The 57671-nt window shown below is 61.8% G+C and carries 47 protein-coding genes and 4 pseudogenes (3 of these 51 only partly in view); 36 read left to right on the forward strand and 15 right to left on the reverse strand.

Translation table 11 applies throughout. The annotated features are described in order from the left end of the window. Positions 1-7: pseudogene (locus F3J20_RS01030) on the reverse strand (transposase) (its annotated part extends 363 nt beyond the left edge of the window); the annotation flags it as partial. On the opposite strand from F3J20_RS01030, the gene F3J20_RS01035 reads away from it, so the two are divergent. Together F3J20_RS01035 and F3J20_RS01040 are read left to right on the forward strand one after the other, a co-directional pair. Beyond that, positions 1-115, forward strand: the 3' portion of a protein-coding gene (locus tag F3J20_RS01035; RefSeq protein ID WP_167037664.1) for an integrase core domain-containing protein. Its footprint begins 5 nt before the window's first position; the window shows 115 of its 120 coding nt (coding positions 6-120); the start codon falls outside the window, past its left edge; it ends in the stop codon at positions 113-115. The pseudogene F3J20_RS01030 and the gene F3J20_RS01035 sit on opposite strands and share 12 nt — an antisense overlap. 932 nt (positions 116-1047) lie before the next feature. After that, entirely contained in the window at positions 1048-2346 is a 1299-nt protein-coding gene (locus F3J20_RS01040) for a site-specific integrase (protein WP_167281445.1), read from the forward strand. 451 nt (positions 2347-2797) lie between these two features. Here the strand turns inward: F3J20_RS01040 and F3J20_RS01045 are convergent, their stop codons facing one another. Then, entirely contained in the window at positions 2798-8689 is a 5892-nt protein-coding gene (locus tag F3J20_RS01045; protein ID WP_240162663.1) for an ATP-binding sensor histidine kinase, read from the reverse strand. Here F3J20_RS01045 and wrbA point away from each other — a divergent pair. Continuing rightward, positions 8636-9250: an NAD(P)H:quinone oxidoreductase gene (gene wrbA / locus F3J20_RS01050; protein ID WP_167037672.1), complete on the forward strand. Its 615-nt coding sequence runs from the start codon at positions 8636-8638 to the stop codon at positions 9248-9250. The genes F3J20_RS01045 and wrbA overlap by 54 nt on opposite strands. Before the next feature lie 56 nt (positions 9251-9306). Then, a complete protein-coding gene (locus F3J20_RS01055) occupies positions 9307-9702 on the forward strand; it encodes a nuclear transport factor 2 family protein (RefSeq protein WP_167037674.1) in 396 nt (131 codons plus the stop codon). Positions 9703-9732: 30 nt separating this feature from the next. On the opposite strand, the gene F3J20_RS01060 is transcribed toward F3J20_RS01055, so the two are convergent. After that, positions 9733-10710, reverse strand: coding sequence for an oxidoreductase (locus F3J20_RS01060; RefSeq protein ID WP_167037676.1), 978 nt, complete (start codon positions 10708-10710; stop codon positions 9733-9735). Between the two features lie 101 nt (positions 10711-10811). On the opposite strand from F3J20_RS01060, the gene F3J20_RS01065 reads away from it, so the two are divergent. Next, positions 10812-11777 carry an AraC family transcriptional regulator gene (locus F3J20_RS01065; protein WP_167037679.1) on the forward strand — a complete coding sequence of 322 codons (966 nt, stop codon included), beginning with the start codon at positions 10812-10814 and terminating at the stop codon, positions 11775-11777. 98 nt (positions 11778-11875) lie between these two features. Here the strand turns inward: F3J20_RS01065 and F3J20_RS01070 are convergent, their stop codons facing one another. Beyond that, positions 11876-17392 carry an AAA family ATPase gene (locus F3J20_RS01070; protein ID WP_345889824.1) on the reverse strand — a complete coding sequence of 1839 codons (5517 nt, stop codon included), beginning with the start codon at positions 17390-17392 and terminating at the stop codon, positions 11876-11878. A gap of 104 nt (positions 17393-17496) precedes the next feature. After that, positions 17497-18174, reverse strand: a complete 678-nt coding sequence (locus tag F3J20_RS01075) for a response regulator (protein ID WP_345889825.1) — start codon at positions 18172-18174, stop codon at positions 17497-17499. Positions 18175-18583: 409 nt separating this feature from the next. Here F3J20_RS01075 and F3J20_RS01080 point away from each other — a divergent pair, with 409 nt between their 5' ends. The 4 genes and pseudogenes from F3J20_RS01080 to F3J20_RS01090 all read left to right on the forward strand — a co-directional run bounded on the left by F3J20_RS01080 (position 18584) and on the right by F3J20_RS01090 (position 21453). Further along, positions 18584-18961, forward strand: a complete 378-nt coding sequence (locus F3J20_RS01080; protein ID WP_167037686.1) for a response regulator — start codon at positions 18584-18586, stop codon at positions 18959-18961. Positions 18962-19181: 220 nt separating this feature from the next. Next, positions 19182-19358: pseudogene (locus F3J20_RS31950) on the forward strand (LysR family transcriptional regulator); the annotation flags it as partial. Between the two features lie 48 nt (positions 19359-19406). Then, positions 19407-20168 (forward strand): LysR substrate-binding domain-containing protein, encoded by a 762-nt coding sequence (locus F3J20_RS01085; RefSeq protein WP_240158721.1) that lies wholly within the window; start codon positions 19407-19409, stop codon positions 20166-20168. Between the two features lie 172 nt (positions 20169-20340). Next, positions 20341-21453: a nitronate monooxygenase gene (locus tag F3J20_RS01090; protein WP_167037692.1), complete on the forward strand. Its 1113-nt coding sequence runs from the start codon at positions 20341-20343 to the stop codon at positions 21451-21453. A gap of 145 nt (positions 21454-21598) precedes the next feature. On the opposite strand, the gene F3J20_RS01095 is transcribed toward F3J20_RS01090, so the two are convergent. Next, the gene (locus F3J20_RS01095) at positions 21599-22024 is read right to left on the reverse strand and encodes an organic hydroperoxide resistance protein (protein ID WP_167281448.1); all 426 of its coding nucleotides are present in this window, start codon (positions 22022-22024) and stop codon (positions 21599-21601) included. Between the two features lie 490 nt (positions 22025-22514). Here F3J20_RS01095 and F3J20_RS01100 point away from each other — a divergent pair, with 490 nt between their 5' ends. The 9 genes from F3J20_RS01100 to F3J20_RS01140 all read left to right on the forward strand — a co-directional run bounded on the left by F3J20_RS01100 (position 22515) and on the right by F3J20_RS01140 (position 33288). Then, positions 22515-24077 (forward strand): DHA2 family efflux MFS transporter permease subunit, encoded by a 1563-nt coding sequence (locus F3J20_RS01100; RefSeq protein ID WP_167037695.1) that lies wholly within the window; start codon positions 22515-22517, stop codon positions 24075-24077. Positions 24078-24094: 17 nt separating this feature from the next. Further along, the gene (locus tag F3J20_RS01105) at positions 24095-25609 is read left to right on the forward strand and encodes an efflux transporter outer membrane subunit (RefSeq protein WP_167281450.1); all 1515 of its coding nucleotides are present in this window, start codon (positions 24095-24097) and stop codon (positions 25607-25609) included. Positions 25610-25643: 34 nt separating this feature from the next. Continuing rightward, entirely contained in the window at positions 25644-26885 is a 1242-nt protein-coding gene (locus F3J20_RS01110; protein WP_167281452.1) for an HlyD family efflux transporter periplasmic adaptor subunit, read from the forward strand. 329 nt (positions 26886-27214) lie between these two features. Continuing rightward, on the forward strand, positions 27215-28180 hold the full coding sequence (locus tag F3J20_RS01115) for a LysR family transcriptional regulator (protein WP_167037705.1): 966 nt from the start codon (positions 27215-27217) through the stop codon (positions 28178-28180). Between the two features lie 353 nt (positions 28181-28533). Then, positions 28534-29088, forward strand: a complete 555-nt coding sequence (locus F3J20_RS01120; RefSeq protein WP_167037708.1) for a cytochrome b/b6 domain-containing protein — start codon at positions 28534-28536, stop codon at positions 29086-29088. Positions 29089-29092: 4 nt separating this feature from the next. Next, positions 29093-30025 (forward strand): nitronate monooxygenase, encoded by a 933-nt coding sequence (locus F3J20_RS01125; protein ID WP_345889826.1) that lies wholly within the window; start codon positions 29093-29095, stop codon positions 30023-30025. A 155-nt stretch (positions 30026-30180) separates the two neighbouring features. After that, positions 30181-31692: a CoA-acylating methylmalonate-semialdehyde dehydrogenase gene (locus F3J20_RS01130; RefSeq protein WP_167281453.1), complete on the forward strand. Its 1512-nt coding sequence runs from the start codon at positions 30181-30183 to the stop codon at positions 31690-31692. 274 nt (positions 31693-31966) lie between these two features. Next, on the forward strand, positions 31967-32806 hold the full coding sequence (locus F3J20_RS01135; protein WP_167281455.1) for an oxidoreductase: 840 nt from the start codon (positions 31967-31969) through the stop codon (positions 32804-32806). Positions 32807-32841: 35 nt separating this feature from the next. Beyond that, a complete protein-coding gene (locus F3J20_RS01140; RefSeq protein ID WP_167037717.1) occupies positions 32842-33288 on the forward strand; it encodes a VOC family protein in 447 nt (148 codons plus the stop codon). Positions 33289-33397: 109 nt separating this feature from the next. Here the strand turns inward: F3J20_RS01140 and F3J20_RS01145 are convergent, their stop codons facing one another. Next, positions 33398-34360, reverse strand: coding sequence for an enoyl-CoA hydratase/isomerase family protein (locus F3J20_RS01145; RefSeq protein ID WP_167281457.1), 963 nt, complete (start codon positions 34358-34360; stop codon positions 33398-33400). Positions 34361-34996: 636 nt separating this feature from the next. On the opposite strand from F3J20_RS01145, the gene F3J20_RS01150 reads away from it, so the two are divergent. Continuing rightward, positions 34997-35665, forward strand: a complete 669-nt coding sequence (locus tag F3J20_RS01150) for a response regulator (RefSeq protein ID WP_167038019.1) — start codon at positions 34997-34999, stop codon at positions 35663-35665. 101 nt (positions 35666-35766) lie between these two features. Next, positions 35767-38004 (forward strand): PAS domain S-box protein, encoded by a 2238-nt coding sequence (locus F3J20_RS01155; protein ID WP_167037727.1) that lies wholly within the window; start codon positions 35767-35769, stop codon positions 38002-38004. Between the two features lie 52 nt (positions 38005-38056). On the opposite strand, the gene F3J20_RS01160 is transcribed toward F3J20_RS01155, so the two are convergent. From F3J20_RS01160 to F3J20_RS01175, 4 genes are all read right to left on the reverse strand, one after another. Then, positions 38057-38293, reverse strand: coding sequence for a 4-oxalocrotonate tautomerase family protein (locus tag F3J20_RS01160; RefSeq protein ID WP_167281458.1), 237 nt, complete (start codon positions 38291-38293; stop codon positions 38057-38059). A 78-nt stretch (positions 38294-38371) separates the two neighbouring features. Then, on the reverse strand, positions 38372-39082 hold the full coding sequence (locus F3J20_RS01165; RefSeq protein WP_167037733.1) for an SDR family oxidoreductase: 711 nt from the start codon (positions 39080-39082) through the stop codon (positions 38372-38374). 248 nt (positions 39083-39330) lie between these two features. Then, the gene (locus F3J20_RS01170) at positions 39331-39693 is read right to left on the reverse strand and encodes a response regulator (protein ID WP_167037737.1); all 363 of its coding nucleotides are present in this window, start codon (positions 39691-39693) and stop codon (positions 39331-39333) included. A gap of 126 nt (positions 39694-39819) precedes the next feature. Continuing rightward, the gene (locus tag F3J20_RS01175) at positions 39820-40236 is read right to left on the reverse strand and encodes a DUF3331 domain-containing protein (protein WP_167037740.1); all 417 of its coding nucleotides are present in this window, start codon (positions 40234-40236) and stop codon (positions 39820-39822) included. A gap of 539 nt (positions 40237-40775) precedes the next feature. Between F3J20_RS01175 and F3J20_RS01180 the strand changes: the two genes are divergently transcribed. The 4 genes and pseudogenes from F3J20_RS01180 to F3J20_RS31955 form a co-directional block, all read left to right on the forward strand. Beyond that, positions 40776-41453: a type 1 glutamine amidotransferase domain-containing protein gene (locus F3J20_RS01180; RefSeq protein ID WP_167281460.1), complete on the forward strand. Its 678-nt coding sequence runs from the start codon at positions 40776-40778 to the stop codon at positions 41451-41453. A 1060-nt stretch (positions 41454-42513) separates the two neighbouring features. Beyond that, entirely contained in the window at positions 42514-42978 is a 465-nt protein-coding gene (locus F3J20_RS01185; protein ID WP_167037746.1) for a hypothetical protein, read from the forward strand. A 9-nt stretch (positions 42979-42987) separates the two neighbouring features. Further along, a complete protein-coding gene (locus F3J20_RS01190) occupies positions 42988-43680 on the forward strand; it encodes a P-loop NTPase (RefSeq protein ID WP_167037749.1) in 693 nt (230 codons plus the stop codon). Next, positions 43673-44179: pseudogene (locus F3J20_RS31955) on the forward strand (hypothetical protein); the annotation flags it as partial. The gene F3J20_RS01190 and the pseudogene F3J20_RS31955, both read left to right, overlap by 8 nt. Here the strand turns inward: F3J20_RS31955 and F3J20_RS01195 are convergent. Further along, positions 44165-44404 (reverse strand): annotated as a pseudogene (locus tag F3J20_RS01195) (DUF932 domain-containing protein); the annotation flags it as partial. The pseudogenes F3J20_RS31955 and F3J20_RS01195 overlap by 15 nt on opposite strands. Before the next feature lie 525 nt (positions 44405-44929). Here F3J20_RS01195 and F3J20_RS01200 point away from each other — a divergent pair. Beyond that, positions 44930-45097: a DUF3331 domain-containing protein gene (locus F3J20_RS01200; RefSeq protein WP_240158692.1), complete on the forward strand. Its 168-nt coding sequence runs from the start codon at positions 44930-44932 to the stop codon at positions 45095-45097. Between the two features lie 16 nt (positions 45098-45113). Here F3J20_RS01200 and F3J20_RS01205 read toward each other — a convergent pair whose 3' ends face one another. The 3 genes from F3J20_RS01205 to F3J20_RS01215 all read right to left on the reverse strand — a co-directional run bounded on the left by F3J20_RS01205 (position 45114) and on the right by F3J20_RS01215 (position 47248). Next, positions 45114-46355 carry a helix-turn-helix domain-containing protein gene (locus tag F3J20_RS01205; RefSeq protein WP_167037752.1) on the reverse strand — a complete coding sequence of 414 codons (1242 nt, stop codon included), beginning with the start codon at positions 46353-46355 and terminating at the stop codon, positions 45114-45116. A 136-nt stretch (positions 46356-46491) separates the two neighbouring features. Next, positions 46492-46956: a helix-turn-helix domain-containing protein gene (locus tag F3J20_RS01210; RefSeq protein ID WP_167037755.1), complete on the reverse strand. Its 465-nt coding sequence runs from the start codon at positions 46954-46956 to the stop codon at positions 46492-46494. Beyond that, positions 46949-47248, reverse strand: coding sequence for a hypothetical protein (locus F3J20_RS01215; protein ID WP_167281462.1), 300 nt, complete (start codon positions 47246-47248; stop codon positions 46949-46951). The genes F3J20_RS01210 and F3J20_RS01215 overlap by 8 nt, the downstream gene beginning before the upstream one ends. A gap of 431 nt (positions 47249-47679) precedes the next feature. Here F3J20_RS01215 and F3J20_RS01220 point away from each other — a divergent pair, with 431 nt between their 5' ends. The 11 genes from F3J20_RS01220 to F3J20_RS01270 all read left to right on the forward strand — a co-directional run. Then, the gene (locus tag F3J20_RS01220) at positions 47680-48483 is read left to right on the forward strand and encodes an enoyl-CoA hydratase-related protein (RefSeq protein ID WP_240162664.1); all 804 of its coding nucleotides are present in this window, start codon (positions 47680-47682) and stop codon (positions 48481-48483) included. A 96-nt stretch (positions 48484-48579) separates the two neighbouring features. Beyond that, on the forward strand, positions 48580-49809 hold the full coding sequence (locus F3J20_RS01225; protein ID WP_167281463.1) for a CoA transferase: 1230 nt from the start codon (positions 48580-48582) through the stop codon (positions 49807-49809). Positions 49810-49888: 79 nt separating this feature from the next. Continuing rightward, entirely contained in the window at positions 49889-50629 is a 741-nt protein-coding gene (locus F3J20_RS01230; RefSeq protein WP_167281465.1) for an acetoacetate decarboxylase, read from the forward strand. Positions 50630-50671: 42 nt separating this feature from the next. Then, positions 50672-51874, forward strand: coding sequence for an acyl-CoA dehydrogenase family protein (locus tag F3J20_RS01235; RefSeq protein ID WP_167281467.1), 1203 nt, complete (start codon positions 50672-50674; stop codon positions 51872-51874). Positions 51875-51903: 29 nt separating this feature from the next. Continuing rightward, a complete protein-coding gene (locus F3J20_RS01240; RefSeq protein WP_345889828.1) occupies positions 51904-52836 on the forward strand; it encodes a 3-hydroxyacyl-CoA dehydrogenase NAD-binding domain-containing protein in 933 nt (310 codons plus the stop codon). A gap of 144 nt (positions 52837-52980) precedes the next feature. Then, the gene (locus F3J20_RS01245; RefSeq protein ID WP_240162669.1) at positions 52981-53652 is read left to right on the forward strand and encodes a c-type cytochrome; all 672 of its coding nucleotides are present in this window, start codon (positions 52981-52983) and stop codon (positions 53650-53652) included. A 97-nt stretch (positions 53653-53749) separates the two neighbouring features. Then, complete coding sequence (locus F3J20_RS01250) at positions 53750-54985, forward strand: cytochrome c (protein WP_240162670.1); 1236 nt, start codon at positions 53750-53752, stop codon at positions 54983-54985. Between the two features lie 7 nt (positions 54986-54992). Continuing rightward, the gene (locus F3J20_RS01255; RefSeq protein WP_167281471.1) at positions 54993-55175 is read left to right on the forward strand and encodes a hypothetical protein; all 183 of its coding nucleotides are present in this window, start codon (positions 54993-54995) and stop codon (positions 55173-55175) included. Between the two features lie 29 nt (positions 55176-55204). Further along, positions 55205-55774, forward strand: a complete 570-nt coding sequence (locus F3J20_RS01260) for a cytochrome C oxidase subunit II (protein ID WP_167281473.1) — start codon at positions 55205-55207, stop codon at positions 55772-55774. Further along, positions 55764-57386, forward strand: a complete 1623-nt coding sequence (locus F3J20_RS01265; protein WP_167281475.1) for a b(o/a)3-type cytochrome-c oxidase subunit 1 — start codon at positions 55764-55766, stop codon at positions 57384-57386. The genes F3J20_RS01260 and F3J20_RS01265 overlap by 11 nt, the downstream gene beginning before the upstream one ends. Beyond that, positions 57383-57671 carry the start of a c-type cytochrome gene (locus F3J20_RS01270; RefSeq protein ID WP_167281476.1) on the forward strand. It continues 509 nt past the right edge of the window, so 289 of the gene's 798 nt are visible here — the first part of the coding sequence; its start codon is at positions 57383-57385; its stop codon lies beyond the right edge, outside the window. The genes F3J20_RS01265 and F3J20_RS01270 overlap by 4 nt, the downstream gene beginning before the upstream one ends.

The following is a 57671-nucleotide window of genomic DNA, read 5'->3' on the forward strand; positions in this document are numbered from 1 at the left end:
CGAGCAGCCGTCGATGGGCACGGCCGGTGACGCCTACGACAACGCCATGTGCGAATCATTCTTCGGCACGCTCGAAGCGGAGTTGCTGTCGCGAGAACACTTTCCGACCCATTAACAGGCTCGACGTCGTCTCTTCTGGTTCCTCGAGGGCTGGTACAACGTGCGTCGCTTACATAGCAGCATCGGCTACTATTCGCCGCTCGAATTCGAAGAGTCGCACATAAAAAAACTGGGCGCTCCGACATGCAGGTTGCCCATCGTCGGGCGGCGTCATGGTCGTGACAGGCGACCCGCCGCCCGCCCGTGGACAACCTGCGACTCATCGATCAATGGAGGCCAACCACACATCGATCGAAACCGCAAATCCGTCCGTCGAAGCGGGTCAATCTCACTACCACGCCAAACAGAATTGTAGGGAGTGTGCAGCCAACAAGGTCTCGCCGGCGAGTGTCTCATGCCCTAGTGGAAGCGGTCGGTCGGCAATTGCTTGTGGATGGCACAAGTGGGCCGATCAGGCGCGTGTCGCGGAACTTCTATCATCATTCGCGAGAATGACGTTTCAGACGGGTTTTTCACTCACGGACGGCAGTGTATCGTCGACGTGCAAGCTCGACGGCGGACGCGAGACTCGTGAAGCTACGTCTCATATCGACGGCAAAGTCAGTCGCGCTTGACCTTATCCGCACGAACCTCAACTGTGCGTTCCGAGGAGATTATCGAGTTTCCGGCGAATCGTGAATGCGGCGCGCCGTCTCGTTAACGCCGTTGATACTCCGAGCGCAGGCGTCTAATGGACGTTACTGGAATATTTTGGAGTGGGAATGATTTAGACTGCTCCCAGGTCGTTCCGGGAGGTCCGGTTTTTCCTGTTTTTCCGTTAAAAAACAGAGGGTTATTGTCCGCGGCGATCCGATGGGATCCGGACAGTGCCCGGAGGAAATGTCGGTATCGGTGACGGTACCGACATTTCTTCCTCGGACGGCCTTGTCCGATACCGTCAAGTCAGTCTGACGGTATCGGTTGACGGTATACGTTCGAGGAGTCCCTATGCTCACAGACATGCAGTTGCGAGCGCTGAAGCCGGCCCAGAAGATCTACAAGGTTGCCGATCAGCGTGGGCTATATGCGGCAGTGACGCCGTCAGGCGCGGTGAGCTTCCGGTACGACTACCGGGTGAACGGTCGCCGGGAAACCCTGGTTATCGGTCGGTACGATCCATCACTTTCCGCACGGAAGCCACGCAAGCTAGACGAACTCGGATTCGGAATGGCTATTAGCCTCCCGGAAGCCCGGCTTCTACGCGACCAAGCCTACGGAGCCATCCAACGCGGAGAAAGTCCGTCACGTGCGAAAGTCGAGAAACGGGTCGAGGCGACCGAGGCGCTAACGTTCGGTAAGTGGGCGGAGAAATACTTTGTGGAGACTGCTCTTGCCGACTCAACACGAGCGATGCGCAAATCGGTATACGAGCGGAATCTCGCGTCGGAATTCGGCCGGCTGAAGTTGGAAGAGATCACGCCCGCACGACTGATGGCGCGCTGCGAGAAGATCAAGGAGAGGGGCGCCGCGGCCCCTGCCGTGCAGGCGCGCGACATCGTTCTGCAGGTCTATCGTTTCGTGCAGGCGCGAGGACTAAAGGTGGACAATCCTGCGGAGGTCATCCGCCCGTCTGCCATCGCCACCTTCAAGCCGCGTGATCGTGCACTGTCGCCCGCAGAAATCCATGTGTTTTTCAGTGCATTGGAACGGACGCCGACGATGCCTACGCTGCGTCTTGCTATCAGATTCATGCTGCTCACGCTGGTGCGCAAGTCCGAGTTCATTCTGGCGATGTGGAGTGAGATAGATTTCGACGCCGCAGTCTGGACAATTCCGAAGGAACGGATGAAGGCCGGCCGTTCTCACATTATCTATCTTAGCCAACAGGCTCTGGACATTCTGGTCGCATTCAAGACGTGCTTCGGAGCGAGTTCGTACGTGCATCCGGGCCGCTATGAGACGGCTTCCCCGATAAGTGCGGCGACCCTGAACCGTGTCATCGACAGCACGGTCAAGCTGATACGCGACGACGGGGTGGATTTTGATCCGTTCACGGTGCATGATCTGCGTCGGACGGCCAGCACACTGTTGCACGAAACAGGGTTCAACACCGACTGGATCGAGAAATGCCTCGCTCACGAACAGCGTGGCGTGCGCGCGGTCTACAACAAGGCCGAGTATGCAGAGCAGAGGAGGGAGATGCTCCAGGCGTGGGCGGATATGCTGGACGGCTGGATTGCCATCAATCCAAAGATGAGCGTTCTCGCGTCGACACAGCCAGTCAAGACTCGTGAGTACATCTCTTAAGTTCGAACTTCTATGTGCTCAAGAATGTACCTGTTTGCATTCGGATCGCCATGTTTGACGCTGGGCGAATAAACAAAATTTCGGCATGGGTGGAAAATTATCCTGGGTACGTTGGATTCCTATCTATTTGGTAAAATATTTTCTGGTTCAGGAGAGGACTCGAATATAAAGTTTAAGTATTTGAAAATTAAATAAATATTTTTATTTCATATCGAAAATATACGTATTTGTATACGCAAAACAGTGGATTCTTCCGGACGATCCCGGCACTGGACTATCAAGCTCCAGCGCGTTCTGTTGGGGGAGCTGAAACCCTTGCTGGGTCGGCTTCTCAGTCTCGCCTCTATTCCCTGGTTTACTGTCTTGGTCCGTTGACTTCCTCTGTTTCGTGGGGCTGGTTGAGGCATGCCTCTGTCTTCAACAGCCCGGCGCTCAGTGCGCCAGCTATTCATCAACTGGCCTTATTGCTACCAGGAAGCACGAACTCGAAGACCGCGCCGTGGGGAACGTTGGCGCTCGCGTGAAGCTTTCCCCGATGTGCTTCGACGATCGAACGGCAGATCGACAAACCCATGCCGAGACCCCGCGTCTTCGTCGTGTAGAACGCATCGAAAACGCGCTCGGTTTCCTTCGTCGGCAGCCCGGGGCCGGTATCGCGCACGACAACCGATACGCAGTTCGGCGCATGTCCCGTCGTGCTGATCTGCAATTCGCGTGGCTTGCCGCTTGTCGTGCACATCGCCTCGATTGCATTCATGATCAGGTTGAGCATGAGTTGCTGAAGCTGTACGCGGTCGCCCAGCATGAACGGTAAGTCCGCATCGAGTGAAGTCGTGACCGAAACGCCGTTTTTCGATGCTTCGCCTTGCACCAGATCGATCACGGCGCGAACGGCCTCGTTGATATCCACCTGCTCTTGACGGAGCGGGGCCTTCTTGACCAGCTCCCTGATTCCCTCGATGATGCCGCCGGCTCGCCTGCCGGCGCTGACGATGTCATCGAGCGATTCCCTGATTTCCCCCAGGTCGGGTGGGGTGGCCTTCAGCCAATGCAGGGCCGCCGCCGCATGCGTGACGGCCGCTGTGATGGGCTGCTGGACTTCGTGAGCGATCGAGGCGGTGAGCTGGCCCATCGTCGCCACGCGGTTGGCATGTGCCAGTTCCATTTGTGCTTCTAGGTAGCGCCGCTCGTTCTCGCTCGCTTCGGCTTCAGCTCGCTTGCGCTCGGTCAGGTCAAGTACGAAGCCGATGCTTTCGTCGCCGCCTGCTTCGAGCAGCGCCATGCCGATCAGCACCGACACGCGGCTGCCGTCCTTTCTGAAATATTCTTTCTCGAATGGCGCCAGCTTGCCGGCCGTCATCAGCGTCTGAATTTTTTGCCTGTCGATCTCATGCCACTCGGGCGGCGTCAGCTCGGTCCAGCGGATGCGTCCCGCTACGAGATCGTCGCGGCAATATCCGATGATACGTAGAAAGGCGTCGTTGGCCTCGAAAATCCGGCCCGCCGTATGCCAGATCGCGATGCCGACGATATTGGCATCGATCAGGCGGCGGATGTGCGCCTCGCGTTCGGCCAGTTCCTGATACAGGCGCGCATTCTCCAGCGTGGTCGCGGCTTGCGAGGCCAGCAGCTTCAGCACTGCGATCCGGCCCGGCACGAAGACGCGAGCCGCCAGATTGTTCTCGAGGTATAGCGTGCCGACCAGCTTGGTCTGGTTGACGAGCGGCAGGCAGAGAACCGAGCGGACCCGATGCGCGCCGATATAGGCATCGGCGGCAAACGGCGCTGCTCCGGTGCACGCATCGTCGAGCAGGATGCTCTCGCGCGTGCGTACGACGTACTGGAGCACGCTCTCCGGCAGCCTCGCCGTCGTGGCGGGTTCATCGCAGAGCGTCACGACGACGGCGTCGCCGGCTACGCTTGCATGCGCGGCGATGCGCTGCTCGTCGCCGCGCGCGAGCGTCAGCACGCAGCGCTGCGCGCCCGCGTGCCCGAGCGCGATGCGCAGCAGCTTGTCGAGCAATTGCGCCAGTTCGAATTCGCCGGACATGGCTTGAGATATTCCGGTCACGATCGAAAGATCGAGGCGCTCGACCGATGTCTCGATCGCCCTCGTCGCGGCGAGCACGGGCTCGCGCGTACGAAGGTGCGGATACGTCTCTTCGAGCTGCCGCACCTTGCCGTCGGCACCCCAGTTCAGATAAGCGTCGCGTGCGCTGCGCCGGAGCATCTGCGCAAACGTTTCGAGGCCGCGCGTCGCATGAAAGCGCGCGGCCAGCTCGCAAGCGAGCGCCTCGATGTGGATGAAGCCGTTCTCGCGAGCCGACCGGATGGCCCGCTCGAAGCGTTGCCGGGCGCCGGGTTCGTCTCCGTCGATGCGGGCGAGTTCGGCTCCGGCCAGTGCCGAGCGGCAGGCGAAGTTCTCGGGACAATCGGCCGACCAGGCTTCGAGTTGCCGCTGGTGTCCGGCGAGGGCGGCCCGGTGCCGCTGCCGTTCGCCGAGCGGTGCAAAGTCGAACGCGAGTGCGTGGGAGAGGGCCGCGTAAAAGTAATATTCAGCCAGTTCGAAGCTCAACGGCACGCCCCACAGGAAGCGTTGCGCCTGCGCGGCTGCCTCGACGGCTGCCTCGTGATCGCCGGCGAAGAAGCGCGCCTGCATCTTGCGCACCCAGTAGAAGCATCTGGGACTGGGCCAGCCCGGGTGCGTGGCGAATCGCTGTTCGATCCCGCGTTCGTCGAACTGGCTGTCGTCGAAGGTGCCGAATCCCGGCGTCAGGCCGCACAGTGTCCGGACCAGTTGGCGCTGCGCTTCGATGATGTCGACCAGCCCGCCGTACTGCGTCTTGCGCGCGAAGACGAGACTATGCTCCGCCTCGCGAAGCACCTCGGGCAAGGCGTCGCCTGCGGCGAGCAGGTTGGTGATCATCTGGACGCGCGAGTACGCGCCGTAGAGGAGATTGCCGTGCCGCTCCGCGACCTGCGCCGCGCGGCGCAGCGGATCGCGTCCGGCGCGGACATGCTGCGCCCAGTGTGCCAGGCCGGCGGCGAAGGTCGTGTGCGTTCTGGCCTCGAAGCGTGTCAGTGCGCACCGGTCGACGAGTCCGCAGGCGAGCCGGCCCAGCCGGAATGCGGTCCGGTAGTCGTTGAATCTCGCGCCCGCGGCGATGCCGAGTTGGGTATAGGCGGGGCACGACGCATCGGCATGGCCATATTCGAGGCTTAGCGCGATCGCGCGGCAGAACAGCAGCACGAACAGGTTGATGCGTTGGCCCGTCTGAAAGATGGGCGGGCCGAGCCTGATCAGGACGTGCAGCGTCGCGAGCGAGTCGGGATCGGTCATCAGCGGAAGCGCGAAGAGATCTTCATCGCTGCGCTCGCGAAGGCGCGACACGATCTGTTCGTACTCCTCTTGCGCTTCGTCGTCGGTCGGATGCGGCGACACGCCGATACCCGCGCCGCGCAGATAGTCGAGCCCGATCGCAATGGCGCGGTCGTTCTGGTCGCCGAGCGAAAAGTACAGGTCGATGCCGAGCGAGGCGACGGCGGCCCGCTCGACGTGCGTGAGCGCGTGTCCGGCAAGTTCATCGAGCCGCATCCGCGCGTCGGCCGTGGCACCGGTCAGGAAGTCGCATTCGGCGCGCAGGCTGTCGAGCGAAAAGCACAACGCATGACGGCGCGCCCAACTGTCCCCGGTCAACAGCGCTGCGCCGGCGCCGGTATAGGCACGCGCGGCGGCATAGGCCGCCGACGCCCTGGCGCGGCGTCCCGCAAGCAGATTGAGTTCGGCGAGCTGCTCGCGTTCATCCCGCGAATCGATCAGGCCGGCGCCGCGATTGAGTTGGCCGACGATGTCGAAAATGTTCTCTTCCAGTTGCGCGGGAGGCGTATGCGCGAGAAGGCAGCGCCCGATCCGCAGATGCGTGTGCGCGATCGACGGGGTGGCAATCAGCGCATAGGCGGCTTCCTGGACACGGTCGTGAGTGAACCGGTAGACACCGCCGCCGAGTTCGACCAGTTCGTTGCGCAGCGCCGGCCACAACAAATCGTGGACTTCGCACTCGGTCGCATCCAGCACGGCCGACAGCATCGCGATCGTGCAGTCGCCGCCGAGGCCGGCGAGCTGTTGCAGCGCATGCTGCGCGGGCGCCGGCAATCGTGCGAGTTTGCCGGCCATCAGATCTGCTACGTTGTCGGTGTAACCGGTGGCGTGAATCTGTCCGATGTCCCACGACCAGCACGCGGCGCGGTGATCGAAGGTCAGCAGGTTTTCCTCGGCAAGCGCATGGAGAAACTGGTTGACGAAAAACGGATTGCCACCCGTCTTCGCATGCACGAGCTGGGCGAGCGGCGCGGCCGATTCGAGATCGCGGCGAATCGTATCCGCCACCAGTTGCGTCACGTGCTCGCACGTGAGTGGGGCGAGCGCGATTTCGTCGACCCGTGTGCCGGTTTTGCGGATCATGGCGAGCTTGAGCGCGAGCGGATGATCGGCATCGACCTCGTTGTCCCGGTATGCGCCGACCAGCAGCAGGTGTCGCAGGTCGGAGCTGACCAGCAGATATTCGAGCACGTCCAGCGTAGCGGCATCGAGCCACTGCAGATCATCGAGGAACAGCGCGAGCGGATGTTCCGGCCGCGCGAAGACGCCGATGAAACGCTGGAACACGAGATGCAAGCGGCTGCGTGCTTCCTCGAGAGGCAGCTCCGGCGCTGGCGGTTGTGCACCCACGATGAATTCGAGTTCGGGCACCAGTTCGACCATCAACTGGGTGTTCGGTCCCAGCGCCTTCAGCAGCGCGTCCCGCCAGGCGCTCAGCTCGGCCTCGTGCTTGCCCAGCAGCGGCCGCACGAGGCTCTGGAAAGCCTGTACGAGCGTCGAATACGGTATGTCGCTTTTGCCCCGCTCGAACTTGCCCGCGGCGAAGAGCCCGCGAGGCGGCACCCGCGCCTTGTGCAGTTCGTTGACGATCGACGACTTGCCGATGCCCGAATACCCGGTGACGAGAATCAGGGCGGGGGAGCCGTTCCGGATGACGTGATTGAATGTGCCGACGAGGCGCGTGATTTCACGCGACCGCCCGTATAGTTTTTCGGGGATCAGCAGACGGTCCGGCACGTCGCCCGCACCGGGCAGGAAGTCGTCGATACGGCCTTGCGTGTCCCATTGATCGAGGCAGCGGCACAGGTCGTGTTCGACGCCGGCGGCTGTCTGGTAGCGGTCCTCGGGCATCTTGGCCAGCAGCTTCATGATGATGCGCGAGACCGCCTCGGGAATGTGCGGCGCCCGTTCGCTCGGCGCCAGCGGCTGTCGTGCGATATGGCAGTGGAGCCACTCGATCGGATCGGTAGCGGCGAAGGGCAGCATTCCCGTCACCAACAGGTAGAACGTGACGCCGAGCGCATAGAGGTCGCAGCGCGAATCGATCGAGCGATTCATCCGTCCTGTCTGCTCGGGTGCCATGTACGCAGGCGTGCCGGCGATGAATTCCGGCGGCTCCAGCGACTGACGCTGGCGTGGCACCTGGGTGGCAATGCCGAAGCCCGTGAACTTCGCTTCGCCGCCATGGCGATCGACCAGGATATGGGCGGGCTTGATATCCCGATGGATCAAGCCGCGCGCATGAAGTCTGCCGAGCGCGCCGGCGATACCATGGGCCAGCCGAAGGAAACGCGGCAACGACAAGGGTGCCGGTATCAATTCCAGTGGCTCGTTGCCGCAATCCTCGAGTACGAGGCAGGGCGTCCCCCGTTCGCATGTGAGCAGCAATGGGCGGGCCGCTGCGATGGGGTCGAGCACGTCCTTGAGCGCGTATTCGTGTGCGAACCGTTCTGCCAGTCGCTCAGTTGCGAAGTCCGTGGCAGGTCTTACGACGAGCACCGCGCGGCGCTCTCCATTGTCGCCTGCGCGCGATTCCCGATAGAACACGCATTCGCTGTTCTTCCAGGCGAAGCGTGGCGAATTCGATCCGAAGTTCACTTGATACGCGTCCGAAGTGGAGCAGGGTAGTTCGATCTCGCCGGGAACCCGCGGACTGCCTGGCCCGCAGGGATCGGTGCAGTCTACTATATCGGGCGGACGGTCTCCACGCCGCACTCGTCGAGCGAATCCGTTCGACCGCGACTCTTTACATCGTGGATACGCAATCTTTCCAGCGGCGCTGTTTATTCGACGCGCAATGCCGTCTACATTCTGTCCGTCGGCGCCGATGAGTACTATCCGCAATCGGCGGTATCCGAATGCCGGCTCGCGACCGCTTCCGGTCAGGCGAGCATAACCAGGGAGTCCAGAATGAAAGCCAAAGTACTCGTCCTCTACTACTCGACCTACGGCCATACCGAACATCTGGCCAACGCCATTGCCGAAGGTGCGCAGGGCGCCGGCGCGGAAGTCGCCGTCAGGCGCGTGCCGGAACTCATGCCGCTGGAGGTCGCGCAGAGGGCGGGTGCCAAGCTCGAGCAGGCCGCGCCTGTCGCGCGTCCCGAAGAACTCGTGGACTACGATGCGATCATCATCGGCAGCCCGACACGCTTTGGCCGCGTCTCGTCGCAACTGGCCAACTTCCTCGATCAGACGGGCGGCCTGTGGGCGCAAGGCAAACTGATCGGCAAGGTCGGCGGCGCGTTCGTGTCGACGGCGAGCCAGCACGGCGGGGCCGAAACCACGCTGTTCTCGATCCTGACGTCGATGATGCACCACGGCATGATCACGGTCGGCTTGCCGTACTCGTACAGCGGCCTGACGAACATGAACGAGATCACGGGTGGCGCGCCCTACGGCGCGACGACACTGGCCGGCGCGGATGGCAAGCGTCAACCGAGCGATAACGAACTGGACGGGGCACGCTTTCAGGGCCGTCATATCGCCGGGATTACGACCGCGCTGCTGCGCGGCCGCAATCAGTAACCGCGTGCGCCGGCGCGGTCACCGGCAGCAAGCGTGACGTTTTCAGGAGCAGCGAAATGCAAGCCCACCCGAATGCACGAGCCGTCGATAATTCGCACTTCGATATCCTGAGGAAACTTCAGGTGTATCTGGACGCGATTTACAGCGGCGACGTAGCGGCTTTGCAGTCCACCTTTCATCCGGCCTCGTTGCTCTTTGCCGAAGTTCGCGGGGAGATCGTGCAGAAGACGCTCGATGTATACCTGCAAGGCGTGAGATCGCGACAGAGTCCGGCTTCGCTGAACGAACCCTACGGGATGTCCGTGCTCGGCGTCGAGGTCGTCGGCAATATGGCGTCGGCCAAGGTGCGCGTGAAGATGTCGGGAAACAACTACTACGATTTCCTGTCGCTGCTGAAGGTGGACGGGCGCTGGCTGATCGTCAACAAGCTGTATACGCACATCGACGAGTAGGGGCGCGCGACCTGCCGTTTGCCAGTCCGCTCAGTCGATATGCACGCCGGTCAAGTGCTCGCTGAGTTGCCAGAGCCGCCCGGCCGCGACCGGGTCCATCGCGCGCGGCCGTACGCCACGCAGTTCAGCCGAATCGTCGGCGGGCAGGGCGGGCGCGATCTCGCAGTCGGCGCAGTAAACGCCCCCCATGCCGGCGAGCCGCGCGCTCGTCGCGCACCATAGCGTGGTGGCGGCACCTTGTTCCGGCGTTTTCTTGTTGTTCTGCGGATCGATGATCGGCTTGCCTGCCTTGTCGATGATTTCGCTCGCATCGATCAGCGCCTGCGGCATGTGGCGGATGAGCGGCGTCGCGATACCGCCGGGATGCACGGAGAACGCTCGCACGTTCTCGCGTTGTCCGATCGAGTCGAGTGCGACGGCGAACAGCGCATTGGCGGTCTTGGATTGCCCGTAGGCAACCCACGGGTCGTAGGTGCGCGCGATGAAGTTAGGATCGCGAAAGTCGATGCCCGCGCGCCGGTGGCCGTAGGAACTCAGCGCAATTACGCGGGCGCCTTGCGCGCGGCGCAAGGCCGGCCACAGCCGGCAGGTCAGCTGAAAATGACCAAGATGGTTGGCCGCGAATTGAGATTCGTAGCCGCGTGCATCGCGCAGGAGCGGCGGTGCCATGATTCCGGCGTTGTTGACGAGGAGGTGCAGCGTGTCAGTTGTCGCGAGCACGCGTTCGGCAAACCTGTCGATCGACGCCGGGTCCAGCAGGTCCATCTGTTCCAGAATCACGCCCGGCATGTCGCGCAGTGCCGCGCGGGCTTTGCTCATGTCGCGAGCCGGCACATGGATCGTTGCGCCGGCCGGGCGCAGCGCGCGGACCGTTTCGATGCCGATGCCGGAATAGCCGCCCGTGACGACCACGTGCCTGCCGCTCAGATCGACGCCCACCATCACGTCGGCGGCGGTGGAAGCGGGGCCGAACCCGGAGCCGATGGGCGCCTGCAAGGTAGTGGACATGGCGTGACTCCGTTTGTTTGACGGGCCCACTTTAGCCTGCGCCGTTCGTACGCGGAATGCTTGAAAGCGCGTGTTTTATGTGAGGGAGTTCGAATATGGCAATGGATCTTCTTTCGGACCTGCTCGATCTCGTGCGGGCGCGCTGCACGCTTGCCGGGCGGTTCGTCGCGGGCGGAAGCTGGGTGCGCCGTTTTGACCAGCTCGACGCCGTGAAGCTGTGCGCCGCCGCCGGCGGCGCCTGCTGGTTCTTCATGGAGGGAATGGCCGCCCCTGCGCGGTTCGAGCGCGGCGACGTGCTGGTGACGAACGGTTCCGCTTCGCTGATTCTGGCGAGCGAACCTCGCCTCGTAGAGCATGCGCGCGCGACGCCGCTCGCGCGGGACGACAACGGCGACTACCGGATCGGGCACGGTGCGGATTTCATGATGCTGGGCGGCATGGTGCGGATCGACGCGCGGCACCAGCGACTGCTGCGCGGCGGCCTGCCGCCCGTCATTCATGTGAGCGGCGCCCGGCGCGAGGCGGCAAGCCTCGCGTGGCTGCTCGAACAGATGGTGCTCGAAATGACGCCGCCAGCGCGTCCCGGCTGGTCTGGCGTGCTGACGGAGCTGGCACAGCTTCTTTTCGTGCAGACGCTCAGGGCGTATGTCATGCAGTCGCCGGACAGCGACGGCGGCTGGCTGCGAGCGCTGGGCGACCGGCGCCTCGCTCCCGCCATCGCCTGCATGCACGCCGATCCCGGGCGGGCATGGCGTCTCGACGAGCTTGCGCAGCAGGCCGGCATGTCGCGCACCTCGTTCGCTGTGCACTTTCGCGAGGCAATGGGCGTGCCGCCTCTCGCCTATCTGACCCATTGGCGCATGCATCTGGCCGAGCGGGCGCTGCGTGCCGGCGCATCGGTCGCGCAGGCCGCCGAGGCGATCGGCTATACGTCGGAAAGCGCGTTCAGCCATGCGTTCAAGCGCACGACCGGTATTGCGCCGGGACGCTGCCGCAGGGCAATCGACGAAGAGAGCCTGCTGTCCTGGCCGGACATGGCGGAAAGCGAGGCGGCGACCGAGTTGTAAAACCGGCTTCGGAAGAGGCCGGGCCCCGGCCATGGCCGGCCAGTCATGCGCGGCTTCGGCGCGAGGCGTTGAAGCCTTGTGTTACGCGGTGGCGCGCTTTACGGCTCGACGCTCGGCAGCACGAATCTGAACACGGCGCCATGGGGCGTACCCGTGCTGACCGAAAGCACGCCCTCGTGCGCCTCGACGATCGATCGGCAGATCGACAGCCCCATGCCGAGACCCTGCGCCTTCGTCGTGTAGAACGCATCGAAGACGTGTTCGATCTCCACGGCGGCGATGCCCGGCCCCGAATCCCGTACCGTCACCAGCACGCGATTCGACCAGAGCCGGGCCGTGCTGATGCCCAGCTCGCGCGGCGTCCAGTTCGCCGCACTCATTGCTTCGATGGCGTTAACGATCAGATTGAGCATGACCTGCTGCAACTGCACGCGGTCGCCGTGGACGGGCGGCAGGCCGTCGGCCAGCGTCGCCGAAACCGCCACGCCGCTTTTGGCCGCCTCGCCGCGTGTCAGGTCGATCATCTCGCGAATCGTCTCGTTGATATTCACGCAGCCCTTGCGCAGCGGCGCTTTTCTGATGAGCGCGCGAATCCGCTCGACGATGGCGCCGGCTCGCATTCCCGCGCTGACGATGCCATCGAGCGATTCCCTGATCTCGTCCAGGTTGGGCGGCCGCGCGTCGAGCCAGTTCAGCGCCGCGGCCGCCTCGGTCAGCGCTGCGGTAATCGGCTGCTGGACGTCGTGGGCGATCGAGGCCGTGAGTTGCCCCATCGTCGCGGCGCGGTTCGCGTGCGCGAGTTCCACATGGGCTTCCAGATAGCGCCGCTCGTGCTCGCGTGCCTGGGCTTCCGCGCGTTTGTGCTCGGTCAGGTCGAGCACGAAACCGACGCGTTCGTTGCAGTTCGATTCGAACGCCGCGACACCGATCAGCACCGACGCGCGGCTGCCGCCCCGGCACGACAGCTCTTTCTCGAAGGGCTGCAACGCGCCGGTCAGGGTGAGTTCCTGGGTTCTCTGCTGCTCGATCTCGAACCATTCGGACGAGGTCAGTTCCGGCCACCGCACGCGTCCGGAGACGAGGTCGTCGCGGTCGTATCCGACGATGCGCAGGAACGCGTCGTTGGTTTCGAGAATATGCCCTTCGGTGTCCCAGATCAGGATGCCGACGATATTGGCGTCGACGAGACGCCGGATGCGCGCTTCGCGTTCCGCCAGCACCTGGTACAGACGCGCGTTTTCCAGCGTGATCGCGGCCTGCGAGGCCAGCAGCTTCAAGATCGCGATGCGTCCCGGCACGAACACGCGTGCGGCCAGATTGTTCTCCAGGTACAGCGCGCCCGTCAGCTTGGTCTGGTTGATGAGCGGCAGACACAGCACGGAGCGGACCCGTTGTCCGGCCACATAGGGATCGGCCGCAAACGGCGGCTCGCCGAGGGCGTCGTCGAGGATCACGCTCTCGCGCGTGCGCAGCACGTACTGGAGCACGCTTTCCGGCAGCATGGCCGCGCTGGCCGGCTCGTCGCACAGCCGTACGTCGACGGTATCGCCGGCGGTGATCGCGAGTGCCGCGACGCGTTGTTCGCCGTCGCGCGCGAGCGTGAGCAGGCAGCGCTCGGCGCCGGCGTGTTCGAGCGCCATGCGCATCAGTTTGTCGAGCAGCTTCGCCAGTTCGAACTCGCCCGACACGGCCTGGGATATGCCGGTCACGGTGGCGAGATCGAGCTGCTCGACGGCCGTCTCGATCGTTCTCGGTGCGGCGGGCGCCGCTTCATTGCTTCTCAACTGCGGATATATCTGTTCGAGCTGGCGCACCTTGCCGTCGGCGCCCCAGCGCAGATAGCCATCGCGTGCGTGGCGTATGAACACCAGTGCAAACGCTTCGAGACCGCACGTCGCATAAAAGCTCGCGGCCAGTTCGCAGGCGAGCGCTTCGAGATGCACGAAGCCGTTCTCGCGCGCCGTGCGGATCGCCTGATCGTAGAGCCGTTCGGCATCGTGTTCGTGCCCATCCAGGCGGGCGATTTCCGCGCCGACGAGCGCCATGCGGCTCGCGAAATTCTGCGGACAGTGCTCCGACCATTTCGCGAGTTGACTGTGGTGTCCGGAAAGAGCCAATACGTGTTGCCGCCGCTCGTCGGCCGTGGCGCAATCGCAGGCGGCGGCCCGGGACAGTGCCGCGTAAAGATGATATTCGGCGAGCTCGAAGCTGAGCGGCAAACCCCAGAGCAGCCGTTGCGCCTGCCGGGATGCTTCGAGGGCGCCTTGATGATCGCGGCCGAAGAAACGTGCCTGCATCTTGCGAATCCAGTAGAAGCATTCGGGCGTTGCCCACCCCGAATGCTTCGACCATTGGCGTTCGAGATCGCGTTCGTCGAATTGCCCGTCGTCGAGCACACCGAACTTCGGCGTTACGCCGAGTAGCGTGCGCACCAGCTGAAGCTGGGTGGCGATGATGTCGACCACGAGGCCATACTGCGTTTTTTGCACCCGCGCGAGACCACGCTCCGCTTCGTGTCGCACGTCGGTGAGTGGATCGCCCGCGGCGAGCAGGTTGGTAATCAGCAGATGGTGCGAGTGAGCGCCGTAAAGAGCGTCGTAGTTCCGGTTCGCCGCCTCGGCCCCGAGGCGCGCCAGCTCGCGGCCCGTTGTGACGTGCTGCGTCCACGGCATGAGGTTGTTTGCGCAGAGCACGCGGGTGCCTACCTCGAAGCGTTGCAGGCCGCGCTGTTCGACAAGGTCGCAGCCGATCGTGCCGAAGCGCAAGGCGGTCCGGTAATCGCCGAAGCGCGCGCCCGCGGCGATGCCGAGCAGCACGTACGCGTAGCACGAGGCGTCGCCGTGGCCGGACTCGAGACTCAGTGCGATCGCACGGCAGGCAATCAGCACGAACAGGTTCAGCGAGCGGGGCGACTGGAAGGCCGGCGGACCGAGTCCGATCAGAACGTCGAGCGTCGCGAGCGCGTCGGGATCACGCATCAGTGGCAGCGCGACGAGTGCCTCGTTCGTGCGTGCGCCGATACACGACCGGACCCGTTCATATTCGCGTTGCGCGGCCTCGTCCGACGGGTAGCGCGGCCAGTCGATGCCGAGTCCGCGCAGATAGTCGAGCCCGACGGCGATGGCGCGTTCATCCTGGTCTCCCAGCGCATGATGCAGGTCGATGCTCAGGCGCGTTACGGCTGCGCGTTCGACGTTCGTGGCCGCGTGTGTGGCGAGCGCGTCGAGGCGCGCTTGCGCATGCGCCGTGGCGCCGGTGAGGAACTCGCACTCGGCGCGCTGGAGTTCGAGCGGGAAGCGCAGCGGGCACCGTGGCTCCCAGCCTGTGTCGGTGAGCAGCGACGCGCCGGCGCTCAGATAGGCGAGGGCGGATGCATAAGCTGTCGACGCTCGCGCGCGCTGGCCCGCGGCCAGATTGAGCGCGGCAAGCTGCGTGCGCTCTTCTTGCGAGTCGATTAGCGCGGCGCCGCGGTTGAACTGGCCAACGATGTCGAAAATCACCTCGGCCTGCTGTCCAGCGGTCGTATGCGCCGCGAGGCGCCGTCCTATCCGCAGATGCGTTCGGGCGCGCAATGCGGCGGGAATCAGCGAATAAGCGGCTTCCTGGATGCGGTCGTGCGTGAACCGGTAGACGCCCGCGCGCAGCTCGATCAGTTCACGGCATACCGCCGGCCATAGCAGGCTGTGAAGCTTGTTTTCGGCACGGCCGAGCACGACGGTCAGCATCGAAACGTGGCAGCGATTGCCGACACAGGCCAACTGCCGCAGCGCGTGCCGGGTCCGCGCCGGCAGGCGGGCGAGCTTGCCGGTCATCAGGTCCGCCACGTTGTCGGTGTAGCCCGTGGCGCAGATGCGCTCGATGTCCCATGACCAGCGCGCGGCGCGATGATCGAAGCTGAGCAGTTTCTCCTCTGACAGCGCGTATAAAAACTGGCTGACGAAAAACGGATTGCCGCCCGTTTTCGTGTGCACGAGCTGCGCCAGAGGCGCGGCGTGAGCGGGCTCGCAACGCATGGTATCGGCCAGCAGCCGGGCAAGATGGCCGCGGGTGAGCGGCGCGAGCCTGATCTCGTCGAGCGCGGCGCCGGCGTTTTTCATTGCTTCGAGCTTGTGCGCGAGCGGATGGCCGGCATCGACTTCATTGTCCCGGTAGGCGCCGACCAGCAGAAGATGCCGAAGGTTCGAGCGGAGCAGCAGATGTTCGAGCACATCGAGTGTCGCCGCGTCGAGCCATTGCAGATCGTCGAGAAAGAGCACGAGAGGATGCTCGGGCCGCGCGAATACGCCGATAAAGCGCTCGAACACGCTCTGGAAGCGGCCCTGCGCCTGCCGCGGCGGCAGTTCGGGCACGGCTGGCGGTTCGCCGATGACGAGCGCGAGTTCCGGTACCAGGTCGACCATCAGGCGCGCGTCCGGTCCGAGTGCTTGCAGCATCGCGTTGCGCCAGTCGCCCAGTTCGGCTTCGCGCTGGCTCAGCAGCGGCCGTACGAGCTTCTGGAACGCCTGCGCGAGCGTCGCATACGGTATGTCGCGCTTGTATTGATCGAATTTTCCCGTGGCGAAAAGCGCGCGCTGCGGAACCAGCGTCTTGCTCAACTCGTTGACGACCGACGATTTGCCGACGCCCGCGTGGCCTATCACGAGCACCAGCGCCGGCTTACCGGCTCTGGCACCCTGCTCGAATGCGCCGACGAGCGCCTCGATCTCGCGTGCTCTTCCATACAGCTTGTCGGGGATCGCCAGGCGGTCGGGCACGTCCTGTTGGCCGGGCGGGAAATCGTCGATGCAGCCTTGCGTTTCCCATTGATGCAGACAGCGGCGCAGGTCGCGTTCAACGCCGTTCGCCGTCTGGTAGCGCTCTTCGGGCGTCTTGGCGAGCAGCTTCATGACGATGCGCGAGACCGGCTCGGGAACGTGCGGCGCCCGTTCGCTGGGCGCTACGGGTTGGCGTGCGATATGGCGGTGAATCCATTCCATCGCATCGGATGCCACGAACGGCAGTGCGCCCGTGGCGAGCAGATAAAGCGTGACGCCGACGGCGTAAAGATCGCTGCGTGCATCGACGGGACGGTTCATTCGCCCGGTCTGCTCGGGCGCCAGGTAGGCGAGTGTGCCGGTGACGAACTCGGGTGGCTCCAGCGGCAGCTTCTGTCGCGGCAGCCACGCGGCAATGCCGAGCCCGGTGAACTTCGTTGCGCCGCTCGTGGGATCGACCAGGATATGAGCCGGCTTGATGTCTTTGTGAATCAGCCCGCTCGCGTGCAGTTTCGCCAGCGCGGCGGCAATGCCGATCGCCGTGCGCAGGAAATCCGCCAGGGGCAACGGCAGACTCGCGCATTCCAGCGGCTCGTGGCCACCATCCTCGAGGATCAGGCAAGGCTGGCCGCGTTCCTGTACGAGCCGCAACGGGCGCGCTGCGGCAGCCGGATCGAGCACATCCCGGAGTGCGTATTCATGCGCGAAGCGATCCTGCAAGCCGGGTGCCGGCGACCCGGCAGCGGGCCGCACGACGAGCACGGGTCGGCACGCACCGTCGTCGTCCATGTGCCATTCGCGGCTGAATACCCGCCCGCCATCTTCCCAGGCGATGCGCGACCCATCCGATGCGGAACTCACTTGGCTGTCATCCACCGTAGACCTGCCGGCTCAGCCTGGCGGGCGGGCTCGGGCTGATTCGTGCAACGCGACAAGATAAGGCGGGGCGCTCGACGGCCGGCATGCTACGGCCCGATCGCCGATCCCCGCGGCTCGATGCCCAGCAAGCGGACCTTGCAGACCAGGTCCACCGCCGAACGCGCGGACAACTTCTGCATCGCCTGGCGCCGATGCTTTTTGACGGTGACTTCGCTGACGCGGATTATCGACGCGATCTGCTTGTTCAGCAAACCCGTGAGAACGAGCTCCACCACTTCACGTTCGCGCGGCGTAAGACTGTCATAAGCTGCGCGCAGCGGACCGAGTGCCTGCTCGGCCGAGATCCTGTCCCGATCCTTCGCGAGCGCGTGCGACACGGCATCGAGCAGGTCCTGATCGCGGTACGGCTTGGAGAGGAAGTCCGTTGCGCCAGCCTTCATCGCCCTCACGGTCATTTCGATATCGCCGTGAGCGGTGATGACCACGACGGGCATGTGCATCCCTCTGTCGTTCATCGCGGCCTGGAACTCCAGGCCGTTTTCTCCGCGCAGCCTGACATCGAGAATCATGCAGCTCGGCACACTCGGGGGCGAGCACGCGAGAAAGTCCCGACACGTAGCGAATGTCCTGGCGGAAAGCCCGACCGATCGGAACAGATTGCTGAGCGCACGGCGGATGGATTCGTCGTCGTCGATCACGTAGACGATCGGGTCCGGCGCGCTTGATATGGCAGTGGCGGATTCGTGCGAATACATGTTGAACATGCCTCTTCGAAGACGTCAGGCTCTGAGCGACATCGACCGCGGCTGACACGTCGGCATGACCCGGCGAACGGGTCGGCACGAAGCGCCGCGGCTGTCCTTATGAAAATAGGGCGGAGCGACATGATCGGTGACGGTCGCCGAGCAAGCTGCGAATGCATTGTGAACGCATTGTAATACGCTCCCCATTCGCGCGTGCCGGAACGATGCGTGCAAATAGGGAGCTTGGGCGGCAGGGCTTGCCGGTTCGAGTTCATCGGCGCGCCACATGCCGAACCTGGACGCATACCTGACGCACACCGGGGGATACTTTCGTAGCCTTTCCATTCGTCGCGGTGCGAGTTAGGTTTTGAATTGCGCCGGCGAGTCTAAGAAGTCAGACCGGGCCACCTACTTTGCAGGCAGCGATCGCATGGGCACGCAAACGAATCCGACTATTGCCATCGTGGACGACGACAGGGACGTCAGAAAAGCGCTGCGGAGCTTTCTGCGCGCAAGAGGGCGCAGCGTGCACGAGTTCGCTTCGGCAATCGAACTGCTCCAGTCGAACCGGCTCGGCGAGATCGCCTGCCTGATTACGGACGTCAGGATGCCGGGCCTGAGCGGAACGGAGTTGCACGAGCGGCTCATTGCCCTCGGTTATGTCATCCCCACCATTTTCATTACGGCGTTCCCGACCTGCAGCGTCGAGGCGATGCTCAATAGCGCAGGGGTCGTCGCTGTCTACAGCAAGCCCGTTGATCCAGGCGCCTTGTCCAATCTGCTGGCGACCATTCTCGATGTGCCTTGAGGCGGCCTTACGGTATCCGAAAGTATCCCCCCGCATCAGGCTAAGGTGTCATACCGCGTGGACGGCAAGCCGCCTACCATGCTGACAACGAACGGCAACCAGTTGGCGAAGGCCGGAGGGATGCTCAGGCATCGAGCCGAAACGCGGCGGACGGCATGCGGGCACGCTGAACGCCTGAGCGTAGTGCGAGCGAAGCAAGCCTCGAGATAGGAGGACGGTGATGGATCAGTTCAACAAATTCAGAGCGTTCGTTCTGGTCGCGGAAAAACAAAGCTTCAGCAAGGCGGCTCAGTCGCTCGGTGTGACGACCGGGGCCGTGTCGAGGATCATCCTGAGGCTTGAAAGGGACGTACATCTACGACTTTTCCATCGTACGACGCGCTCGGTGATCCTCACGGAGGAGGCGCGGCCTTACTACGAAACGTGCTGCCGCATGCTGGAGGAAATGGATGAGGCCAATCGGCGTATCACGAACGCGCGGGAAGCGGATTCTGGCAGGCTGAACCTCGTCGTGCATCCGGGGCTCGCGAGTTCGACGCTGTCGCGGCTCGTAACGAGCTACCGCGATATGTCGCCTAACGTGAGTCTGACCGTTGCCGTGCAAAATAGCGCGGTCAATCTCTCCGCCGGTCGTATCGACATGGCTATCTTCCCGTCGCACCTTATCGAGCAGCCGACCGTTATCCGGAGAACCCTGTCGATTTCTCCGGGGATGCTCGTGGCCTCGCCCGGGTATCTCGACAAATACGGCGCACCCGAGCGCGCGTGCGGCCTCGAGAAACGCTTTCTGCTGCTCAACGTGGCGTCGTCCCGACTCGGCGGCCACGCGATCCGGTTGCTCGAAGACGGCAAGCGCATCAAGATTCCGGCGAGCTCTTCGATGACCGGCGACGAGCAGTATCTGCGCGCAGCCGCGCTTGCCGGCGCGGGAATCGCCGTGCTGCCCGAGATGATGGTTCAGGACGACCTCAAGTCGGGATGCCTCGTGCCGGTCCTGCCGCACTGTTCGGTGCTGGATAGCGAAGTGGACATCTGCCTGTTTTACGCGCATCGCGACATGCTTTCCGCGCGCCTGCGGACCTTCGTGAACTTCTGCATCGAGTTTTTCCGTGTGGAAAGCGCCGTGAGCAGCGAAGGGCTGGTTGCGCCGATTGCGCCGATCGCACGACCCAATCCGCGCGAGCAGCCGATACTGGCCGCGGCATGACGGCGTGCTGCGCTGCATTCGCTCATTCGACGTTGCAACGATATAGTTTCCATGATGTAAAGAGTATTGTTCTCGCGATCGGGTTGACGGCTGCCTGCGCGAAAATGAACATGGTGATCAGGCTCCGGCGCGATGCTTCATCCGTACGCAATCGTTTTGAACAGGAAGACAAATGAGCAGCGATACTGACAATCGGGTATTAAATCGGGCATTACTGCCTTTGCTGGGAATCAGCAAGCCGATCGTGCAGGCGCCGATGGCCGGCGTAAGCACGCCCGCGCTCGCCGCGGCCGTGTCGAACGCGGGCGGGCTCGGCTCGCTGGGCGTCGGTGCGATGAATGCCGAGGGCGCGCGCAAGGCGATCAGGCAGACGCGTGAGCTGACCGACAAACCGTTCAACGTCAACGTATTCTGCCATCAGCCGGCACAGGCCGACCCCGAGCGCGAGCGCGTATGGCTGAACTGGCTTGCGCCGCAGTTCGAGAAGTACGGCGCGACGGCACCCGCATCGCTCGCGGAGATTTACACGAGCTTTGTCGAAGACGCCGCAATGCTTGAGGTCTTTCTCGAAGAGAAACCGGCCGTGGTCAGTTTCCACTTTGGCTTGCCGTCTTCGGACGTCATCGGCGAATTGAAGGGGGCGGGCATCAGGCTGCTTGGCGCGGCAACGAATCTGAACGAAGGCGCACAGGTCGCCGCATCGGGTGTCGATGCGATCGTCGCGCAAGGTATCGAGGCGGGCGGGCATCGGGGCGTCTTCGATCCCGACGCCTTGGACGATCAACTGGGCACGGTCGCGCTGACCCGGCTTCTGGTCAGGAACGTTCCGCTGCCGGTCATCGCTTCGGGCGGCATTATCGATGGAGCGGGGATTGCCGCCGTGCTTGCGCTGGGCGCGCAGGCGGCCCTGCTCGGTACGGCCTTCGTGGCCTGCCCCGAAACCTCGATCGACGACGGCTATCGGCGTACGCTGCTCAGCGATGCCGCACGCCGCACGACCTTGACCAGGGCGATTTCCGGACGTGTTGCGAGAAGCATGGTGAATCGCTTCACGGAACTGGGCAGTGACCCGGGCGCGCCGCGTGCTCCCGATTACCCGATCGCCTATGATGCCGGTAAGGCGTTGCACGCCGCCGCAAAGGCGCAGGGCGAATTCGGCTTTGGCGCGCAATGGGCCGGGCAGGCGGCCGCGCTGGCGCGCTCGCTGCCGGCCGCCGAACTGTTCGCGCAACTGGAGCGCGAGATGAAGGAAACCATCGCGCAACTGCAACGGTTTGGCGGCTAGTGAGCGAGGCGGGTATCGCGACGGCGCGCGGTGGCTTATGTGGCGACTCATGTGGCAACTTCTGCCGCGATTCATGCTTCGGCCCATGAAAAATGCTGGCTCCCGCATTTGCGGGTAGCCAGCCTGTTCCCGCAAGACTGGCGCGTCAGACGAGCGTGAGTGTCACATCGATGTTGTTGCGGGTGGCGTTCGAATACGGGCAAACGGCGTGCGCTTTCTCGATCAGCCGACGCGCCTGTTCTCGCGCCATGCCAGGCAACGACACCTTCAGCTCGACCTCGATGCCGAAGCCGTTCGGAATCAGACCCACGCCGACGCTGGCGCTGATCGAGACGTCGGCGGGAATGGCAATCCTGTCGCGTTGACCCACGAATCGTATCGCGCCGATAAAGCACGCGCTGTAGCCCGCGGCGAACAGCTGTTCCGGATTCGTTCCTTCTCCCCCCTTGCCGCCGAGTTCCTTCGGCATGCTCAGTTTGAGGTTCAAGCCGCCTTCGGGAACCACCGCGCGTCCGTCGCGGCCTCCCGTGGCAGTGGCATGGGCGGTATAGAGCACGGTATCGAGCGGCATCGCAAGCTCCTGGTGTCAAGGTTGTCCAACGGTTGTGCGGCCCGGGTCGCGAACGGTGCCGACTTCGAAGCGACTGCGTGGACCGGCTCGCGCATTGCAGGTGCGAGCGAGTCCTCACGTATTTCGGGCAGCAAGATCAGGCTGGCTTTGCGAGCACAGGTTACACACGATCGGCACGCACTGGAATCAGCCTGAGATGAACAAGTATTGATACTTGCCGTCAATAATTCGACCGGTGTATTTCAAGTAATCTACGTTCTGTCCGGAGCGGATCGATAAGCGCTGATGCAGTGATCCGTTTCAGGAAAGGGGTCAATGTCCATTCCCTTTGCAAGACAGTCAGCGAGCGGATGATCTCAATGCAGGAACCGTGAATGCGATGCGGCTCTCCGCCATTCACTGAGGAATGCGTAGTGATTGTCGTGTTAATCGGGAAACGGCGATTCGCGTCGACGGACAGGTGCTTCGAATCACGACTGGAGAACACAGCATGAATTCCCCGACCGCCCCGGGCGCGCCGGTGCGCCTGACCGGCGCAAGGTTCGCACTCGGTACATTCGCCGTGGCGCTCGCCACGTTCATGAACGTACTCGATTCGTCGATCGCGAATGTCGCGATTCCTACGCTGTCAGGCAACCTCGGCGTGTCGGTCGACGAGGGAACATGGGTCATCACACTGTTTGCGGCGGCCAATGCCGTGTCGATTCCGCTGACCGGCTGGCTCACGCAACGCATCGGTCAGGTCAAGCTGTTCGTCGGGGCCATCCTGCTGTTCGTACTGGCGTCGGCGGCGTGTGGGCTGGCGCCGAACCTGTTGACGCTGCTGGTTGCACGGGTGGTGCAGGGCGCGGTGGCGGGGCCCCTGGTGCCGTTGTCGCAGGCGTTGCTGCTGGCGTCGTTTCCGAAGGAAAAGAGTTCGAGTGCCTTATCGTTGTGGGCTATGACCGCCACGGTCGGACCGATCGCGGGACCGGCTCTTGGTGGCTGGATCACCGACAGCTATAGCTGGTCGTGGATTTTCTATATCAACGTCCCGGTGGGTCTTTTCGCCGCCGCAGTGATCTGGTCGATCTATAAGGATCGCGAGACACCGACGCGCAAGCTGCCGATCGACAAAGTCGGGCTCATCTCGCTGATCGCGTGGGTCGCGTCGCTGCAGATCATGCTCGACAAGGGTAAGGATCTCGACTGGTTCAACTCGCCGGTGATCTGGATTCTCTCGATCGTCGCGTTGGTCAGCTTTCTGTTCTTCATCATCTGGGAGCTTACCGAGGAGAAGCCGATCGTCGATTTGCGGCTCTTTGCCGAACGCAATTTCCTCGGTGGGACCATCGCCATTTCGGTGGCCTATGCGATCTTCTTCTCGAATCTGGTAATCCTGCCGCAATGGATTCAGGGGTCGCTCGGCTATCGCGCCGTGGACGCGGGACTCGTAACGGCTCCGCTGGGCATCTTCGCCGTGATCATGGCGCCCGTACTGGGCAAGATCATGCCGCGCTCCGACATGCGGGTGCTTGCAACGATGGCCTTCATCGGATTCGCGGGCGTGTTCTTCATGCGTTCGCGCTATACGACCGGCGTCGACCCCTACACGCTGGTGCTGCCGACGCTGCTGCAGGGCATCCCGACCGCGCTGTTCTTCACGCCGCTCACGGCCATCATCCTGTCGGGGCTGCCGGCCGAGAAGATTCCGGCGGCGGCGGGCCTGTCCAATTTCGTGCGCATTTTCGCCGGCGCGGTGGGCACCTCGCTGCTGAGCAACGGCTGGAACGACCGGACGATTCTCCATCATGCGCGGCTCACGGAGCAAACGAGCGTGGACAACCCGATCTTCGGCGAAGCCATCGCTCATCTGGAGACGACGCTTAATGCCAGCACGCCCAAAGCGCTGGCCTTTTACGAAGCTTCGCTCAACGCGCAAGCCACGATGCTTGGCCTGAACGACATCTTCTGGATCTCGGCCGTGATCTTTATCCTCATCATCCCGTTGATCTGGGTAACGAAACCGGCGAGAGGCGCGGGGGCGGGTGCCGCCGCTGCCGGTGGTCACTGAACCCCGAGGAGCGTGACATGAGCCATTTCTCAATCCGGCACGTCGCTATCGGCGCAAGGGTGTCGAAGCTGGGCGTATCGGTACTTTTAGCGGCGATGCTGTCGGCGTGTGTCAACTATGCGGGCATCCATAGCGACAAGCAGATTGCCCGGCCGGAACAGTTCGAGACGGCGAGCAGTCTGCCGGCCGAACAGGGTCGCTGGCCGGCTGCCGATTGGGCAGACCAGTTCGGCGATGCCCAGTTGAAAGCGCTGATTGCCGAAGCACTGCAAGGCAACCCGTCGATCGACGAGGCCCGCGCGCGGGTCGTCGAGGCGCAGGCTTATAGCCAGAGCGCGAAGGCGGGCACGTTGCCGCGGGTCGACGCGGACTACTCGCTGACCCGTCAGGAATTCAGCGGCAGCACGGTGATTCCGCCGCCGTATCGAGGCGGATGGCAAACCGAAAACAAGGGTTTGCTGAGCGCTTCGTACGACCTCGATCTATGGGGTAAGAACCGCGAGGCATTCAAAGCCGCCGTGTCGCAACAGCGAGCAAGCGAGGCCGACGACGAAATGGTCAAGCTCACGCTGAGCACCGCGATCGCACGTACCTACAACGATCTCGCTCGCCTCTATGCATTGCGCGATATCGCGCAAAGGGAAGTCGAGCATCGTGAGCAGATCGACCGCATCACGGCAGCCCGTATTGCGACGGGCCTCGATACGGAAGTGGAGCGCAAGACCGCGCAGGCGAATCTGACTTCGAGCCGCGGCAGTCTCGCCGCGCTCGACGGCAACATTCTGACGACACGTTATCAACTGGCCGCGCTGATGGGCCGAGGGCCGGACCGCGGGCAGGCAATTGCGCGGCCGGCTCTCGGCGCCGGCGACGCAGTGCGCCTGCCGGACAACCTGCCCGCCGATCTGTTGAGCCGGCGCCCGGACATCGTCGCGGCACGCTGGCGCGTCGATGCGATCACGCACGAGGTGAAAGAGACGAAGGCCGAGTTCTATCCGGACATCAATCTGAGCGCGGCGATCGGCTTCGACGCGTTCGGCTTCGGCGAATTTCTCAATGCCCAGAGCCGGACGATTTCGGTGGGGCCGGCGATCCATCTGCCGATCTTCGACGCGGGAGCACTGCGCGCGAAGTTGCGAGGCCGTTACGCCGAGTTCGACTACGCGGTGGCAGCCTATAACCAGACGCTGATTCATGCGCTTTCGGACGTCGCCACGCAGCTTGCGCAAATCCGTTCGAGCGACGCGCAACTGGTCGAGGCCGAGGCCACGCGGCAATCTGCCGAGGACGCCGACAAGCTCGCGATTACCCAGTACAAGGTCGGTCTTACCAACCAGTTGACCGTGCTCAATGCCGACGTTACGGCACTGAATGCCGAACAGTCCGTCGCCGATCTGAAGATGAGCCGCCGCGACCGGCAGATCGAACTGGCCGCGGCATTGGGGGGCGGCTATATCGACACATCCGCCGACGCCGTGCGCAGCGAGGATATGACCGCCGGGCCGACCGAGGCCGCCATCGCCAGGCATTGAACGACACGTACGGAAATCCGTAGGGAGAAAAGAAATGAGCGAAACCGTCACGCCCAGGAGCGAGTCCGCCGATCACGGCGGCGATGACACCGGCGGCGCGCAAGCGCCCGCCGCCCGCAACAGCGGGAACGCCACGCCGCCGAGCCGCCGCAAACTGCTTGTCCTGCTCGCGGCGGCAGTCGTGATAGCGGGAGCCGCCTATGCTGCGTACTACTACACGGATGGCCGCTATCACGAATCCACCGACGACGCCTATGTCAGCGGCAATCTCGTGCAATTGACGCCGCAGGTCTCGGGCACGGTCATCGCCGTCAATGCCGACGACACGCAGATCGTGAAGGCGGGCGATCCGGTGGTCACGCTGGACCCAGCCGATGCCAGGATCGCGCTCGGGAATGCGGAAGCGGCGCTTGGTCAGACCGTGCGCCGCGTGAGCGGCCTGTACGTGAACAACGACTTCTATGCGGCGAACGTGGCGCAACGCGAATCCGACCTTGCGCGTGCCAACGACGATCTGCGTCGGCGCATGGCCGTCGCGAACACGGGCGCTGTTTCCGCCGAGGACATCGCCCATGCCCGGGATACCGTGAATGTCGCGCAGGCCGCGCTCGACGCGGCGCGTCAGCAGGCCGAAGCGAATCGCGCGCTGACCGATCGCACGACGCTCGAACAGCATCCCGACGTGCAGGCCGCCGCATCGAAAGTGCGGGACGCGTGGCTCGCCTACGCGCGCGATACGCTGCCGGCGCCGGTGACGGGCTATGTGGCGCAGCGTCACGTTCAGGTCGGCCAGCGTGTGTCGCCGGGCACGCCGTTGATGGCGGTAGTGCCGCTCGACGGCGTGTGGGTGGACGCGAACTTCAAGGAGGTCCAGCTCAGGCGCATGCGTATCGGCCAGCCTGTCACGCTGAGTGCCGACGTTTACGGTTCGAGCGTCAAGTATCACGGGCGGATCGAAGGCTTTTCTGCGGGCACGGGCAGTGCCTTCGCCACGCTGCCGGCGCAGAACGCAACGGGCAACTGGATCAAGATCGTGCAGCGTCTGCCGGTTCGCATCGAGCTCGACCCGCGCGAACTCGACGCGCATCCGCTGCGTATCGGCCTGTCGATGGACGTCGATGCCGATACGCACGACGATTCCGGCAAGGAACTGGCCGCCGCGCATAACACGACCTATAGCACGGATGTTTTCGAGCAGTACGGCTCGCAGGCCAATGACGAGATTGCGAAAATCATCAGTCAGAACGCGATCGCTTCCCGCTCCCCGCATCGGTGAAATACTGGGTGGTGTCGATGTGACGGGCGGTGCGTTTGAGCGCCGCGTCGCGAGTGCGGATCTCGGCCCGCCATCATGAACTACGTGAGTCACGTGAACCACGTGGCCCGCCCAATTGGCCGTCTTCGAGAAGATCGTGCCCTGCTTGAGCCTTTCTTCTTCGAGAAGAAACGGCTTTCTCCTGTCAGCCCGCCTCTGCCTTTTCCTCGCCGCTAATGAAGCTAGCGATCTCTTCTTCGGGAGTCGCTACGGCAAAACGGCTATATTTCTGCAACGCTGCCCAAACAATGGGGGTGACCAAATTTGTCTAGTCACATAAGGGAACGACTATGCAGCGGCAATTCGACGACGTTCTGCTCGGCAGCATCGAGCTGTTTTGCCTCGCGGCCGAAGCAGGTAGCTTTACCGCCGCCGCCAACGCGGCGGGGGTGACGCCCGCGGCCGTGAGCCGTTCGATCTCGCGTCTGGAAAAGCGCCTCGGCGTACGCCTGTTCGTGCGCTCCACGCGCAGCATCCGCCTGACCGAGGGCGGCAGGGAATACTTCGAGCAGAGCCGTGCCGCTCTCAATCAACTGGTCGAGGCCGAACGCAAGATCATGGGCGAGCAGGCGCAGCCGTCCGGCACCATCCGCATCAGCGCCCCCACGACCTATGGGCACTACCGGCTATTGCCGCTGCTGCCCAGGCTGCAGGAGAAGTTTCCGCTCCTTAAATTCGAAATCCACATAGGCAATCGCAACATCGACTTCCATGAGGAGAACTTCGATGTTGCGATCCGGTTTCGTGGGCAGCCCGACTCGACGCTGGTTTCGCGCCATCTCGAAGACGCGGGGCTGGTGGTCGTCGCGAGTCCCGCCTACTTGCAGCGGGCGGGGCTGCCACGGACGCTGGAGGATCTGGAGCAGCACGAGTGCATCCAGTTCGATCTGCCCAGCAGCGGCCGGCGGATTTCCTGGCTATTCATGGAGAGGGGAGAGGAGCGGGAGGTGCTTTCCGCGAAAGGCCACTACCTGTGCTCCGAAGACGTACTGGCTGGCGTCACGCTGGCGAGAGCCGGTGCGGGATTGTTCCAGACCTATCGCTTCGTCGCCGAGAAGGACCTGGCCGACGGCACGCTGGTTGAAGTTCTTCAGGCATTTGCGGGAAGGTCGCGCCCCATCAGTCTGATGTATCCGCATGGTCGCTTGTTGCCGTCGCGCGTACGGGTATTTGTGGAGTTTCTGATGGAGCAGGCCACGGTGCTGACGAATCGGCGCGCGGTGGGCAAGCCAGGCCGAGGCAGGGCGAAACGATAAAGGCGAAACGATAGCCGGGAACTGGTCGGGGTTTGGGTTTGGTGCGGGACCGTCGCGGCTGGAGAAGAGGCCAGCCAGTCAAATCTTATTTGTCGACCGGGTCAACAATGATGATGATTCATGTCGGCGATCCGAGGTGTCCCTGGTGCCACGAATAGGGAAAGGCGCTACGCTGCTGACCGAATACTCTGATTTGCAACTCGACATGACAGCGGGCGAGCTGTCTCGTGGGGCTCTCTGATTCATCAAAACAGATCGTGTCTGTTTGCAGCCGCGCGTCCGCTCATGGGGAGTCGATCTGATCGGTCGTAAGTCGTGCCCCCTATTGGCCGAAACAAACCGGGAGACAGAGCATGCAATTGCGGGACAATGGTCTTCGCTTTTCTTCTGTCACGATCGCACTGCACTGGATCGTCGCGATCCTGCTATTTTCGATCATCGGAATGGCGATCGTTATTTCCCGGACAGGAGATCACGCGCAACGAATGCACCTGGAGCCGTGGCAGAACCTTCTCGCCACCGTGCTGTTTCTGATCTCGATCTATCGACTGTGGGCGCGTCTGTCGTCCTTTCATCCGCTGCCGGTCGGCACGCCGAATCCGGTCGAAGTGATGGTCAGCCGTTCTGTGGCGGTTGCCCTGGCGTTGGCGATGGTGCTGCTACCTATCGCCGGCTGGCTCGAGAAGTCGGCCGCCGGAGAGGTTGTTGCGTTGCCGGGAGGGTATGTCATGCCTGCTCTTATCGAGCCTGGCCCGCAGGTGCAGCATGTCGTGGTCTTCCTGTTCAGATTGGGCGCAACCGCGTTTCTTCTCGGATTGGCGCTGCATATGTTTGGCGCGCTCAAAAATCATTTCGTTTTGAAGAATGACGCACTAAAGCGGATGCTTGGCAAACACGTGGAGCTTTGACGCCGTGAACCCGATCGAACCGCAGTTTGGCGAGCACACGGTCGAGCGCCTGTGCGGCGTGCGGTATCCTGTCTTTCTGGCCGGCATGGCCGCGCTTTCGGGGCCAGGTCTCGTCGGCGCGGTGTGTAATGCCGGCGGCATGGGAATTCTCGGTGGGTTGAGGCTGCCGCCGCTGGCGCTGCGCAAATGGATTGAGCAAACCCGGGAACTGACGGACCGGCCCTTCGGCGTGAATCTCGTTCCGCAATTCGGTGGGCCAGCCGTATTCGAGGCCCAGTTTCAGATTCTTCTCGAACAGAGGCCGAAGCTCCTGTCGCTGTTCTACGCCGAAGCCTGTGCCGCCAATATCATTCCTCGCGCCAAAGAGGCCGGCATGGTCGTCATGGTCCAGGTGGGCACGGTCGAACTCGCGCGTAAGGCAATAGCATGCGGCGCGGACATCATCACGGCGCAAGGCAGTGAAAGTGGCGGACACATGAACCGCGGCACGATCGGCTTGACGGCATTGTTGCCCGCTATCCGCGAGATCGCGCAGGGGCGGCACGTGCTGGCGGCGGGCGGCATTACGACGCGAGACGACGTACGGGTGGCGATGGCACTCGGCGCATCGGGCGTGCTCGTCGGCACGGCGTTCGTTGCGACAGAGGAATCGATTGCGCATCCGCTCTATAAGCAGAGGATCGTCGAAGCCACGGTGGACGACACGGAATACCGGACCGGATATTCGTACGGCTGGACCTACGGCACGCCGCACCGTGTGATTCCGAACCGGGACAAGTGGAACCTGCTGCGCTTCATGGGCGGTGGCGCGCGTGCAATCGATCAGCCGCGCCTTGCGCGCAAACTGTCGCTCTACGCAGGGCAGGGTGTGGGAAAGATCACGCGTATCGTGCCCGCGGCCGAGCGGGTAGCGGAGCTTGTCGCCGGATTCGCATGATTGTCGAGCGAGACGCCGTTGAATTGCACGTCCGATGCCTGAATCAGGATTCTTTCCACAAGTGAACAATTGTGTTTAGCGTTCCGTGACTTTCGCGTGGCATTTCTGTCTCTTAGACTCGATTCATCGCCAATCGTCGTAAAGGAAAACTGAAGATGAAAGCATTCGAGGACAGCACCGATGTCGGCCATTTCATTCAGGGAGAACGTGTGCGTGGCAGCGCTTCGCGCACGCAGCCTGTCTTCAATCCGGCGACGGGCACCAAAGCGCGTACGTTGCTGCTTGGCGAATCCGCCGATGTCGAAGCCGCGGTCGCGAGTGCGAAGGCCGCATTCCCCAACTGGAGCAACACGCCGCCGATCCGCCGTGCGCGTGTGCTGTTGCGCTTTCTCGAACTGATGAACCGGCACCTTGACGATCTCGCAGCGATCATCACCGCCGAGCATGGCAAAGTGTTCTCGGACGCGCAAGGCGAGGTCGCCCGCGGTATCGACGTGATCGAATTTGCCTGCGGCATTCCGCAGTTGCTCAAGGGCAACTACACCGAGCAGGTCTCCACCGGCATGGACAATTGGACCGTACGCCAGCCGCTCGGCGTCGTGGCGGGCATCACGCCGTTCAACTTCCCCTGCATGGTGCCGTGCTGGATGTTTCCGATCGCGATCGCAGCCGGCAACTGCTTCATCCTGAAGCCGAGCGAACGTGATCCGTCCGCGTCGTTGTTCATGGCCGGGCTGCTGAAGGAAGCGGGTCTGCCGGACGGCGTGTTCAACGTGGTGCAGGGTGACAAGACGGTCGTCGACGCGCTGCTCGCGCATCCGGCGGTCAAGGCCGTGAGCTTTGTCGGGTCCACGCCGATCGCGAACTACATCTACGAGACCGGTGCGAAGCGCGGCAAGCGTGTGCAGGCGCTCGGCGGCGCGAAGAACCACATGGTCGTGATGCCGGATGCCGATCTCGACAAGGCGGTCGATGCTCTGATCGGCGCTGCGTACGGGTCGGCCGGTGAGCGCTGCATGGCCGTTTCTGTCGCGGTGCTGGTTGGCGACGTGGCCGACAGGATCATTGCGCGAGTCGTCCAGCGTGCGCGCAGCCTGATCGTCAAGAACGGCATGGAGCACGATGCGCAAATGGGACCGGTGGTGACGCGCCAGGCGCTGGAGCGCATCGAGGGATACATCGAGCTTGGCGTGAAGGAGGGCGCTCAGCTCGTGGTCGATGGCCGCGGCCTGAAAGTGCCGGGCCATGAAAACGGCTTCTTCACGGGTGGCACGCTGTTCGATCACGTGACCCCCGAGATGCGTATCTACAAGGAAGAAATCTTCGGCCCGGTTCTCTCATGTGTACGTGTCAAGGATTTCGCGGAAGCCGTCGATCTGATCAACGCACATGAACTCGGTAACGGCGTGTCATGCTTTACGCGCGACGGCCATATTGCCCGCGAATTCGGGCGCCGCATCGAGATCGGCATGGTCGGCATCAACGTGCCGATTCCGGTTCCGATGGCGTGGCATGGTTTCGGTGGCTGGAAGCGCAGTCTGTTCGGCGATGCACATGCGTATGGCGAGGAAGGTGTGCGCTTCTATACGAAGCAGAAGTCGATCATGCAGCGCTGGCCGGAAAGCATCGAGAAGGGCGCGGAATTCGCGATGCCGACGGCGAAGTGACCTTCGCGGCGGCGCCAGGGGCGCAGCATGGCTGGCACGTCAGAGTGTTGCCGGTTTGTTCGGCTTGCGGATGTTCTGAACCATGAGGCATTCGGCCGGCCCTACGCACGGGAGCTACGCACGAATCGCAGGCGGCCGGAATACTTACATCATGTATAAGCACTCGTACCAGACGTACTGTTTATCGGATTGCACGGTAGCCATAGAGTAAGCGCAAACAGGTTATGCCTGGCTGCCATGCATGCGCATGGACGGAGCGACGTGGAGTCCGATCATGAAGAACACCGGCACATTGTTTCTGATTACAGGCGCCAGCAGTGGTTTCGGCCGTGCTTTTTCCGAGGCGGCCGTGCGGGCAGGGCACCGTGTGGTGGGTACCGTGCGGCGCGAGGAAGATCGCGCCGCGTTCGAAGCGCTGCATCCGGCGGCTACCAGGGCCGTGATTCTGGACGTCCGGAATTTCGATGCGGTGAAACCCACTGTGCGAATGGTGGAAAAAGAGTGGGGGCCGATAGACGTACTGATCAACAATGCCGGCTACGGTCACGAGGGTGTGCTCGAAGAATCTCCGCTCAGCGAGCTGATTCGCCAGTTCGAAGTCAACGTATTCGGTGCGGTGGCGATGATCAAGGCCGTGTTGCCGGGCATGCGCAGCCGGCGCAGTGGCCACATTATCAACATCACGTCGATGGCGGGTCATGCGGGAATGGCCGGTATCAGCTATTACAGCGGCAGTAAATTTGCGCTTGAAGGCATTAGCGATTCCCTGGCGAAGGAAGTCAGGGATCTCGGAATCCGCGTGACCGCGGTCGCTCCGGGCTCTTTCCGTACCGACTGGGCAGGGCGCTCGATGATTCGCACCGGGCGCACTATCGCGGACTACGATGCGATATTCGATCCGGTGCGCCAGCGACGGCAGGAATATAGCGGTAGTCAGGCGGGTGATCCGGCCAAGGCAGCGCAGGCCATCCTGCATATCGTGGATGCGCCTGAACCGCCGACGCATCTGCTGCTGGGTAACGATGCCCGGCGCGTGATGGACATTCACCTGAAAACGCTGGAGCGCGAACTCGACAAATGGCGTGCGCTGACACAATCGACCGATTTCGATTGAGCGGGCGCGGCAGGATATTGGCAGGAGATATCTGAATGAGCGAGCAGGAGCGGGTTCAGCCATTGACCGTCGGCATCGACCATATTGGCCTGACGGTTCGCAACCTCAGCATCACAGTCGGTTTTTTCGTTGATTGCCTCGGATGGACGCAAGTCGGTGCACGGCCCGACTATCCGGCCGTATTCGTCTCTGACGGGCACGTGCTGCTCACGCTATGGGAAGTCCCGCGGCAGGCGGAGCGTGTCGAGTTTGACCGCAAGACGAATGTCGGCCTGCATCACCTCGCGCTGCGCGTACACAGTGCGGTGGCACTCGATGAAATTTTCGCGCGGGTTGCCGGGTGGCCGGGCGTCGTGGTCGAATTCGCGCCGCAAAATCTTGGGCGTGGTCCGAAGCGTCACACGATGGTGTACGAGCCCAGCGGGATTCGGCTCGAGTTCGATTTCGATCCGGGTATTGCGGCGAATATTGCGGCAGGCTGAGCGACGCGAATGCCTGGCGAGATAGTGACACATGCAGTGAGTCCGACGGCCCAGCAGCAACCGGTTTCCGATCGCTGCTGGGGCTGCCGCCGTGCGATTGCCGTGGCGGCTAGGGTTTGTCGGTCTGCTGACTGACGATGCCCGTGTATCTGGCAAGGTGTCTTTCGACCTCGGGGTTCTTCTGCAATCCAGAATTCATCAAGGCCTTGATATCGTGCTGCGCAGCCGGGCGTTGAACCGAGGTAATGAACGAGTTCCACTCCGCGCTCAGTTCCTTGTCGGCAGGCAGAGAGGTTGCATTGACGGTTTGCTTGATATCGGCAATGGTCTGTTTGTCGAACGATGCGATCCGGCGCGCGAGTGCATCGACAAACTTGTCGATCTCGGCATCAGGCAGCGTACGATTGACGTAGCCATAACGCTCCGCGAGGTCCGCGGGGATGTCATTGCCGCTCAGCAGGATTTCCAGCGCACGGCCCCGGCCTACCAGGCGGGGCAGCCGCGCCATCGGGCCACCCCCGGGCGTGAAGCCGGCGCCGATTTCGAATTGCGACAGTACCGCCTTCTCGCGGCTGGCAAAGCGCATGTCGGACGCAAGCGCAAGCTCGCTGCCCACACCCGTCGCCCGGCCGCGGATCTCGGCAATCGTCACCACATTGGCCTTGCTCAGGCGCACTAGCGCGTCAGGCAGCGGGGGCAGGCCAGTAGGGCCGGCGGGCATGCTGGTAGTGGCTTCGAGCGGCGGAACGAAATCGTAGTGCGTCAGGAAGAATCCGGGTACCGCACTGTCGAATACGACGACTTTGACCTTCGGATCGTTCTCGATCTGGGTGACGACGCTAGTGAGCATCGGAATGGATTCCGGCCCGAAGATGTTGAACGGCGGATGATCGATCGTCACGCGCCAGTATTCGGGAGTGACACGTGTGATCCTGAACTCTTGAGGGGCACTGGGTTTGGTCTGGGTTGCCTCGCCAGCGGCAGCGTTGGGTTGCTGCGCGGTGGCGTCGGGTGTGCCGGCGAAAGTCAGAAGGCAGGCGAAAAGCACCGTTAGCGGATGCGTTGATCTCATGATGTCTTCTCCAATAGGAATTGAGCTTGCCGTGAATATTCGCTGCGAATCATGGTATGAACGAGAGTCGAATGATTTACGGAAAAAATGGCACGTCGAAAACTGTCCGATGGACGTTCGAACCACTTTCCGGGTTCCAATGAATTGTTATTTGGAGAAGAGTGCCGCATGTTATGCGGGCCGTCGATAATACCTTGGTGTCGAATTCAGATCGCTTCGATGCGATTCCTCGCGGTGCATTTCTCGCAGCAATGCCTTGGCATTCGTTACCGATCCGGATTTGAACAGGTCAACTATCTGTCTGTATTGTCGACAAGCGAGTCAAATATCGCGTGCTCGTTTCTTCGCGGCCGACGGCATGGGACGTTGCATCGCGCACTATTTCGAATTTGAAATTCACATTCCAGTCCGCTTCGTGGGGCGGGATGAGGAGAATCGAATGACCGGCGATAAGGATTCAGTTTTTTTACCTTGAGTCATCAGGGCGGATATCGCCGTGTCGAATGCTTGCCCAGTCCAATAGAAACCCCTTGCGATTTGAATTACGATGAATGCCGTTCCTTGGCTTGATGTTGGTGCATCGCATATGACGATGCATTGATGCCTCGGCGTACATGGAGAGGTGACGTGACCGGAATGAGAGGAGGTCTGGATACCGTGTCGTCGAATGGTTCGCAGGCCGCACCGATTGTTTTCGTCGTGGACGACGATATCTCCGTTCGGGATTCTCTGGAATTGCTGCTGCGCAGTGCGGGCTTGCGAGCGCAGATTTTCGCTTCCGCGGAGCAATTTCTGGCGTACCCGTATGTCGTTGCGCCCACCTGCCTGATACTCGACGTGTCTCTTCCCGGCGTAAACGGGTTGGATCTGCAGAAGCAGATGGCATTGGACCGGGCGGACATGCCGATCATTTTCATCACGGGCCAGGCAGACGTGCCGATGACAGTGCAGGCCATGAAGGCGGGAGCCGTCGAGTTCCTGACCAAACCATTCGACGACGGCTTGCTGTTGCAAGCCATTGAAGACGCCGTTGAGCGCAGCCGGGCCGCAATCGACAGCCAGATCGAACTGCGTGCGCTCCAGGCCGCCTACTCGACGCTCACACGCCGCGAGCGGGAAGTGATGATGCTGGTGGTTTCCGGTCTTCTGAACAAACAGATAGGCGGAGAACTCGGCATTAGCGAGATCACCGTGAAGATCCACCGCGGCAAAGTGATGCAAAAGATGGACGCGGACTCACTGCCGGAGCTGGTCAATATGGCGACGAAGCTATGCCTGAAGACTCGGCGAGCGCGTAGGCACTAGTCCTGTCCGAACCGTTGCCTCACATTGTGCCGGGCGTGACGATATCGCGAAGACAGTCTTTTGCAAAGGCATGCCACATGCTCCCGAATACCAGAAGAACGATGGGATTGGCGATCGACCTCGGCGTGGTGCTGGACGCGCTATCCGCGATGGTCTGGACTGCGCTGCCCGACGGCCGTATCGACTTCGTGAATCGAAGCTGGCTGGAATATACCGGCCATGACTGGAATCAGCCACAGGGTTGGCACTGGAAGGACGCGGTAAGTGCCGACGATCTGTCGGCATGGCTCGAACGTTGGGCCGCGATTCTGGTCACCGGAAAGCCCGGCGACATGATGGTGCGTGTACGCCGCTTCGATGGCCGGTGCCGCCTGTTTGTCATTCGAGCCAATCCGATACGCGATCCTGACGGAGAGATTGTCCGTTGGTGCGCCGTCGCCAACGATATCGAAGAACTCCAGTGTGCCAGGCAAGCGCTGAAGCGTCGCGCGCTCGACTTCCAGTTGATTGTCGACAGCATTTCCGTTCCTGTCGCGGTGACGACACCGACTGGCGAAGTCGAAGGGCTCAACCAGCTTACGCTCGATTATTTCGGAAAGTCATTGGAAGTACTCAAAGACTGGAAGAGCGATGAAGTCGTTCATCCGGAGGACTTGGCGGCAACGATTGCCGCGCAGACCGACGCGCACGTAAAAGGCGTGGCGTATAACGTCGAGAGCCGGCACCGGCGAGCGGACGGTGTTTACCGCTGGTACAACGTCCGGGGTTTTCCGTTGCGTGACCGGCAAGGCGGTATTCTTCGCTGGTTTCATCTGTTGATCGATATTGACGAGAAGAAACGGGCCGAGGAGGTCCTTCGGGTCAGCGAACGCAATCTGAACGAGATCATCAACGCGATTCCGGCGCAAGTCTGGTCGGCTCGGCTCGACGGTTCCGCCGAGTACTTCAATCAGTATTACCTTGATTATGTGGGCTGCGAGGTCTCCGAAACACGGGATTGGGGCTGGACGGCGGCGGTTCACCCGGACGATCTCCATGATCTCTCCGGGACATGGCAGTCGGTACTGGCCCGTGGTTCGCAGGGCGAGGCGCAGGCGCGGCTGAGGCGTCACGACGGGCAGTACAGATGGTTTCTGTTTCGGGTCAGCCCAATGCGGGACGGCAACGGAAACATCGTCAAATGGTACGGCATCAACACCGATATCGACGACCGTAAGCGAGCGGAGGAGGAGCTGCAGCGCAGCGAAGCATTTCTCGCCGAGGGCCAGCGTTTGACGAAGATGGGCAACTTCTCATGGCGCGTCGCGACCGGGAACATCGTCTGGTCAGAGCAGATTTACCGGATGTTCGAACTCGAATCGGGGCGGCGCGTGAGGTCCGGGTTCGTGGCTTCGCGCATCCATCCGGACGATCGAGGCGCGGTGCTGGACATCATCGAACGGGCGAGGCGGGGCGAGCGCGACCTCGAGTGCCAGCATCGACTCATGATGCCCGACCAGTCAGTGAAGTACGTGCATATGATTGCACATCGGTCTACTGATCATCCGGACAATCTGGAGTACATCGGCGCGGCGCTCGATATCACCCAGCGCCGGCTCGCCGGGGAGGCGTTCGACAAGGCGCGCTCGGAGCTTGTGCGCGTCGCGCGGATCATGAGCCTGGGGGCGCTGACTGCGTCGATAGCACACGAGGTCAATCAGCCGTTGTCGGGTATCGTCACCAACGCCAGCACCTGCCTGCGCATGCTCGGCACCGAGCCGCCGAACATGGAGGGTGCGCGCGAAACAGCTCGGCGGACCATTCGTGACGGTAATCGCGCGGCCGATGTTATCGGCCGGTTGCGTACGCTTTTCAGCAAGCGCAGCGCGACGATCGAGGCCGTCGACCTGAACGATGCCGCCCGCGAAGTGATTGCTCTGTTGCAGAGTGATCTCGACCGCGCGCGCGTGATTTTGCGCACCGAGTTTGCGGGCTCGCTTCCTTGCATCGGCGGCGACCGCGTGCAGGTACAGCAAGTGATCATGAACCTGTTGCGCAATGCCGCGGATGCGATGAGCAGCGTGGATGACCGGCCGCGATGCGTGCTGATCAGGACCGAATCCGAATCGGATGCAGCGGTCCGTCTGACCGTACGGGACTCAGGTGTCGGATTCGACCCTCGGGACGCGGAACGGCTCTTCGACACTTTTTATACAACCCGGAACGATGGCATGGGGATTGGTCTTGCGATCAGCCGCTCCATCATCGAGAGCCACCGTGGTCGCCTTTGGGCAACCCTGCCGAAGGATGGGCCAGGAGCCAGCTTCGCATTTTCCATTCCCGCCTACGGTGAGTTCTGAATGCCGGCTATTCCCGGCATCGCACAGGACCAACGCGGGATCGGAAGGCGGATCAACCCGGTTTTTTCGCCCGCTGACGGCGATATTCGAGAGCAGGCAGACCACCCCAGCCCCAGTTATCGGTATCCACTTCTTCGATAACCACAAACGTTGCCTCAAAGGGCTTGTTCAGCACGTCGAGCAGCAACTGACTCGCACCCTTGATCAACTGGGCTTTCTCTTCCGCCGTGACCGACGTGGCGCCAGGCTTCGTGCCTTCGCGGGTGACTTGAATCGTGACGATGGGCATGCTGCTCTCCTTGGCTGTGAGTGAAGTAGAGGTGCCGGGCAGCCGGCGCCTCATATGTTCAATAATGCATGGTGATGTTTAGTGCCCCGCGCTCTGGCCACCGTCGACGTGCAGGATCTCACCGGTCACGAACGGCGCGGAATCGAGGTACAGCACCGCATTGACGATGTCGCTCATTTCACCCATGTGGCCGATGGGATGCAGCGCGTCAAGTGCAGCGTGCGTTTCCGGCGCGTGCATCGGCGACTTGATAATGCCCGGCGAGACGGCGTTTGCGCGGATGCCGCGTTTCGCGTATTCGATCGCGAGCGATTTGGTGGCGGCGGAAATGCCGCCCTTGGTGAGCGACGCCAACACCGATGGTACGCCGCTGACTGCATGCTCGACGAGCGTCGTGGTGATGCTGACCACATGGCCGCTCAAGTGCTTTTCCATTTCGGCGACGGCAAGCTGCGTGATGTTGAAGAAGCCGGCAAGGTTGACGCCGGTTTTAACCGCGTAGTCTTCGGCGGTATAGCTCGTGAACGGCTTGGCGATGAAGACGCCCGCGTTGTTCACGAGCGTGTCGACACGGCCAAAACGCGCAACGGCTTCGGAAATCACGCGGCGCGCGGTGGCCGGATCGGCAATGTCGCCGGCGACCGTAACGACGTCGGGATCATCGGACGGCTTGATGGTGCGCGCGGTCGCGACCACTCGGTGACCGCGCTGACGGAAGGCCTTGACCAGTTCGGCACCGATGCCTTGCGATGCACCGGTAATGACGACGACTTTCTGCGATTCGCTCATGATGAACTCTCCTGATGATGTATTTCGGGTCGTCCGCCTGCTGGATTGGCGCTCCCGATGAGTAGGCAATTTACTGCTCTCTCCATCAAGCTCGAATACCCTGCGTGACCAAACACTTTTGCGTGGCAGTAACAGATCGGGTTCGCGGCGAACGGGTACGCCGGCAGCGTGGCGACGCGGAGATGCTGCAGAGGCCATGAGAAATGGAGCGACTGGAACGCGCGGTTGCGCTCACTCTTCGTCGTGGGTCACGCCTCGCCCAGTGCGATTTTGATTGCCGAGAGAAGTGCGTTGTCGCTGAATGGCTTGAAGAGACAATCGCATGCGCCCTGCCTGAGCAGATGGGCACGAAGCGCCTCGTCCCTGCACGCGGTAATGAAGATCACGGGTATCGCTTCGTCGCGGCGCTTCAATTTTTGCCAAAGCTCGAGGCCGGCCATGCCGGGCATCGTGACATCGAGAATCAGGCAAGCGGTTCGATCGACTGCATCCGAAAGGAGAAATGTCTCCGCCGAAGCGAATGCGACAACAGGGTAGCCGAACTCCTTCACCAGATCCGGAAGCGATTCGAGTACAGCTTCGTCATCATCGATCAACGTGACTAACGTCATGGCCCAACCTCGGGTTCGTCGAGACGGTTAACCCGTATTCAAGCTGCTCGGTCTCGCATTCGGCCGGATGAGCCACATCATCCATATCGACGAAAATAGGCACGGCTGGAAGAACAGGCGAAGAGTTCACGTTTCTCGCAAAAGCGCATTCAGCCAGCAGTTCGGCTCCTCGATATACGTGGCGAGAATCATTGCCGACGCATTCCCGGGATACCGCCCTCGATCGACGGGGCGAAATATGACGTCACCCTTGTTTATCGGAATGCCGGAGATTGCGCATAGCCCTTCTTCGTGGGCGAGGCGCATTTTCCATATCTGATATCCATAGCTGCTTCCCGTTGGATCGCGCCACGATATGACAGCGGACGTGGGAGAGGGGCGATCGAGAATCCGGATGGTGGCGTGGCTTATCTCGTTGCGCGCCGCGGGAAATCGCCGGCTTGTGGTCACGGACAACGCATTTCCTCGCGAATTCCAGTCGACATTCAGCATGAGGATGACATGTCGCCACCGGGAACTTTGGGCTTCCTGTGACGTAGCCATATCGCTATCGTCTGGGTACTCGAGCCCGTTCATATCTGTTGGCTGTGCCAGGCTACTTCCGCCGGCAGATCTATCGTTGACCATCTCAGTCTCCTCAGGTCGATTAGGTGCAGGGTGGAAACTTGCAGGAAGCCGTGTTGAAGTGTCAGTCGATTCGACAAGGTCGATCCTAGTGATCGCGTGTGGGTGAAGCAACATACCTTCGTATTGGTATAGGGGAAACCCGGTACGGCGATATCGGCGCGTGGGTAGACGTTGCCGCGGGACATGCCGCGGATCGATAGGGCTGGCCGACACCTTCGGTATCCGATCTCATACCTTGGTAGTACTTTCCTTTGCTACCTCGAACGGCTACGCTAAAGTCATGGCAGTTCGTGCTGCGGCGAATGGTCACGAAACGTCCCGCCGTTGAGATTCGCCCGGTATCGAGGCCGGCTCGTATGAGGCAATCGATAGGCTTCGAACGATTGGCGGATGTCGAACGCGTTTTTGGGCCGGCAGCGTGCAAGAGACGTTTACCTCACTCGTGGAGATAGCCAATGAAGATCCTGATGGTTTTGACTTCGCATGACCAGCTTGGCAATACCGGAAAGAAAACCGGCTTCTGGCTGGAGGAATTCGCGGCCCCGTATTACGTGTTCAAGGATGCAGGAGTCGACATCACGTTGGCGTCGCCCAAGGGCGGTCAGCCGCCGATCGACCCGAAAAGCGATGAACCGGGCAACCAGACCGTGTCAATGGAACGTTTCAAGAAAGACCCTGCCGCGCAAAAGGTGCTTGCCAGTACGGTAAAGCTCGCCGACATCAATGCGGACGACTACGATACGGTTTTCTATCCGGGGGGACATGGTCCGATGTGGGACCTGGTCAACGACGCCAATTCGATCCGGTTGATCGAACGCATTTACAACGCCGGCAAGCCGGTGGCGGCCGTCTGTCATGCCCCCGCCGTGCTGAAAAAGACGACTTTCCAGGGGCAGCCGCTCGTCAAGGGAAAGCGCGTGACGGGTTTCACCAATTCGGAGGAAGAGGCTGTGCAATTAACTCAAGTTGTGCCGTTCCTTGTGGAGGACGAACTGAAGCGGCTCGGCGGTCTCTACGAGAAGAGCGGCGACTGGAATGATTTCGTCGTGACCGACGGCCGGTTGATTACGGGTCAGAACCCTGCGTCGTCGGGTTCCGCGGCAAAGGCTCTGCTGAAACTCTTGCAGTTGTAGCGGTGAGGCGGTGCATGAGATTGGTGAATGGATGATGGTCCGATGACAAGCAGAGTTGCTGCTGGAATGGCAATCTGCAGCATTCCTGCAGGACCCGGGATGCAGTGGAGACGGACCGTCTGGTAGAAAAGATAAGCGAGCGAAGAATGGTGCCGGATATCCGACCCATTTGCGAATCCGCTACATCATATAAATTTGGCTGCATTTGACAGTGTAGTGACTATCTGTACGAGATTTGATCCTTCCCGTACGAGGAAACGAGGAAGTAAAGCCCAAATCGATCGCTCGTCATATGTCGATGGAGGAGAGGAAACTGCGCCACGTACCAGGTTCATGGCTTGTGTTAAGTATCGATTGTGGATATGCCGAGCTTTGCACTGGAGTATCGTGATGGTGCCTGAAACCGGCGCAAGCCTATCCTGCGATCCCTTGTTTTTATATTGTTTTTGATGTCCTTGCGTAAACGCTTTCGGTGAGGTCAGCCGGATATGTCTGCGCCGTAGAGTCCAGGTGTTCGTGAGCAACGCCACATAGTCTGTGAGATAAATGGATCGGGTCTGCACGCGGTACGGAACGATTCTGTGCGATAGCTCAGTCGTGGCGGACGGCTGACTGTCGCGAGTCTGCGAGGCTGGCCGATGCTGTTCGTCAATTTCATGTCCTGAGTCCGTGAGATGGGAGCTATTCCATCGGACCTTTATTTTTCTGGAGTCGGTGCCGTCGCTCTGGCGAGGTGCGGGCGACCACTTGCTAGTCTGCTGGATGCGAAAGATATTCCGTGAGGGCATCACGTACATCCGGTTGGCCCGGATGGCGATTTCTGATACGACCCGTGTCGGTGTGGCCGCGGTGACCGTCTGCGTCTGTTCGTTGGCTGTCTGAGGGGCGTCCATCCGGGGGCGTTGCTCATGCACGACAGCTTAAAAATATTCCTCTTGTTCTGGTTCGATCCGCTGGATTCCGTAGCGTTCCAGTGAAGCGGCTTCGCTCAGGCAAGGGGTATTGACGGGTCTTTCCCATGTGAGCAGGATGAAATGACGGGAGTGATCTGGAGCGAGTCATGCCGGTTGCGAAGAGCTATACGCGGGCACAGTGGGATGAACTGATCCATTCTCTCGAGTCACTTCCAGTCAAGCCGGAGGCCGAGCAGCGCGTTGCTATTACCGATGCAATGAAAGAGATGCGGGCGTTGATCGGCGCCGTCAGAAAGAAGGGTTATACGCTGGAAGACATCGTTGAACATGCAAAGGGAAAGGGCGTTGAGTTCAGCGTAGGTTCTGTCAGGTACGCGTTATATCCTCCAAAAAAGAACAGGCCATCCCGGCAGTCAGCCAGCAAAGTCGCACGGAGCAATGCCGGGCCAATACATCGCTCGATAAAGATCAGTCAGGACGACGCGCCACGCGCAGACAACACCCGCGCGAATCCGAAGCAGGATGGGGAAAAAGTCGGCAACAGGCCGGGAACCATGGTGATGCGGGATGCGTTCTCATTCGAGATCGAGCCCGATACCGAGAACCTATAGAGGATTCAGATGGACACGACGACTTACCCTATCTATCTGGTCGGTGGCAGCAAGGGCGGTGTAGGAAAGAGTTTTGTCGCACTTGCCCTGGCCGACTATCTGCAACGGCATGAAATCCATGCAGCGCTCGTCGAAACCGATACCTCCAATCCGGATGTGATGAAAGCTGTTCAGGACAGGATGCGTTGTATTGCCTATAGCCTGGACGATGCAAACGGCTGGATTGGCCTGGTCAATTTCTGCGACGAGAATCGCGACGCGGTCATCGTGGTCAATACGGCCGCGCGCAGTCAGACGGGCGTCGCACAGTTCGGCGCGACGCTGGCCGGAACGTTGCGTGAGTTGCAGCGCGAACTGGTTGTGCTGTGGGTGATCAACCGGCAGCGCGACAGTCTCGAACTGCTGAATGCCTTCAGGCGGACATTTCCTGACGCGATCACGCACGTTGTGCGCAATGGGTATTTTGGTGCGCCGGAGCAGTTCTCGCTCTATCAGGTATCCCAGCTCCGTAAAATCATCGAAGCGCGGGGCCATTCGCTGGATTTTCCCGATCTGGCGGATCGGGTCGCCGATGAGCTTCGCAGTCAACGCCTGTCGATCAGTGAGGCGGCGGAAACGATGCATATTGGCGAGCGGGCGGAACTGCTGCGCTGGCGGGCACTATGCGATGCGATGTTCGAGAAGGTGACGGTGAATGCGTAACAGGCGGGCGAAGCCGCCGGATGCGCTCGCCCGTCTGTTTCTCGATGTCACGGGTGAATTGCCTGACGATGCCAGTCTCCTGCGTCTGCGGCGGATTTCTGGTGCGCTGAAGCTGCGGGACAACGATGCGTTATGGTCAGTACTCGCGGCACTCGAATACTACACGCGACTTTACGAAGCGATGCCGGACTGTATCCGCAAAGCCGGGGGCGACAGTTTCGGTGCCGTACGCCGGGAGGCCGGGGAGGCGACCGATGCGCTGATGCACCGGCATCGTGACGCGCTGGCGCGTTGCAAGGCGACGATCCAGCTGGCTGAGGACATGACCCGGGAACACGAAGCGAGGTATCAGGCCGCGCTGGCGACATTCAACGAAGCGTCGCTCGTCGCGCTCGCGGACCGGATGGCGAATCGGGTCGCAGGAATTGCCGGGAACCGGCTTGTCGGTGCGGCGGCGGTGGCGGCGCGGGAGCAGCGCAAGCGCATATTCGCGTCTGTCCTGATCGCGCACGCAGGTCTGACAGATCATGAACGGCTGGAAGCCTTCGTTGCGCAGACCGCGCAGCACGTCGATGGTGGGAATGTAGGTGTAGCGTTCCGAGCGGCTTGCATGCTTGCCGTCTGCGAAGATGGACGGGGCGGCGCGCAGAATCTGGTCGTCCGACAGGGGCGAGTCGGCACGAAGCATCGGGGAACCATAACGGAAAGAGGAAGTGAGTTGCATGACTATCTCCACAGCAAAAAGAGTTGACGTACGGGCTGTGGGATGGCCTTGGCGCTTACGCGGGAAACCTTCCCGGTGGAACTCGGGGTTGGCTTCTGCTTTTGCCTGCCACCCTGTTTCCTGCCCGTGCGACCCAGGGAGCCGGGGGCGGGGCGGTGTCAAGGAAAGAGGCGAGGGATGGTGCGGGCAACGCGGTCCCTCGCCCCTTGATGCCGGCCCGCCCCCGACTACGGTCGCGGGACAGGGCAGGAAACCGGGTGGCAGGCAAGAGGTCAGGGCACGGGTTCGACGGGAAGAACTGCGAAGCTTTGATTATCCCTGGCGTCAGGATCCACCATTCACAACAAGAAATTTCGGATGACGAAGCGTCTCCATCGCGGCGCGTTGATGCCGGTGGCACCGGATTCGCGCCCCACGCGCGGCGCCGTCCTCGAATCCTAATCCTCGAAGTCATTAACCGTTTGCTGGAGTAAGGTGTGTTCTGTCCACTATGGGGACCAGATTTGAGGAATCGGCCTCGCGCGGATGGACGCGTACTGCGTATTGACGGGGTTGCCAATCCGTCGAGGCGATCCGGTAACTCGCCCACGTGTGTTCGGGGCGAATGTACCGGCTAATGGAAATCGAATGATACTGGCTTTCGTCATACCGGCGTATCGCGCCAGCATCGAACGTGACCCAATCGACGATTGACTGCTGTGGCCGGATGTTACCTGGCCGCCCCGCGCAGCTTGAGGGCAATGTCGAGCTTCGCAATCCAGCCGACGTCGTTGAGGCTCGCCCCAAGCAACGTCTGGATGCGTTCGATCCTGTAGTCCAGTGTGTTCGGATGAATACCCAGTGCGGTGGCCGATTGTCCGCGCCGCTGTCCTTGTTCGAAGTAGGTTTGCAGCGTCGTGACGAGTTCAGGTTCGTGGGATAGCTGTTCGAGCAGCGAGACGAGGTAGCGCCGGGCATTCGACGAGAGGCGTGCGCATTCCTCAATGAGGATGCTTGAATATGTCGCCACATGCGGCTGGCTTTGCTCTTTCGATGCGAAGTCCAATGCTCTGATCGCTTCGTCGACAGAGGCAGACCAACCCGACGCGCCTTCGTTCATCAGGCCTATGCCGATGCCACGAATCTCCCGTATCGCACCGATTATCGCGTTGGCCCGTTCAGTCGTCTGACGATCGGTTCGATTGATCGAATCGCCGCGCACGCAAGGCACCCATAGAATCATCCTGCCACGATGCCAGGCGCGCACCAGATCGTCCGGTGCGGCACTGAGATGACGGGCTGACGCAAGCGCGATGCGGTCGAGTTCCCGCTCGCGCTCGTACGAAGTGTGAGTTGAGAGGTCGATGTCGACGGCAAGCGCCACGCGTGGCGCAGTGGAGTCGATGCCAAGCGCTTCCGCGGTTTCCCGAAATCCAGCGTAATCGTCAGGCGAATGAAAGACGATGCTGTAAAGCTGATGAGACAATGCGGCCCGCCAGCGTGCCTGTTGGTACTGCTCTTCGAGATAGCTTTGAGTGATGTCCTGGGCCATGACGTCGAAGTAGTCGAAGAGGTAGGGCGAGATGCTGAACAGCAATTCGTCGACCAGCGTTCGATCGTTCTCCCCCAGCTCGATGTAGGCGCGCCAGATTTCCCGCGACCCCAGGCGGAACGCCCGCAGCACGGCCTGCAGCGGTACGCGCTGGTGAACGCGCCGGCGGCCGAACTCCTGGAAGTGTTCCATGTCGTCCGCTGATGGCAGATTGCCGGATAGAAGCGACTGAAACCACAACCTGGCCGAAAAATCGATCGATGCGGAAATATCCTTCTTGACCGATGCCGCGAGGGTCTTGTAGCCCTCCATGCCCATCAGCATTTCATAGACGCGATCAATTACGGCCGCCGGGTTCGCGGCAAGCAGCGCGGTGCGCTCACGCAAGCGTTCGCTGATCGTTGGGATGCTGACTGTCATTGTGGTATTCGTCCCTGGAGATGGGTTTGAGCCAGCGCGCGTTGGACATCGGTCAGCGATGCCCGACGGCAAGACACTATACGATAGTCACACGACGCCGGGGATGGACCGGCTATCTTCCGGCCATTGCCGACTGTCAGCAGTCAGCCAGCATGGAACGGCGCAGCTTGAACGCGATATCGAGCTTCGAAATCCAGCCGACATCATCGAGACTGGCTCCCAGCAGAGATTCGATACGTTCGATCCGGCAGTTCAGCGTGTTGGGGGGAATGCCCGGCACAAGCGCTGTTCGTCTTCGGCGCTGATTTTGCTCCAGATAGACTTCAAGCGTCGATACGAGTTTGGGCTCGCCGGATATCTGCTGCGGGAGCGAAGTCAGGTAGCGCGACGCGGTGTCGGTTTGACGGGCGCATTCGGCCATAACGATAGACGAATACAGCGAGACCTTCTTCCTGTCGTGACCTCGCGAAGTGAAATCGGGGACTTTCAGCGCTTCCTCGGCGGAGAGTGCCCAACCGCGGGCGTCTTCGTTCATCTGGCCGACTCCGATTCGCTGAACGTGCGGCAATGCGAGCCCAAGATGGAAGGCGCGGTCAGCCATGAGGCGGTCGCTCCGGGTGATGGACTTTCCCCTGCGCGCAGGGCGCCCAGATGATAAAACGCTCGCGGTGCCTGGCACGCACGAGATCGTCGGGCGCTACTTTCAGGTGCCGGGATGCGGCCAGTGCAATGCGGCCGAGCGTGTCGTCCCTTGTGCGTGAATCGATAGCTGTCATGTCGACGTCGAGTGCCAGCGGGATGCGTGGTGCGACTGAGTCGAGGCCGAGCGCTTCCGCTGTCTTGCGAAAAGACTTCGCATCATGCGGCGAATGGAAGAGGACGTTGCAGAGCAACTGCCGCAGCGAGTTTCGCCAGCGCAGTGGTCTTTTCGCGTAAGCGATTGCTGATGGTCGGCATTCTCATCAAAACGATCCACCTCAGTCGTCGCCAGAGCAGGCGGACGATGCTCTTAGGGAACCGGCACTATACCCGCGCGAGCCGCGCGAAATATTCGTGGAAATCGCTTGGACATCTTGTGGATTTTCACAAAGCGCATGACCCATGCGCCGTTTGACGTCCTGTTGGGCGGGGCACGCAAGTCCCCGCGGCGGGCCGACTGTGAAAACTTCCAACGAATTTCGTTTATTTCGCCAATGCGTCGACCGAAACGCCGGTGATAAATTGGAAATCAACCGGCTGGCGAGCAGTCAGTGAGCTCGAATCATCTCGATCATCGTGGGCCTATCGCGCACGATTCATGTCGTTCTGCGGAGTGTTCAGCCTCATGGTACAGATGCCTGACCTGGAAGCTTTCGAAACGATTATCTATGAAAAGAACGACGGGGTCGCGCTGGTCACGCTGAATCGCCCCAACGTCCTCAACGCGCTGAACCACGAGACCATCGGCGAACTGACCATGGCATTCGAAAGCGCCCGCGCCGACATGGAGGTGCGCGGCGTCATCATCACCGGGTCAGGGGAGCGCGCGTTCATTGCAGGCGCGGATATCAGCGAACTGGCCGTCGCAACGCCGGTCGAGGCGGAGCGGCAGGCGAGCGCCGGGCAGGCCTTGCTCGATCTCGTCGAGCATCTCGGCAAGCCGGTGATTGCCGCGGTGAACGGTTTGGCGCTGGGCGGCGGGTGCGAGACCGCGCTGGCCTGCACGATCCGGCTGGCAACACCGGAGGCCAGATTCGGCCAACCTGAGATCAAGCTCGGCCTCATCCCGGGCTTTGGTGGCACGCAGCGCCTTGCACGTCTCGTCGGCAAGGGCGTGGCCCTGCAACTCATCCTCACCGGTGAAATGATTTCCGCCGAAGAAGCGCTGCGCGTCGGCCTCGTCAACGAGATCGTGGAGCCCGCGACGCTGATCGACCGCGCCCGGGCCATCCTCGCGCAGATCAATGCCAATGCGCCACTCGCCGTGGGCTATGCGATCGAGGCGGTGAATCGTGGCCTCGATGGCTCGCTCGCCGAAGGGCTGGCTCTTGAGCGGGCATTGTTTGCCCTGTGCGCAGCAACAGAAGACAAGGCAGAAGGCACAAAAGCCTTCCTCGATAAGCGGCCACCGTTATTCAAAGGCCAATAGCGATCCGCCGTTCAGACACGCGCAACGTCTCTGCCGGGCACGGCCCGCATATGAAACGGGAAGCCGACGGCGAAACCATTCTCAGGAGAGGGCTTGATGACAGCCGGCAATCACATCTTTTCCGGTCTGAAGGTGCTCGATCTTGCGAGCTATATTGCCGGCCCCGCTGCAACGACGATCCTCGCCGACTTCGGCGCCGACGTGATCAAGGTGGAGCCGCCGGGCACCGGTGACGTTTACCGCTACTTCTCGGCGATGCCGCCGAACCCGACCAGCGATGTCAACTACGCGTGGCAGCTGACGAACCGCAACAAGCGCAGCATTGCTGTCGACCTGAAGTCCGCCGATGCAAAAGAAGTGCTGCAACGCCTCGTGCGCTGGGCTGACGTCGTGGTCGTCAATTTTCCGCCACGCGTCAAGGCGGCGCTCAACTGCACCTACGAAGCGCTCGCACCGTTGAATGAGAAGCTTATCTATGCCGATATCACCGGATACGGCTCCGAAGGCCCGGAAGCCGACACGCCTGGCTTTGACGTCACGGCCTATTGGGCGCGCTCGGGCTTGATGGAAGTCACGCACGACGCTGGCAGCCCGCCAACGCTGCCAATTCCGGGCATTGGCGATCACGCGACGGCGACCACACTCTACGCGGCGATCGTGACGGCGCTCTACGTGCGTGCCACCACCGGCAAGGGCAGCCACGTGTCGACATCGCTGATCGCCAACGGCATCTGGGCGGCGGCCGCGTGGGTCGAAGGTGGTCTGAACGGCGGCCACTTCTTCCCGCAGCACGATCGCAAATCGCCGCCTAATGCGCTGCTCAACCCGTATCAAACTTCCGACGGGCGATGGATTCTGCTGGTCGCCGCGCAACGCAAGGATTGGCCAGGCTTCTGTAACGCGATCGGCAAGCCCGAACTGCTCGCAGATCCGCGCTTCACCGATGACACGCGCATTGCCAATGCCGCGCAGCTCGTCGAGATTCTCGACCCGATGTTCGCGAGCCAGCCGCTCGCGCACTGGAAACAGGTGCTTGACGCGGGCCGGGTGATCTTCGGTGTCGTTCAGGTGGCGAAGGAGATCATCGAGGATCCTCAGTTGAAGGCCAACGGGATCGTCGTGCCGCTCGAACTGCCGGGCGGGATTGAAACCCGCACCGTGAGCAATCCGATTCAGGTGTTGGGTGCGCCGAAGGTGAAGCCCACAGCGGCGCCGCGACTCGGCGAACACGGCACGCAAATCCTGAAGGATCTTGGCTTCAACGAAACCGAGATCGCACGCCTGAACGATGCGGGCGCGGTCGCGCGTTTCACGGAGGAGGCGTAGGTAAGGGCATTTCGTACTGTTGATCGAATCCACCACCGTTCGGCGCGTCGCGCATCGCACGGCAACTTGAGAGCGTTCCATGACTGAAAACGAAGTGCGTGCATCCGCCTACGCGATGCCGTTGACGAGTCCCGCTTATCCCAAGGTCCCGTTCCGGTTCGTGGACCGGGAATTCGTGATCATCACGTATCGCACTGATCCGGAAGCGCTGGCGCGCGTAGTCCCGGCGCCACTCATGCCGGCCGAGCCGATCGTCAAGTACGAATTCATCAACATGCCCGACTCGAGCGGGCTCGGCTCGTACACGGAGTCCGGTCAGGTGATCCCGGTCACGTTCAACGGCCTTGCAGGCGGCTTCACGCATGCGATGTATCTCGACAGCGAGGCGGGCATCGCATCCGGCCGCGAATTGCTGGGTTTCCCCAAGGTGCTGGCGCAACCGAAGCTCGAGGTGCGCAAGGACGCGCTGGTCGGCACGCTCGATTACAACGGCGTGCGCGTCGCGACCGCGACGATGGCCTACAAATACAAGCCGCTCGATCTCGCCGAGGTTCGCAAGACGCTCGAAGCGCCTGGTTTTCTGCTGAAGATCCTGCCGGACGTCGACTGCACGCCGCGCGTCTGCGAGCTCGTCAAGTACTACGTCGAGGACCTGACGGTGAAGGGGGCGTGGACGGGTCCGGCCTCCCTCGAACTGCATCCGCACTGTTTCGCGCCCGTCGCGAAGCTCCCGGTGCTCGAGGTGCTGTCGGCCGTGCATCTGCTGACGGATCTGTCGCTCGATAAAGCCGACGTCGTCTACAACTACCTGGACCGGTAGTTGGACCCGCAGTCGTCCCCATTCATCAGAGCGAGACACGCCATGTCAGACAAACAGCCAGCCCACGCGCTGCCGGCACCCGACAGCGACTTTTACATGATCCATCAGATCCTGAGCGAAGCGGAACGTACGCTCCTCGGGAAGGTGCGCAGCTTCATGGAAGAGACGGTGGCGCCCGTCATCAACGAGTATTGGGCAGAAGACCGATTTCCGTTCGAGCTGATTCCCGGCATTCGCGAACTGAACATCGCGGGCGTCGGGTTCGAAGGATATGGCTGCCCGGGAGGCAGTACGTTGTTCGACGGCTTCATTGCGATGGAGCTTGCGCGGGGCGACGCTTCGATTGCGACGTTTTACGGAGTGCATAGCGGTCTCGCGATGGGATCGATCTACCTCGGCGGCTCGGAAGAGCAAAAACAGAAGTGGTTGCCGCCGATGGCGCGCCTCGAAAAGATCGGCTGCTTTGGGCTGACCGAACCGCTGGTCGGCTCAGGCGCCGGCGGCGGTTTGCTGACAACCGCAAAGCGGGAAGGCGATACGTGGGTACTCAACGGACAGAAGCGCTGGATCGGCAATTCGACCTGGTGCGATCTCTCCATCATCTGGGCCCGCGACGTCGACGACAATCAGGTCAAGGGCTTCGTCGTTGAGAACAACAGTACGCCGGGATTTTCGGTCGCGAAGATCGAGCGCAAGGTCGCGCTGCGCGTCGTGCAAAACGGTGTCATCACGCTCGAGAACTGCCGCGTGCCCGAAGAGAACCGGTTGCAGGGCGACGCGAGCTTTCGCGACACCGCCCGCGTGCTGCGTCTGACACGCCAGTATGTCGCGTGGGAATCTGTCGGTTGCAGCATGGGCGCCTACGAAAACGCGCTCAAATACGCGCAGACGCGCGAGCAGTTCGGCAAACCGATCGCCTCGTTCCAGATGGTCCAGGATCTGCTGTCGAAGATGCTCGGCAATATCACTGCCTCGCAGTGCATGGTTGTGCGTCTCGCGCAACTGCAGGACCAGGGCAAGCTGAAGGACGAGCACGCCTCGCTCGCCAAGGCATTCTGTACGGTCCGCATGCGCGAGACGGTGGGCTGGGCGCGCGAGGTACTGGGCGGCAACGGCATCGTGCTCGACTATAACGTTGCCCGCTTCATGGCCGACTCGGAAGCGCTCTATTCGTACGAAGGTACCCGTGAAATGAATTCGCTGATCGTCGGCAAGGCGATCAGTGGCTTCAGCGCGTTCGTTTGATCTTTTGGAAGCCGACTGCCATGACGAAAATAACCAAGCCAATCCAACGCGTCACCATCATCGGAACCGGTGTTATCGGCGCGAGCTGGGCCGCGCTGTTTCTCGCCAAAGGTCTGGACGTGGTCGCGACTGACATCGCCCCCGACGCACAGAAAAAGCTCGACGATTTTGTCGCGGCCGTGTGGCCCGCGCTCGAGCAACTGGGTGTGGTACCCGGCGCGTCGCCTGCGAAGCTTCGATTTACGGACAACTTCGACGAGGCCGTCGCCGGCAGCGATCTGATTCAGGAAAATGGTCCCGAACGGATCGACTTCAAGAAAGATCTCTACCGCCGTCTCGATGAGGCGCTGGCGCCGGAGACGATCATCGCGTCGAGTTCGTCAGGCCTGACGATGAGCGAGATTCAATCCGCTTGCCTGAAGCATCCCGAACGATGCGTGATCGGCCATCCGTTCAATCCGCCGCATCTGATTCCACTGGTAGAGATTGTGGGCGGCGCGCAAACCTCGGAAGAGACTATTGAACGCGTCACCGAGTTTTATCGCGGCCTTGGCAAGCGAACCATCCGCTTGCACAAGGAGGTTCCGGGCCACGTCGCCAATCGCCTGCAGGCAGCGCTCTTTCGTGAAGTCGTGCACCTCATCGCAGAAGGCGTCGTCAGCGTTGGCGATGCCGACGCCGCTGTTTCGTGGGGGCCAGGACTGCGTTGGGGAATCATGGGGCCGAGCCTTCTGTATCACCTCGGCGGCGGTCAAGGCGGCATCGAGCATTTCTTCGACCAGTTCACCCGGCCGCTCACGGAGTGGTGGCATGTACTCGGAACCCCGGAACTCACTCCCGAGGTGCGTGTGACCGTAATCAAGGGCGTGCACGAGGAAGTTCAGTCGCGTTCCCAGCAGGATCTCGTCGCCTATCGCGATGAAGTCCTGATGGGGTTGCTGCGCCTGCGGGACAGGGAGTGATGCCTGGCGCAGGCACCCCCGTATTGCGTTCTTTCCATTAAACGGTGGTCGGCCGAGGCAGAGCCTCCGCCGGGACAACCGCGTACGAGGAAGCCGTTGATGCAGCGTTTCATATTGTTCATCGCCGTGCTGGTGGTGCTCGCCATGTGCACGGGCGTGTCCGCGTTTGCGGCCGCACCGGCAGCAGAGCCAGCACCCGACACGATGCAGGCCCGCGTGCTGGGCTGTGCAGCGTGTCACGGTGCGCACGGCGAAGGTACCGGCAACGACTATTTTCCGCGCCTCGCCGGCAAGCCCGCGGGCTATATCTATAACCAGTTGATCGCGTTTCGCGACGGCCAGCGCAAATATCCACCGATGAACTACCTGCTGGCGTATTTGCCCGATCCCTACCTCAAACAGATCGCCGAGTATTTCGCGAGCCAGCGTCCACCGTTCCCGCAACCGGGCGCGCCAACGGTCGATGTCGCGACGCTCGCGCACGGCAAGTCGCTCGCGACCGGCGGCGAAGCGGCGCGTGGCGTGCCTGCATGCGCGAGTTGCCACGGTGCGGCACTCACGGGCATGGAGCCCGCGATCCCCGGCTTGCTGGGTCTGCACGCCGATTACCTGAGCGCACAGCTCGGTGCGTTCCGCTACGGCACGCGCCATGCGGCGAGCCCCGATTGCATGCATGAGATCGCGACGCGTCTCTCAGACAGCGACATCACCGCGATTGCCGCGTGGCTCGCGTCGCTGCCCGCGCCCGCGAATCCGACGCCTGCCGGGGCGGGCTCGCTAAAGCTGCCGCTCGCGTGCGGCAGCATTCCCAACTAGGCGAGGCTCATCCGTGTACCACGTGCTTAGTCATCGCTACTTCAAGAGCAGGACGTCTGCGGGATTGATCGCGCTTGCCATGCTGACGTGCGGCGTCATGCCCGGGCTCGGTGTGCCGCTTGCGCGAGCGCAAACGCGAATTCCAGCGCCCGCGAACACTGACGCCGAGGTAATCGCGCGTGGCGAATACCTCGCGCGCGCTGGCGACTGTATCGCCTGCCACACGATTCCCGGCGACAAGCTTTTCGGTGGAGGGCGCCCTATGGCCACACCGTTCGGCACGCTCTATTCGCCCAACATCTCCTCGGATAAGGAAACGGGAATCGGCAACTGGAGCTCCGACGAGTTCTACCGGATGTTGCATGAAGGTAAGTCCAGGGACGGCGAGTTGCTGTATCCGGCGATGCCTTACGCGTCATACACCAAGGTCACGCGCAAGGACTCCGACGCGATCTACGCCTACCTGCAATCGACGCCGCCTGTCCACCAGCCGGATCGCCCTCACGCGTTGCGCTTCCCGTTCAACCAGCGGCAATTGCTGGTGGGCTGGCGAACACTTTTCTTCAGAGTGGGAGCATACAGGCCTGACCCGTCGAAATCAGTCGAATGGAACCGCGGCGCGTATCTCGTGCAAGGCCTTGGCCACTGCACGATGTGCCACACGCAGATCAACGCGCTCGGGGGCAATACGAAGTCCAGGGAATTCCAGGGCGGATTGATTCCGATTCAGGACTGGTACGCACCCTCGCTGACCTCGAACAACGAAGCGGGTCTTGGCGAATGGAGCATCGACGATATCGTCGGTCTGCTGCATGCGGGCGTGTCGAATCGTGGCGCGGTGTATGGACCCATGTCCGAAGTCGTCTACGACAGCTTCCAGTACCTGAGCGAAGACGATGTGCGTGCGGTCGCCGTCTACCTCAAGGCGCTGCCGGAACATTCAGCGAAAGCGGGCAGCACACCATTCACGAGCGCGCAGACCGAAGAAAAGAACCGACTCTATCCGCTCGGCAAGAAGATCTACGCCGCGCAGTGTGCGCTGTGTCATGCAGACGAGGGGCAGGGCAGGCTGCCGAACTTCCCGCCGCTCGCGAACAACCCGTCTATCCAGATGACGTCTTCCGTGAATCCGATCCGTATGGTGCTCAACGGCGGCTACGCGCCGGGCACGATGAAGAACCCCATGCCGTATGGCATGCCGCCATTCGCGCAGTCGCTCTCCGATGCGGAGATCGCGGCGGTCGTCACGTATATCCGCACCGCGTGGAGCAATCACGGTACACCGGTTACGGAGAAAGATGTCAACACCTTGCGCTCGGTAACCCTCTTCTGAGGATGCGATGATCAATTCCCCTGTCCCCAGCAGCGGTAACGAACCGCCTGAAGCCGAGCGCGTCGACGAGATCGTGAGGCGTGGTCCGCGCGGCGCGATCGTGGTGGCCGGCATTGCAACGGTCATTGTGATCGGCATGTGGTACGCGTTCTACTTCCTCGTATTCCTGCCGTGCGGCGTCGTTCAATGAACGGCTCATTCATCTAACCAGACGGCGACATGTCGAACCCTACCGTTCCCGATCCGCACACCTCTGCCAAAGTCGCAGCAACCGTCGAGCGGCGCTGGGCGTTTCTCGCGGTGCTGCTTATCGCGAGCACCATCGCAGTCGTGATCTTCACCGGCCTGCATTGGTCGGCCATGCCGCCCTCGCGCGTCGAGACTATCGACCCCACCACGCTCAACGTGTCCGGCGAATTTATCGAGAGCAATCTGGGCAGCGCAGTGGAGCCCGACGGCTCGGTGACGCTGCGCATCGTCGCACAGCAGTACTCGTTCACGCCGCAATGCCTGCTCGTGCCGGCCGGCGTACCGATCACGTTCCGCGCGACGAGCGCGGATGTCGTACACGGCTTGCTCGTCACCCACACCAATATCAACTCGATGGTCGAACCCGGCTATATCTCTACGTTTCGCACCACCTTCGCGCAAACCGGCGATCACCTGATGCCCTGTCACGAGTATTGTGGAACAGGACACCAGGGGATGTGGGCACACGTGAAGGTCATCGACAAAAATGCGTTCATGCAAATGGCAGCCACTTCGCGGAGAATCAGTTGTGTTAAATAACCGGCGGCTCGTACTCTCGCATTTCTGGCTCGCGTTTGGCGTGTTCGGCGCCGCACTTCTGCTCGGCGCATGGCAGATGTACGTGCGCAGTCCGTTGCATCCGTGGCTGCGCGACCCCGAGATCTACTATCGCTCGGTAACCGAACACGGCACCGTGATGGGCTACGTGTTTCCGACGCTCGTCGCGATGGGCTTCGGCTACGCGGTCACCGAACTGTCGCTCAAACGTGCGCTCGTCGGGGTGCGTTGGGCGTGGATCGGATTCTGGCTGGTGGCTGCGGGGGCGGTGATGGCGTCGATTACGGTGGCGCTCGGACTTGCCTCGGTACTCTACACATTCTATCCGCCGATGATTGGTAACGTGTTCTATTACCTCGGCGTGGTGCTGGTGGTGGTGGGCTCGTGGATCTGGGTGGCGCTGATGTCGGTGAATCTCGCGGCGTGGAAACGCGGCCATCCCGGCCAGCCCGTGCCGCTGCCGATGTTCGCGACCGTAGCCGGTTCGTACCTGTGGGGCTGGACGGCAGTGGGCGCGGCCATCGAAATCATCTTCCAGATTCTGCCGGCCGCCTTCGGCTGGACGACGACGATCGACGCGGGCCTCGCGCGCGTGTTCTTCTCGTGGACGCTGCACGCCATCGTCTACTTCTGGCTGATGCCCGCGTATATCGCGTTCTACACGATCGTACCGCGCGCGATTGGCGGGCGGCTCTACAGCGATACGATGGCGCGCATCGCGTTCGTTCTGTTTCTCGTGCTGGCCATGCCGATCGGTATGCACCATCTTTTCGCCGATCCGCAGGTGGGCGCGGGCTTCAAGTTCGTGCAATCGGTCTTCACAGCGATGGTGGCAGTGCCGACGCTGCTGACGGTATTTACTATTTGCGCGTCGGTGGAGATCGCCGCGCGTTTGCGCGGTGGCAAGGGCGCCTTTGGCTGGCTGCGTGCGCTGCCGTGGGACAATCCGCAGATGCTGGCGCTCTCGCTCTCATTCGTGATGCTCGGCTTCGGCGGAGCGGGCGGGCTCATCAACATGAGCTACCAGCTCGACTCGACAATCCATAACACGCAATGGATCACCGGGCACTTCCACCTGATCTACGCAGGCGCGATCGTCATCATGTACTTCGCCATCGCCTACGATCTGTGGCCGCAGATCACGGGCCGCGCAATGACGAACTGGAAGCTCATGCGCCTGCAATTGTGGCTGTGGTTCATCGGCATGGTCATGCTGACTTTTCCGTGGCATTGGGTCGGCATTCTCGGCATGCCGCGGCGCATGGCGTACTACGACTATACGGATCCAGAGATCGCGGCGCAGGCGATCTGGGTGGTGATGTCGGCGATAGGCGGCTTCATTCTCGTGCTCTCGGCGATCGTGTTCTTCGCGGTGCTGATCCAGGGACATCGCAGTCAGGCGGCGCCGCCGGAGGAATACCGCTTCAGCACTGCGGTGCACGAGCCGCGCACCGTGCCGGTGGCGCTCAACAGTTTTGCGTTATGGCTCACGCTGATGATCGCGCTCACGGTGCTCAACTACGGCTATCCAATTGCACAGTTGATGGCACGGGGCGACACCGTGCCCGTGATTCCGATTGGAGCCCAGCGATGAGCGACGAGCGCCTGTTCTCATTGCGCAACCCGTGGTTCGCGGCAAGCGTTGGCGTCACCGCCGTGGTGTTCGTGTTCAGCGTGGTGGTCGGTTTCGTGTGGCTGCCATCGGTGCAGCGCGACGCGCAGTTCCAGGGGCTCTGGAATGCGATCTGCAGCGCGGCGGGCGTGCCGCAACAGTGGCTTGCCAATGATGCGCCGAATGCGCCGCAGGTGCAGTTCAGCAAGGTCGAGGTGACGCCGCAATTGCTTGCGGGCGCGACGGCCTCGTCGATCGGACGGGGTG

The organism is Paraburkholderia sp. Cy-641 (assembly GCF_011752945.1).
Lineage (GTDB): Bacteria > Pseudomonadota > Gammaproteobacteria > Burkholderiales > Burkholderiaceae > Paraburkholderia.

Coding starts and splice junctions, on each gene's coding strand:
- F3J20_RS01210 (WP_167037755.1), bottom strand. CDS start 46,956: ATGGCTGACCGCGCCTTCCATCTTGGGCTCGCATTGCCGCACGTTCAG.
- F3J20_RS01260 (WP_167281473.1), top strand. CDS start 55,205: ATGTCGAACCCTACCGTTCCCGATCCGCACACCTCTGCCAAAGTCGCA.
- F3J20_RS01055 (WP_167037674.1), top strand. CDS start 9,307: ATGCAAGCCCACCCGAATGCACGAGCCGTCGATAATTCGCACTTCGAT.
- F3J20_RS01060 (WP_167037676.1), bottom strand. CDS start 10,710: ATGTCCACTACCTTGCAGGCGCCCATCGGCTCCGGGTTCGGCCCCGCT.
- F3J20_RS01080 (WP_167037686.1), top strand. CDS start 18,584: ATGGGCACGCAAACGAATCCGACTATTGCCATCGTGGACGACGACAGG.
- F3J20_RS01165 (WP_167037733.1), bottom strand. CDS start 39,082: ATGAGCGAATCGCAGAAAGTCGTCGTCATTACCGGTGCATCGCAAGGC.
- F3J20_RS01135 (WP_167281455.1), top strand. CDS start 31,967: ATGAAGAACACCGGCACATTGTTTCTGATTACAGGCGCCAGCAGTGGT.
- F3J20_RS01120 (WP_167037708.1), top strand. CDS start 28,534: ATGCAATTGCGGGACAATGGTCTTCGCTTTTCTTCTGTCACGATCGCA.
- F3J20_RS01255 (WP_167281471.1), top strand. CDS start 54,993: ATGATCAATTCCCCTGTCCCCAGCAGCGGTAACGAACCGCCTGAAGCC.
- F3J20_RS01065 (WP_167037679.1), top strand. CDS start 10,812: ATGGATCTTCTTTCGGACCTGCTCGATCTCGTGCGGGCGCGCTGCACG.
- F3J20_RS01130 (WP_167281453.1), top strand. CDS start 30,181: ATGAAAGCATTCGAGGACAGCACCGATGTCGGCCATTTCATTCAGGGA.
- F3J20_RS01140 (WP_167037717.1), top strand. CDS start 32,842: ATGAGCGAGCAGGAGCGGGTTCAGCCATTGACCGTCGGCATCGACCAT.
- F3J20_RS01225 (WP_167281463.1), top strand. CDS start 48,580: ATGACAGCCGGCAATCACATCTTTTCCGGTCTGAAGGTGCTCGATCTT.
- F3J20_RS01160 (WP_167281458.1), bottom strand. CDS start 38,293: ATGCCCATCGTCACGATTCAAGTCACCCGCGAAGGCACGAAGCCTGGC.
- F3J20_RS01190 (WP_167037749.1), top strand. CDS start 42,988: ATGGACACGACGACTTACCCTATCTATCTGGTCGGTGGCAGCAAGGGC.
- F3J20_RS01220 (WP_240162664.1), top strand. CDS start 47,680: ATGGTACAGATGCCTGACCTGGAAGCTTTCGAAACGATTATCTATGAA.
- wrbA (WP_167037672.1), top strand. CDS start 8,636: ATGAAAGCCAAAGTACTCGTCCTCTACTACTCGACCTACGGCCATACC.
- F3J20_RS01100 (WP_167037695.1), top strand. CDS start 22,515: ATGAATTCCCCGACCGCCCCGGGCGCGCCGGTGCGCCTGACCGGCGCA.
- F3J20_RS01155 (WP_167037727.1), top strand. CDS start 35,767: ATGGGATTGGCGATCGACCTCGGCGTGGTGCTGGACGCGCTATCCGCG.
- F3J20_RS01040 (WP_167281445.1), top strand. CDS start 1,048: ATGCTCACAGACATGCAGTTGCGAGCGCTGAAGCCGGCCCAGAAGATC.
- F3J20_RS01245 (WP_240162669.1), top strand. CDS start 52,981: ATGTGCACGGGCGTGTCCGCGTTTGCGGCCGCACCGGCAGCAGAGCCA.
- F3J20_RS01150 (WP_167038019.1), top strand. CDS start 34,997: ATGAGAGGAGGTCTGGATACCGTGTCGTCGAATGGTTCGCAGGCCGCA.
- F3J20_RS01110 (WP_167281452.1), top strand. CDS start 25,644: ATGAGCGAAACCGTCACGCCCAGGAGCGAGTCCGCCGATCACGGCGGC.
- F3J20_RS01090 (WP_167037692.1), top strand. CDS start 20,341: ATGAGCAGCGATACTGACAATCGGGTATTAAATCGGGCATTACTGCCT.
- F3J20_RS01115 (WP_167037705.1), top strand. CDS start 27,215: ATGCAGCGGCAATTCGACGACGTTCTGCTCGGCAGCATCGAGCTGTTT.
- F3J20_RS01145 (WP_167281457.1), bottom strand. CDS start 34,360: ATGAGATCAACGCATCCGCTAACGGTGCTTTTCGCCTGCCTTCTGACT.
- F3J20_RS01045 (WP_240162663.1), bottom strand. CDS start 8,689: ATGTTCGGTATGGCCGTAGGTCGAGTAGTAGAGGACGAGTACTTTGGC.
- F3J20_RS01235 (WP_167281467.1), top strand. CDS start 50,672: ATGTCAGACAAACAGCCAGCCCACGCGCTGCCGGCACCCGACAGCGAC.
- F3J20_RS01085 (WP_240158721.1), top strand. CDS start 19,407: ATGGATGAGGCCAATCGGCGTATCACGAACGCGCGGGAAGCGGATTCT.
- F3J20_RS01175 (WP_167037740.1), bottom strand. CDS start 40,236: ATGGCTACGTCACAGGAAGCCCAAAGTTCCCGGTGGCGACATGTCATC.
- F3J20_RS01230 (WP_167281465.1), top strand. CDS start 49,889: ATGACTGAAAACGAAGTGCGTGCATCCGCCTACGCGATGCCGTTGACG.
- F3J20_RS01105 (WP_167281450.1), top strand. CDS start 24,095: ATGAGCCATTTCTCAATCCGGCACGTCGCTATCGGCGCAAGGGTGTCG.
- F3J20_RS01250 (WP_240162670.1), top strand. CDS start 53,750: ATGCCCGGGCTCGGTGTGCCGCTTGCGCGAGCGCAAACGCGAATTCCA.
- F3J20_RS01200 (WP_240158692.1), top strand. CDS start 44,930: ATGGACGCGTACTGCGTATTGACGGGGTTGCCAATCCGTCGAGGCGAT.
- F3J20_RS01205 (WP_167037752.1), bottom strand. CDS start 46,355: ATGACAGTCAGCATCCCAACGATCAGCGAACGCTTGCGTGAGCGCACC.
- F3J20_RS01180 (WP_167281460.1), top strand. CDS start 40,776: ATGAAGATCCTGATGGTTTTGACTTCGCATGACCAGCTTGGCAATACC.
- F3J20_RS01075 (WP_345889825.1), bottom strand. CDS start 18,174: ATGTTCAACATGTATTCGCACGAATCCGCCACTGCCATATCAAGCGCG.
- F3J20_RS01170 (WP_167037737.1), bottom strand. CDS start 39,693: ATGACGTTAGTCACGTTGATCGATGATGACGAAGCTGTACTCGAATCG.
- F3J20_RS01095 (WP_167281448.1), bottom strand. CDS start 22,024: ATGCCGCTCGATACCGTGCTCTATACCGCCCATGCCACTGCCACGGGA.
- F3J20_RS01185 (WP_167037746.1), top strand. CDS start 42,514: ATGCCGGTTGCGAAGAGCTATACGCGGGCACAGTGGGATGAACTGATC.